42 protein-coding genes and 1 tRNA gene (2 of these 43 running past the window's edge) are annotated in these 57671 nt (G+C 49.4%); 21 read left to right on the top strand and 22 right to left on the bottom strand.

The features are described from left to right. Window positions 1-80, bottom strand: the 5' end (the start) of a protein-coding gene (locus KJS94_RS05760) for a YceD family protein (RefSeq protein WP_214446361.1). It extends 475 nt beyond the left edge of the window; the window shows 80 of its 555 coding nt (coding positions 1-80); its start codon is at window positions 78-80; the stop codon falls past the left edge of the window. Window positions 81-519: 439 nt separating this feature from the next. Between KJS94_RS05760 and KJS94_RS05755 the strand changes: the two genes are divergently transcribed. The 4 genes from KJS94_RS05755 to KJS94_RS05740 all read left to right on the top strand — a co-directional run bounded on the left by KJS94_RS05755 (window position 520) and on the right by KJS94_RS05740 (window position 4671). Beyond that, window positions 520-1581: a saccharopine dehydrogenase family protein gene (locus KJS94_RS05755; protein ID WP_214446360.1), complete on the top strand. Its 1062-nt coding sequence runs from the start codon at window positions 520-522 to the stop codon at window positions 1579-1581. 14 nt (window positions 1582-1595) lie between these two features. Beyond that, window positions 1596-2504 carry a DUF1338 domain-containing protein gene (locus KJS94_RS05750; protein ID WP_214446359.1) on the top strand — a complete coding sequence of 303 codons (909 nt, stop codon included), beginning with the start codon at window positions 1596-1598 and terminating at the stop codon, window positions 2502-2504. 161 nt (window positions 2505-2665) lie between these two features. Continuing rightward, window positions 2666-3712, top strand: a complete 1047-nt coding sequence (locus KJS94_RS05745) for a sensor histidine kinase (RefSeq protein ID WP_214446358.1) — start codon at window positions 2666-2668, stop codon at window positions 3710-3712. 176 nt (window positions 3713-3888) lie between these two features. Then, window positions 3889-4671: a LytR/AlgR family response regulator transcription factor gene (locus KJS94_RS05740; RefSeq protein ID WP_214446357.1), complete on the top strand. Its 783-nt coding sequence runs from the start codon at window positions 3889-3891 to the stop codon at window positions 4669-4671. A 43-nt stretch (window positions 4672-4714) separates the two neighbouring features. On the opposite strand, the gene KJS94_RS05735 is transcribed toward KJS94_RS05740, so the two are convergent. Beyond that, window positions 4715-7705, bottom strand: coding sequence for a ligand-binding sensor domain-containing protein (locus tag KJS94_RS05735; RefSeq protein WP_239804305.1), 2991 nt, complete (start codon window positions 7703-7705; stop codon window positions 4715-4717). 349 nt (window positions 7706-8054) lie between these two features. On the opposite strand from KJS94_RS05735, the gene KJS94_RS05730 reads away from it, so the two are divergent. After that, window positions 8055-9437 (top strand): glycosyltransferase, encoded by a 1383-nt coding sequence (locus KJS94_RS05730; RefSeq protein ID WP_214446355.1) that lies wholly within the window; start codon window positions 8055-8057, stop codon window positions 9435-9437. A 167-nt stretch (window positions 9438-9604) separates the two neighbouring features. Continuing rightward, window positions 9605-10282 carry a hemerythrin domain-containing protein gene (locus KJS94_RS05725; protein WP_214446354.1) on the top strand — a complete coding sequence of 226 codons (678 nt, stop codon included), beginning with the start codon at window positions 9605-9607 and terminating at the stop codon, window positions 10280-10282. 959 nt (window positions 10283-11241) lie between these two features. On the opposite strand, the gene KJS94_RS05720 is transcribed toward KJS94_RS05725, so the two are convergent. Next, entirely contained in the window at window positions 11242-11859 is a 618-nt protein-coding gene (locus KJS94_RS05720) for a c-type cytochrome (protein WP_214446353.1), read from the bottom strand. 440 nt (window positions 11860-12299) lie between these two features. On the opposite strand from KJS94_RS05720, the gene ppsA reads away from it, so the two are divergent. The 9 genes from ppsA (at window position 12300) to KJS94_RS05675 (ending at window position 24866) form a co-directional block, all read left to right on the top strand. After that, a complete protein-coding gene (ppsA, locus tag KJS94_RS05715; RefSeq protein ID WP_214446352.1) occupies window positions 12300-14696 on the top strand; it encodes a phosphoenolpyruvate synthase in 2397 nt (798 codons plus the stop codon). A gap of 96 nt (window positions 14697-14792) precedes the next feature. Then, the gene (locus tag KJS94_RS05710; protein ID WP_214446351.1) at window positions 14793-15245 is read left to right on the top strand and encodes a pyridoxamine 5'-phosphate oxidase family protein; all 453 of its coding nucleotides are present in this window, start codon (window positions 14793-14795) and stop codon (window positions 15243-15245) included. A gap of 170 nt (window positions 15246-15415) precedes the next feature. After that, entirely contained in the window at window positions 15416-17704 is a 2289-nt protein-coding gene (locus KJS94_RS05705) for a carbohydrate binding family 9 domain-containing protein (protein ID WP_214446350.1), read from the top strand. A 137-nt stretch (window positions 17705-17841) separates the two neighbouring features. Beyond that, on the top strand, window positions 17842-18069 hold the full coding sequence (locus KJS94_RS05700; protein ID WP_214446349.1) for a CDGSH iron-sulfur domain-containing protein: 228 nt from the start codon (window positions 17842-17844) through the stop codon (window positions 18067-18069). Window positions 18070-18183: 114 nt separating this feature from the next. After that, on the top strand, window positions 18184-18759 hold the full coding sequence (locus tag KJS94_RS05695) for a Crp/Fnr family transcriptional regulator (protein WP_256449994.1): 576 nt from the start codon (window positions 18184-18186) through the stop codon (window positions 18757-18759). 139 nt (window positions 18760-18898) lie between these two features. Beyond that, a complete protein-coding gene (locus KJS94_RS05690) occupies window positions 18899-19336 on the top strand; it encodes an SRPBCC domain-containing protein (protein WP_214446347.1) in 438 nt (145 codons plus the stop codon). 85 nt (window positions 19337-19421) lie between these two features. Continuing rightward, window positions 19422-19841, top strand: coding sequence for an SRPBCC domain-containing protein (locus KJS94_RS05685; RefSeq protein WP_214446346.1), 420 nt, complete (start codon window positions 19422-19424; stop codon window positions 19839-19841). 17 nt (window positions 19842-19858) lie between these two features. Further along, window positions 19859-20704: a VOC family protein gene (locus KJS94_RS05680; RefSeq protein ID WP_214446345.1), complete on the top strand. Its 846-nt coding sequence runs from the start codon at window positions 19859-19861 to the stop codon at window positions 20702-20704. Between the two features lie 193 nt (window positions 20705-20897). Further along, complete coding sequence (locus tag KJS94_RS05675) at window positions 20898-24866, top strand: AAA and adenylate/guanylate cyclase domain-containing protein (RefSeq protein WP_214446344.1); 3969 nt, start codon at window positions 20898-20900, stop codon at window positions 24864-24866. Between the two features lie 19 nt (window positions 24867-24885). Here KJS94_RS05675 and KJS94_RS05670 read toward each other — a convergent pair whose 3' ends face one another. The 3 genes from KJS94_RS05670 to KJS94_RS05660 all read right to left on the bottom strand — a co-directional run bounded on the left by KJS94_RS05670 (window position 24886) and on the right by KJS94_RS05660 (window position 29595). Further along, window positions 24886-25890 carry a beta-ketoacyl-[acyl-carrier-protein] synthase family protein gene (locus KJS94_RS05670; RefSeq protein WP_214446343.1) on the bottom strand — a complete coding sequence of 335 codons (1005 nt, stop codon included), beginning with the start codon at window positions 25888-25890 and terminating at the stop codon, window positions 24886-24888. Further along, complete coding sequence (locus KJS94_RS05665; protein WP_214446342.1) at window positions 25880-27616, bottom strand: flavin monoamine oxidase family protein; 1737 nt, start codon at window positions 27614-27616, stop codon at window positions 25880-25882. The genes KJS94_RS05670 and KJS94_RS05665 overlap by 11 nt, the downstream gene beginning before the upstream one ends. 167 nt (window positions 27617-27783) lie before the next feature. After that, complete coding sequence (locus tag KJS94_RS05660) at window positions 27784-29595, bottom strand: thiamine pyrophosphate-binding protein (protein WP_214446341.1); 1812 nt, start codon at window positions 29593-29595, stop codon at window positions 27784-27786. Between the two features lie 296 nt (window positions 29596-29891). Between KJS94_RS05660 and KJS94_RS05655 the strand changes: the two genes are divergently transcribed. Both KJS94_RS05655 and KJS94_RS05650 read left to right on the top strand, forming a co-directional pair. Next, on the top strand, window positions 29892-30977 hold the full coding sequence (locus tag KJS94_RS05655) for a serine hydrolase domain-containing protein (protein ID WP_214446340.1): 1086 nt from the start codon (window positions 29892-29894) through the stop codon (window positions 30975-30977). 309 nt (window positions 30978-31286) lie between these two features. Continuing rightward, window positions 31287-32243, top strand: coding sequence for a D-2-hydroxyacid dehydrogenase (locus tag KJS94_RS05650; protein WP_214446339.1), 957 nt, complete (start codon window positions 31287-31289; stop codon window positions 32241-32243). A gap of 221 nt (window positions 32244-32464) precedes the next feature. Here the strand turns inward: KJS94_RS05650 and KJS94_RS05645 are convergent. From KJS94_RS05645 to KJS94_RS05620, 6 genes are all read right to left on the bottom strand, one after another. Further along, window positions 32465-32548 (bottom strand) — tRNA-Leu (locus KJS94_RS05645). A gap of 12 nt (window positions 32549-32560) precedes the next feature. Next, on the bottom strand, window positions 32561-33100 hold the full coding sequence (hscB, locus tag KJS94_RS05640; protein WP_214446338.1) for a Fe-S protein assembly co-chaperone HscB: 540 nt from the start codon (window positions 33098-33100) through the stop codon (window positions 32561-32563). Window positions 33101-33198: 98 nt separating this feature from the next. Beyond that, a complete protein-coding gene (locus KJS94_RS05635; RefSeq protein WP_214446337.1) occupies window positions 33199-34203 on the bottom strand; it encodes a WD40/YVTN/BNR-like repeat-containing protein in 1005 nt (334 codons plus the stop codon). A gap of 9 nt (window positions 34204-34212) precedes the next feature. After that, entirely contained in the window at window positions 34213-35016 is an 804-nt protein-coding gene (locus tag KJS94_RS05630) for a hypothetical protein (protein ID WP_214446336.1), read from the bottom strand. A gap of 6 nt (window positions 35017-35022) precedes the next feature. Then, on the bottom strand, window positions 35023-35457 hold the full coding sequence (locus KJS94_RS05625) for an abscisic acid-deficient protein Aba4 family protein (RefSeq protein WP_214446335.1): 435 nt from the start codon (window positions 35455-35457) through the stop codon (window positions 35023-35025). Between the two features lie 411 nt (window positions 35458-35868). Then, window positions 35869-36795 carry a phosphoribosylaminoimidazolesuccinocarboxamide synthase gene (locus KJS94_RS05620; protein WP_214446334.1) on the bottom strand — a complete coding sequence of 309 codons (927 nt, stop codon included), beginning with the start codon at window positions 36793-36795 and terminating at the stop codon, window positions 35869-35871. A 136-nt stretch (window positions 36796-36931) separates the two neighbouring features. Here KJS94_RS05620 and KJS94_RS05615 point away from each other — a divergent pair, with 136 nt between their 5' ends. Both KJS94_RS05615 and KJS94_RS05610 read left to right on the top strand, forming a co-directional pair. Further along, the gene (locus KJS94_RS05615) at window positions 36932-39667 is read left to right on the top strand and encodes a TonB-dependent receptor (protein WP_214446333.1); all 2736 of its coding nucleotides are present in this window, start codon (window positions 36932-36934) and stop codon (window positions 39665-39667) included. 42 nt (window positions 39668-39709) lie between these two features. Beyond that, window positions 39710-40798, top strand: a complete 1089-nt coding sequence (locus tag KJS94_RS05610; protein WP_214446332.1) for a fasciclin domain-containing protein — start codon at window positions 39710-39712, stop codon at window positions 40796-40798. A gap of 93 nt (window positions 40799-40891) precedes the next feature. On the opposite strand, the gene ychF is transcribed toward KJS94_RS05610, so the two are convergent. Beyond that, the gene (ychF, locus tag KJS94_RS05605) at window positions 40892-41992 is read right to left on the bottom strand and encodes a redox-regulated ATPase YchF (protein ID WP_214446331.1); all 1101 of its coding nucleotides are present in this window, start codon (window positions 41990-41992) and stop codon (window positions 40892-40894) included. A gap of 205 nt (window positions 41993-42197) precedes the next feature. On the opposite strand from ychF, the gene KJS94_RS05600 reads away from it, so the two are divergent. Next, window positions 42198-43436 carry a nucleoside recognition domain-containing protein gene (locus tag KJS94_RS05600; protein ID WP_214446330.1) on the top strand — a complete coding sequence of 413 codons (1239 nt, stop codon included), beginning with the start codon at window positions 42198-42200 and terminating at the stop codon, window positions 43434-43436. Between the two features lie 72 nt (window positions 43437-43508). Here the strand turns inward: KJS94_RS05600 and KJS94_RS05595 are convergent, their stop codons facing one another. From KJS94_RS05595 to KJS94_RS05555, 9 genes are all read right to left on the bottom strand, one after another. Continuing rightward, window positions 43509-44258 (bottom strand): DeoR/GlpR family DNA-binding transcription regulator, encoded by a 750-nt coding sequence (locus tag KJS94_RS05595; protein ID WP_214446329.1) that lies wholly within the window; start codon window positions 44256-44258, stop codon window positions 43509-43511. Window positions 44259-44458: 200 nt separating this feature from the next. Then, window positions 44459-46147, bottom strand: coding sequence for a RagB/SusD family nutrient uptake outer membrane protein (locus KJS94_RS05590; protein ID WP_214446328.1), 1689 nt, complete (start codon window positions 46145-46147; stop codon window positions 44459-44461). Between the two features lie 17 nt (window positions 46148-46164). Then, window positions 46165-49407: a SusC/RagA family TonB-linked outer membrane protein gene (locus KJS94_RS05585; RefSeq protein ID WP_214446327.1), complete on the bottom strand. Its 3243-nt coding sequence runs from the start codon at window positions 49405-49407 to the stop codon at window positions 46165-46167. Between the two features lie 33 nt (window positions 49408-49440). Continuing rightward, entirely contained in the window at window positions 49441-51285 is a 1845-nt protein-coding gene (locus KJS94_RS05580; RefSeq protein ID WP_214446326.1) for an outer membrane protein assembly factor BamB family protein, read from the bottom strand. 20 nt (window positions 51286-51305) lie between these two features. Continuing rightward, window positions 51306-52055 carry a DeoR/GlpR family DNA-binding transcription regulator gene (locus KJS94_RS05575; RefSeq protein ID WP_214446325.1) on the bottom strand — a complete coding sequence of 250 codons (750 nt, stop codon included), beginning with the start codon at window positions 52053-52055 and terminating at the stop codon, window positions 51306-51308. A 305-nt stretch (window positions 52056-52360) separates the two neighbouring features. Then, a complete protein-coding gene (gene nhaA / locus KJS94_RS05570; protein WP_239804304.1) occupies window positions 52361-53539 on the bottom strand; it encodes a Na+/H+ antiporter NhaA in 1179 nt (392 codons plus the stop codon). Between the two features lie 9 nt (window positions 53540-53548). After that, complete coding sequence (locus KJS94_RS05565; RefSeq protein WP_214446324.1) at window positions 53549-55210, bottom strand: OstA-like protein; 1662 nt, start codon at window positions 55208-55210, stop codon at window positions 53549-53551. After that, window positions 55179-56174 carry an MlaD family protein gene (locus KJS94_RS05560; RefSeq protein WP_214446323.1) on the bottom strand — a complete coding sequence of 332 codons (996 nt, stop codon included), beginning with the start codon at window positions 56172-56174 and terminating at the stop codon, window positions 55179-55181. Before KJS94_RS05560 ends, KJS94_RS05565 begins: the two co-directional genes overlap by 32 nt. A 114-nt stretch (window positions 56175-56288) precedes the next feature. Next, entirely contained in the window at window positions 56289-57260 is a 972-nt protein-coding gene (locus KJS94_RS05555; protein ID WP_214446322.1) for an N-acetylmuramoyl-L-alanine amidase family protein, read from the bottom strand. A gap of 119 nt (window positions 57261-57379) precedes the next feature. On the opposite strand from KJS94_RS05555, the gene KJS94_RS05550 reads away from it, so the two are divergent. After that, window positions 57380-57671 carry the 5' portion of a putative LPS assembly protein LptD gene (locus tag KJS94_RS05550; protein ID WP_239804303.1) on the top strand. It continues 2339 nt past the right edge of the window, so only the first 292 of its 2631 coding nucleotides appear in the window; its start codon is at window positions 57380-57382; its stop codon lies off the right edge, out of view.

Raw genomic sequence — 57671 nt, 5'->3', positions numbered from 1 at the left:
TCGTCAATGGTATAGTTATACTCGTGAACGCCGGGTTTCAATCCCACAAAAGCTATATCAAATTCCCGCTTGCTGGTCATGAGTACCTTTTTTAAAGGTTGGCAAAGGTAGGAATAAATAATTAAAATTCAGGGTGGAAAGGCAAAAAAATGGCTAAAGTTTCGATACAGCTGCAATTTACCCCCAATTTTCGCCTCAGGGAAATGAAATTTTGGGGTCTGGGACTTGTCCACAGCTGGCCTGCCAGCCCGGCCGGAGGGCAAATTTAGCTTTTGGTATTTGGCCAAAACCTTTAACTTCGGGCCGCTAAATTGTCCCTTACACAGGCATGAACCAACTCTGGATGATATTTTACGCCTATATGGCTTTCCTCAGGAGTGCCTGTGCCAACGTGCCATGACCGGCTTCCTTTCCTGACTTCTTTTATTGGCTTCCGGTTCATCCCGGATATTGATCCCTTCCCTCTGGAAGTGGCTTCACGCATGTACCTATTTGTTCATTCATAATAAAAACATCTACATGAAGAATGTTGCTGTAGTTGGACTCGGCAAGGTGGGTTCATTGGTTGGAACCCTGCTGAGCGACATTTTCACCGTTACCGGTTTTGACCAGAACAAACCCGCTACCGATGTGCCTTTTAACGTGGTAACCGGTAGTATCAAGGACACCGCTACCCTCGAGGCCTTCCTGGCCAAGCAGGATGCCGTTGTTTCCTGCCTGCCTTACAACCTTAACCTGCCTGTTGCCCAGGCTGCCCATAAAGTGGGTATCCATTATTTCGACCTGACTGAAGACGTACCTACCACTTCTGCCATCCGTGAAATGGCCAAGACCTCCAAGGGCGTAATGGCTCCCCAGTGCGGCCTTGCCCCCGGTTTCATCGGTATCGTAGGTGCCGATCTGTATAAGCGTTTTACCAAACTCCGTGATGTGGAACTGCGCGTAGGCGCCCTGCCCCGCTATCCGAACGGCCTGCTGGGCTACTCCTTCACCTGGTCACCTGCCGGCGTGATCAACGAATACATCAATGATGCCGAAGTGATCCACAACGGCGAACGTAAGATGGTGCCTTCCCTGGATGGTATTGAAATGATCAATATCGAAGGCCAGGAGTTTGAAGCCTTCAGTACTTCAGGTGGACTGGGTACCATGTGTGAGACCCTCGCTGGAAAGGTAGATACCCTTAACTACAAGACCATGCGTTATCCTGGCCATGCCAAGTTGATGCGATTCCTGTTGTATGAATTGATCCTGAAGGAAAAGCGTGAACTGGTGGAGCAGATCCTGACCGAGGCCAAGCCTCCTGTAAGGGAAGATGTGGTATATGTATACGCTGTTGTGGAAGGCTGGAAGGGCGACCTGATCGCACGTGAAGAATTCTACAACGCTTACCATCCCATTACTATCAACGGTAAGGAGTGGAGGGCGATCTCGTGGACCACTGCTGCATCTGTTGCGGCGGTTGTGGAAATGGTGGCCAATGGCCAACTGCCCCAGCAGGGATTCATCAAGCAGGAAGAGATCCCCTTTGAAGCATTCCTGAAGACAAGGAATGGTGGCCTGTATGCGAATCATTCATAACAAAATGTAGAATCATGTTGAACAATACTAACGGTCTGGACCAGGTGCTGGGCGGCTTGATGCGCCGTTATAAGGAACGCGTACCCGATGTTCAGGGAGTGATCAATGCCATGGTCAGTGAAGGTGTTATCAGGGATGGTGATGAGATCGAGAACGATCATATCGCTTTCCGCACCATGGGGGTTCCCCAATTGGGAATCCGCTCATTGGAGAAGATCTTCCTGCATTACGGGTATAAGCGGATGGAGCACTATTTCTTTCCTGAAAAGAAACTGGATGCCTATTGGTATGCTCCCCCGGCAGAGAAGTATCCCCGCATCTTCATCAGTGAATTGCGCGTGAAGGACCTTTCCCCGGAAGCACAACGCATCATTACCTCCTATACAGATGAAGTGACTGCAGACCCGGTTGGCCAACTCAACCTGGATGATGCGGAAGCTGTTGACCGTTTCCTGCACAGCGGCCTTTGGAGGACCCCAAGCCTGCAGGATTTCAAAGCACTTGCAAAGGAAAGCGAATATGCGGCTTGGGTGATCTACAATCGTTATTACCTTAACCATTTTACGGTAAGTGTACATAACCTGAAAGAAGGTTATGATACCATACCCCTGTTCAATGCCTTCCTGGAAAGGAATGGTTTTGTACTGAATGATGCGGGTGGTAAAATGAAGACGAGTCCCGACGGCCTGCTGTCCCAAAGCTCTACCGTTGCAAGAATGGTATTGGCTGGTTTTGCAGGTGGTGAACAGGAAATGATCGCCGGTTCCTATGTGGAGTTCGCTGAACGCAAGGTGAAGGAAGCCTTCAGGGACCTCCCCAAGGCAGAGATAAAGCGGGAGCACCGCAGGGAAGGTTTTGAGGCAGGAAATGCTGACAAGATCTTCGAGAGTACCTACAGTACACAAACGCAGAAAGCGATATAAGAAAGACCGGGAGTGATCCCGGTTTTTTTTATGGTCAGGATGATGCTTTGGCAGTCCCCTTCAGGGGGCAACTACCCCAATTCAACCCTCGAAATGAGCGGTTTATCCGGAATGGTTTTAAAATCATTAAATCGGTCGTAGCTTCGGGGGAAAGGCAGTAAATGTTGCAGCTATTGGCCCCCCTTAATTATTCCAGGAAGGAATCATGGATCGGTATCCTATTGGTACCGCCCATGGCCATTGCAATGAATTACCTCATCTTCAAGGAAGCCTATTTCTCTTCCATAGGAAATTTCTTTGGGGCTACACTGATCACTTCTTTGGTGATCGCTTTGGTTTATGTGGCTTGCGGTATGGTGGCCACCATGATGCGCAATAAGTATCCCAAGTATAGCCAGACCTTCCGTCGCATCCTGCTCAGCCTGGCCCTGTATGTGCTGATCATGATCGCCGGTATCAGTATCCTCTTTTGGGGCTATGATTACACCAGTTTCATGGGCTATAGCATCAGCATGCATGACTATGGCTGGGGGTTGTTGCTGGGAGTGGGTTGTAACCTGCTGGCCACCAGTTTCAATGAAGGTGCGGCTTTTTATGAGAAGTGGCGGATGCTGGTAGATGAAGCGGAGCAATTGAAAAAAGAGAACCTGCAAAGTCAGTTGGAAGGCCTGAAGGGCCAGGTAAATCCGCATTTCCTGTTCAATAGCCTGAATTCCCTTTCCTCCCTGATCAGTGAAGACCCGGTAAAGGCCGAGAAATTCCTGGATGAGATGAGCAAAGTATACCGTTACCTGCTGCGTACCAATGAGGACGGCCTGACCACACTGGAATCAGAGATGCAATTCATCCAGTCCTATTTCCACCTGCTCAAGACACGTTATGGGGATGGCCTGGAAATGGAGGTGAAGATCGCTCCCAAATACCTGTCCTACCAGATTCCCCCGCTTACTTTGCAAATGCTGGTGGAGAATGCCGTTAAGCACAATATGATCCTGCGCGATAGCCCGCTAAAGATCATGATCATGACCACCAATAGCGGGAAACTGATCGTGACCAATAACCTGCAGCGGAAGGACAGGAAAGTTACTTCTACCCGTGTTGGGTTGAATAATATTGTTAACAAGTACCGCCTCATGAAACAGGAAGAGATACTGGTAAGGGATGATGGTAAGGAGTTTGCTGTGGTACTGCCCCTGATCCAGTTTTAGGGGTAAAGACCTGGCGGGTTACCGATCCCTCATTATGGCCGCAGGCCATGATGGTTCCACAACGACTCAGTCGATATTTTTAACAAACCATACAGGATTGGATTGCCTGTCCCGGGCATTCTGGTTATTTTGCCGGCAACATACCTTAAACCTTTTCATTCAGGAAAATCATGGCTATGAAAGTGCTGATCATTGAGGACGAAGAACTGGCAGTAAAGAAGCTGCAAAAGACCCTGCAAACGGTGGATGCCGATGCGGAAGTAGTTGGTGTCACCGACAGCATCCGGGCTTCTGTGGCCTGGTTAAAGGAACATCCGTCACCGGACCTGATCCTGATGGATATTGAATTGGCGGACGGCCAAAGCTTTGAGATCTTCGAAAAAGTGGAGGTGAAGAGTACGGTCATTTTCACCACTTCCTACGACGAGTATGCCCTTAAGGCCTTCAAGGTAAACAGTGTGGATTATCTGCTGAAGCCCATTCAAAAGGAAGACCTGGAACAGGCCCTGGAGAAATTCCGGAAGCTCAAGAAGATTTATGGAGGGGGAGAGCCGGCAGGTTCGAATTTCAATGTGGAAAGCCTGGTCAAGGAATTGCAGCAACGCCTGCAACCACGCGATTACCGCAAGCGATTCCTCGTGAAGCATGCACAAAAACTGGTGAGTGTGGAGGTGGAGGATATCGCCTATTTCTACAGTGATGGAAGGGTTAACTTCTTTAAGACAAATGATAACCGGAAGTTCATTGTGGATTATACCATGGACGAGCTGGAAGAAATGCTGGATCCCGACCTTTACTTCAGGATCAGCCGGTCCTTTTATGTTTCGATCGATGCAGTTGACCAGATCCACGAGTATTTTGGTAACAGGCTCCTGCTGCATCTGAATCCGCCTGTTGACAAGGAAGCCATAGTGAGCCGGGAGAAGGTAACGGAGTTTAAGAAGTGGATGGGTAAATAGGCTTGCCCCATCTGTTCATAGCATAATTTTGCAGAAATGCCGTTCATGTCCTGAGCGGCATTTCCAGTCTGATATAAGTGCCATTCATGGGAGATGTGCTGATCTCCAGCCTGCCATTGATGATAGCTGCCCTTCTTCGCATATCATTCAAACCCCTTCCCAGGCCCGTTTGCTCCAGGTCAAATCCCTTGCCATCGTCCTGCACTTCAAGGATCAGTGTGCCCTTCCTGTGGCGTAATTGTACAAAGATGTGGCGGGCATTGGCATGCTTGATGGCATTGCCCACAGCTTCCTTGAAAATGGAAAGCAGCTCATAACGGTGCTGCATATCCGACTCCTGCTCATTGATCTCCGGGTCCGCTTCAAAACCCATATGGATGCCGGAGAGGTGTTCCTGTTCCTGCAGGTGCAGCTTCATCCTATCCAGCATTTTATGCAATTGGTCATTATGGGGATTGATGCTCCACACCATATCGTACAGGGATTGTACCATCCGGTTACTTGTTTCACTGATATGGTTGATGTATTCCCTGGTGCGGCCGGCGTCATGATCGACCTTGGTCTTGGCCAGTTCGCTGGAGATGTTGATACTGCTCAGGGTATTGCTCATGTCCTCCGTTAAACTGGTGGCGATCTTGGTTCGTATACTTTCGGTTGCCCGTAACCGTTGCATCCTTACCCTATCCAGCCAGTAGAGGAACCCTATTGCCAGGAAAACCATCATACCCATGAACCAGTAGGATCTCCAGAAGGGAGGCTTTACCTGTATAAGCAGGGTGGTGGTATGGGTAGATTCCAGGCCATCGGCATTGGTGCATTTTACCTTGAATACAAAATTCCTGTAAGGAAGGTAATTGTAGATGGCCCTGTGCTCGGTGGTCCGGACCCAATCCTGATCAATACCTTCCAGCATATGGTAATAGGTCAGCTGGTTCTGGCCCAGGAAATTCATGGATGCGTATTCTATGGAAATGGAGTTGTTTTGATGGTCCAGCTCCAGTTTAGGCATGGAAAGGATGCTGTCGGTTGATTGCCTCCTGCCCATTACATGGATCCCTGTTATGGTAACATCGGGAGGAGCAGACTCGCGTAATACCTGGGATGGGGTGAAGACCAGGAAATTATGCTCGGTAGTAAAGATCAATTGGTCGGGACGGATCTTGAAGGCTCCTCCGGAATTCAGATTTTCGTCGGTAATTCCATCCCTTTTGTCAAATAAGGTAAAATTGTTCTTATCCAGGTTCCATCTGCACAAACCATTTTGCAATGCGATCCATACCCTTCCCTGTTCATCTTTTTGCAGGTAATAGGCAGTATTGGTAGGGAGTCCATCATCTGTTGTGATAATGGTGGAAGTTTTCCTTTTGGTGTTCAATTTGGTAATAGAGGTGTTGGCGACGATCAGTATGCTGTCGTTATACCGCAGGATATCTGTCGGGGAATCATTGCCAAGTCTCCATTTACCAGACCCCTGGCTGCTCATGATATGATCCAGTATCCGTCCTGTTGCAGGATCAATATGATAAATTCCCTTTCCAAGGGTGGCTACCCAAAGGGAACCATCAGGGTCCACATTGATTTTATGGATCAGGCCCAGTCTGTGAACCACACTATATCCTTTCCTGTGATCGCCTCCCGATGCTTTAAGGTCCCATTTGACCAATAGTCCACCCTGGGTACCGAGCCAGAGGTTTCCCTCCCTGTCTTCAGCGATCTGCCTGATGGTTCGCTGTTCGAAAATAGGCAGGAAGAGGCTGGTGGCTTTCTGGGTAGAAGGGTCATAGACCTTCATGTAGCCGGTTTGTTCACCGATCCATATTTTTTTCGTCCTGCTGTGTTCATGGATTGACCAGATGGTCATGGCATCATACCAGGGGGCAAGAGCGGCCGGTGGCATGATCGGGTTAAACTGCAGGTCATAACAATACAATCCCTTTCCCCAGGAACCCACCCAAACCTGGTTGTTCATGACCCGGGTAACGGAAGTGATGGATTTATCGATGAATTGCTTCCGTCCAGGCCTGACCAGGTGATAGGTGGTAAATGGTTGAAGGTCGGGATTAAAGACAAAGATGCCGTTCGATGTGGAAAGCCATAGGTTTTGTTGCTTGTCCTCGAAAAGGTGATGGGCGTTATCAAACCGGAGTTGGTTATTATCGGCAGGACTTGGTGCAAGGAAGTTCATGGAAGTGTGGGATGGATCGAACTCTGCAATAAAGGGTAAGCCATAGATCCATTTCTTTCCACTTTTTTGGGTAAACCAGCCGTGGATCTCGGTATATACCCCGTCGATCTGGTTGTTGATCATGATCTGGCTGTGCTTACCGGAGGCTAACTCATACCAGTGCGCATAAGGCCATGCGCTGTTCAGGGGCCATGAAGAACAGGCAAAATAGCCCTTGCCGGACTGCGCTTCAATGGCACCGATCCTTTTATGGCCAGCGAAGGATTCGATTACGGGATTCCTATCGGGATTGTTCCCAGGGTAATTCAGGTGCCTGGTTCGGGTGTTGTAAACGGCCAGGCCCGAATCAGCACCAAACCAATAGGTCCTGCTGGCTGAATCACAGGTGAAGTCATAAAAGAACCAACCTTTGGGATAGGGGATGCTTTGCCCTGCCGGTTCAAAAACAAAGGTCCTTTCATTGAGCATAAAAGGAGCCTGCCCGGCGATAAAGAGGATGAGCCTCCCGTCCCAATCTTCCATCAACCTGGCCGGCGCATACACATTCATGGACCTCGCTGGCATATTGATGGCAACCCGCTGGTAGGCAAATTGGCTGGCATTGAAGATGCCCACGGAATTGTCCTCATTGATCAGCCAAACCCTATCCTTCCTGTCGGCGTAAACTACTGCCACATTGTTAAAGGGTATGCTGGATGGCCTGTTTCGACTATGCCTGAATGTTATGAACTTCTCTCCGTCGAAACGCTGCAATCCATTAACAGTGGCCAGCCATATATAGCCTTTCTTGTCCTGCGTAACATTGTAAACAAAATTGGAAGCAAGGCCATTCCCGGTTGTATAATGCATATAGGAGTATTGCTTGGCCTGCTGCGATGAGGACAAGAAGGGAAAGCATAGTACAGCAAGGATGGAAATGGTTAGCTGTTTCAAGTAATCCGGACAATTCATTCAAATATAATACGCATAGCGTCAATTTCGCTTGATGCCTGAACCATTTTGCGATCAGGCGGATGAATTGGGGAATTTTGGGTGTTGATTGTAGGATAGTGGGGATACAGCCATGTTAGGGCATGGAAGGGGAATTTGGTCATCTGGCAGTTGATCCATCAAAAAAGACGGTTCATGAAGGTTCGCTATTTCCTGTCCAGGTAATCGGTGTAGCATTGCTACCAGAATTAAACCTTATCCAATTTTTATGGCAACGAATAGTTTTTACCAGAATGGGCTGGTTCCTGAAGGCAGTGAATTGGCTGGGAAAAGGATCCTGTTTGCGAATGTTCCTGCCGATGGCCATTTCAATCCCCTTACCAGTTTGGCTGTCCACCTGCTTTCATTGGGATACGATGTGCGGTGGTATACCAGCTCCCTATATGAAAATAAGGTAAGGAAACTGGGCATTCCCTTCTATCCCTTCCGCGAAGCGAAGGAGATCGATGCCAGCAACCTTGACCTGGCTTTTCCGGAAAGGACAAAGATCAACAGAAAGATCGCTAAACTGAATTTTGACGTGATCCATTTCTTTGTCGCAAGGGCGCCGGAATATTATGCCGACATGATGGAGATCAGGAAGGAGTTTCCCTTCGACCTGGTTATCGCCGACTGCGGATTTGCCGCCATTCCTTTTATTACAGAAAAGATCAGGGTGCCGGCCATTTCAATTGGGGTATTGCCCCTGGTGGCATCTTCCAGGGATCTTCCCCCGAGCGGTCTGGGGATGAAGCCCTCCAGGAATTTCCTGGGCAGGATCAAACAGGACCTGTTGCGGTTTATGGCATTCAAGATCCTCTTCAGGAAATCCAATGTATTCCTTCACCGCCAGTTGGATGAATACGGCATCCCCCATCAAGGCGAGAACGTGTTTGATATGGTGGTGAGGAAGTCGACTCTTTTGCTGCAGAGTGGCACCCATGGGTTTGAGTACGAACGTTCAGACCTCAGTCCGCATATCCATTTTATTGGTCCCCTGCTGCCCTATTCCTCACCAAAGAAAAAGATACCCTGGTTCCATCCCAAGCTCAACCGTTATGAGCGGGTGATCCTGGTAACACAGGGAACAGTGGAGAAGGATATTAGCAAACTGATCATTCCTACCCTGGAAGCGTTCCGGGAAACAGAAGTATTAGTGGTGGCTACCACAGGTGGCAGTGGCACTTGCGAGTTAAGGGAGCGTTTCAGGGATGACAATTACATTATTGAAGACTTTGTCCCCTTTGACGACATCATGCCTTATGCCGATGCCTATATCACCAATGGGGGCTATGGAGGGGTTATGTTGGCCATTGAGAACAATCTACCCATGGTAGTGGCAGGCATCCATGAAGGAAAGAATGAGATCAATGCGCGTATCGATCATTTCCGCCTGGGAATCAACCTGGCAACAGAAAGACCCAGCAGTGAACAGATCAGGAAGGCTACCAGGGAAATATTTGCCAACCCAGTGTATCGGGCCAATGTGATCAGGCTGGCTGCGGAATTCGCTTGTTTCGACCCGCTCCGGATCACCGCCGACAAAGTGGCCGGATTACTGGGGCAGCCAATGGTGGCAAACCGGGAGAAGAATGTGTTAACCCAGGTTTAACAAATTTCCCGCAACAGGATTGTAACCTCTTTGGTCAAACATCGTCAGATACTGCATAAATGGGATGCACCTGAATCACTTAGGAACCGGATGAACACAACACCCGTTGATGAAGTGAGTTCAAAAAATATCCAAATCAGTTATCATTTACCATTAAACCTTAGACTATGCGCCGTTTTAATCTTTTCAAGTCCTCGCATAGCACCTTGCGCTCTCAACTGTTTGAGACCATGCAAACCCTGCAGTTCGCCAATTTTAACCATCATGGCGAACGGGAGGAAGTTTTCAACATGATCGAAGACCTGGTGCTTGCTATTAACCGCCATGCGGAACAAGAGGCCAATTTTATTATTCCACTTGTGGCCAATGCCTTTCCGGGGGTGACGGGGCCTTTCAATAGGGAAGACCATGTTTGGACCGTGGCCGACAGGCTTGTCCACCGCATCAGCTTCTATGAACAAACCGGTTCCCCCAGGGTGAAACGTTTGACAGAAATAGCCATCAGGAACGCCTTCCTGCGATTTGTGGATTATGTGCTGGCTGGTATGCAACAACAGGAGGAACAATTGAATACCCTGCTGTGGGCTGAATATACAGACGAAGAACTCCGGAATATCCAGAACAGGCTGGAGAACCAGCAAACCATTTCCGAATGGTTGAACAACAGTATCTGGATGGTCCGTGATATGGATACAGAGGAGATCGCCAAATGGCTGATGAGCATGCAACTGAGCCTGCCTACCCAGATGTACGAAATGCTGGAGGACCATATTGCGTCCCACCTTCCCTTCCTTCGCTGGGAACAGGTCGCCAACCGGATGATGGCAAGGGGAATGGTGGCGTGAGAGGGGTTTTCGCTAACCAGGATGGGATGTGGACACCCGCCTGCGCTAAAGCTTCGGCGGGCGAGGTGTGGGAATGTGACTTTACGCAAACTATTGAATTAAGGAGGAACTGTACAATTTTTTAACCCCATCGGGGGCTCCTGAAAGGGCTACCGTGTACCCACATCTTCACCTCATCAGGGTCTCCCGCAGGGGACCCTGATGAATAGCAGGTTGAAAATTCATCGGGGCTCTTGAAGAGTACCACTATGGGGTGAAAAGATTTACCCCCCACCCGTCGCCCCCGTTTTGTCTTATGACCAACGGGTAGTTGAAAGATTAGCTTAACTGTTGGATGCATTAATATTTCACCTTTTATACATCGGGGTCCCCTTCGGGAGACCCCGCTGGGGTATAAAATGTGACTTTATGCAAACTATTGAATTAAGGAGGAACTGTACAATTGTTTAACCCCATCGGGGGCTCCTGAAAGGGCTGCCGTGTACCCACATCTTCACCTCAGCAGGGTCTCCCGCAGGGGACCCTGATGAATAGCAGGTTGAAAATTCATCGGGGCTCTTGAAGAGTACCACTATAGGGTGAAAAGATTTACCCCCACCCGTCGCCCCCGTTTTGTCTTATGACCAACGGGTAGTTGAAAGATTAGCTTAACTGTTGGATGCATTAATATTTCGCCTTTTATACATCGGGGTCCCCTTCGGGAGACCCCGCTGGGGGTATAAAAAGTTGTGGGTACACGGTAGCTCCCGAAGGGAACCCCAATGAAGAGATCGAATGAGTTGACAATATTACCCATGGTGCAAAAAAGGGACCCTATATGGTTTAGAGGATGGAAATGAAAAGAGGCTGTATCAGTTATTGATGCAGCCTCTTTTCATGTAACTAAGCTTTATTGAAGGGCAGGAAATATCACAAAAAAGCGACCGAAAAATTTTCGGTCGCTTTGCTTTTATCGTTGCTTATCCTTTTGGTGCAGCGGGTGGCGGTGGCGGGGTGCCGGGTTGGAAGGCCGGAACCACATTCTTCACTGGCTTGGTAGAAAGGAGGTAATGGTACATCGCTTTCAGGTCCTCATCGGTAAGTTTGGCAAAGTTTCGCCAGGGCATTGGCGGCATGATCGGACGGGAATTGTCCAAACCTTTTGACTTGCCTTCGCGGAGTGCCTTGATGAACTGCTCTTCCTTCCACATACCGATACCGGTTGAATCAGAACTGATATTGGCAGCATAGGTAGTTCCCCAGGGGCCAATGGCTACGGTCAGGTCCATCGAAAACAAGGCCCATCCCTTATTCAGCATTTTGGCGCTATCTACGGGCGGCAGGGGAGAACCGGCAAGATGGCCGGCAAAACGATGCTCCATGTCCAGTTCCGGACCTTGGGGGCCCATCACTTTGGGAGAATGACAATCGTCACAGCCAATGGTATTGACCAGGTATTCCCCTCTTTTGATCAGTTCTTCCTTGGTCATGGCTGTTTTTTCTGTTTCAGCCTTTTCACCTGCCGGGGTATTGCAGGCCGTGGTAGCGGCAAGTACAAGCACCGCCAGTACTGACGCAGATAGTATGATCCTTTTCATGTTGGTATGTATGTAATTAGTAATCGAGTAAAATTGGGTCTAGCACACTATGTACTGAAGGCGCGTGATCTTTCTCAATGACCGTTGGAATAACGGTGGTAGTGGAATTCTTATCGCTACAAATACCTAAGGAGGACGAGCCGAGTGCATTCATTAACCGCTCTTCAAACCCTTTAAGGGTCGGATAAACTGCCGGTAACAGCAAAAAATATCCTATTAAATATAGCGATTTCATATCAAAGGTTTAATTCTACTGCCAAATTAGGATTTTGGTGTGGGCGCCTATTCCAGATTTGGTATGAACTGTAGAATTTGCCGTTTAAAATGGGTTTTTTGGGATTGCCTTGTTTGCTATTGGGTGAGGATAGTCAAAGCTGGCTTTGATATGCGTCATGGTCCGGGACACTTCGGCTGGCTAAATTAGCCCTGAATACCAACCTATGGTTCCAGAACTTATCATTCCTTTCTCCCGGCTTTCACGCGGGGATGTTGCACAGGTGGGCGGTAAAAATTCCTCTTTGGGTGAAATGCTGACCCGGCTTGCCCCTGCAGGCATAAGGGTACCCGATGGGTTTGCCACAACTGCGGGAGCTTTCCGCTATTTCCTCCAATGCAATGGGCTGGATAACCGCATTGCAACTGAATTGTCCAGGCTGGAAAGACCTTCCTACGCCAACCTCAGGCAGGTTGGGGCTGCGATCCGGGAGATGATCATGGCGGCCAGTATGCCCCATGACCTGGCCAAAGCTATAGTGGAAGCTTACCGGGAATTGGGTAAACAAGGCATTAACGATGTGGCCGTCAGGAGCAGTGCAACGGCTGAAGACCTGCCCGAGGCCAGTTTTGCCGGCCAGCATGAGTCCTACCTGAATGTGAGTGGGGAGCAGCAATTGCTGGCGATGGTGCAGAGCTGTATGGCCTCCCTTTACACCGACAGGGCCATTAAGTACCGTGAAGACAATGGGTTTGAACATGATTTGGTAGCCCTTTCGGTTGGTGTACAGCAAATGGTAAGATCAGATATCGGCTGTGCCGGTATCGGCTTTACACTAGAACCGGAATCAGGTTTCCGCAATATCATCCACCTGAGTGGGGTATGGGGATTGGGGGAGAACATTGTCCAGGGAACGGTGAACCCAGATGAGTTCCTGGTTTTCAAACCTTCCCTCCGGCAGAAGAAATTCCCGATCGTCCAGAAAAAAATGGGTGACAAGGCAAAGCGCATGATCTACGCCGTTAACGGGAGTGGGGAAAGTTCAACAGTGAATGAGCCTACCCCTGAAGCGCTGAGGAACCAATGGGTATTGAGTGACGAGGAGGTGATCCTCCTGGCGGAATGGGCTTTGGTGATCGAATCACATTATGGTTTGCCCATGGATATTGAATGGGCAAAAGACGGCAATAGCGGGCAATTGTATATTGTGCAAGCCAGGCCCGAAACGGTACAATCCAGGCGGAACCCGGCGCTGCTCATAGAATACGCCATCCATACCAAGGGCAAATGCCTTGGGAAGGGACAGGCCATTGGCTCATCCCTGGCCACCGGTCGTGCTGTTCTCTTGCAATCACCAAAGGAATCAGACCGGCTGCAGGAGGGGGATATTGTTGTAACGGATATTACCAGTCCCGATTGGGACCCTATACTGAAGAAGGCTGCTGCCATTGTTACCAATAAGGGCGGAAGGACCAGTCATGCGTCTATAGTTGCCCGTGAGTTGGGGGTGCCTGCTGTTGTGGGTTGTGGAGACATTACTTCGCATTTGAAGGATGGCGAAATGATCACGGTATCCTGCTGCGAGGGAAAGACCGGTTTCATTTATGCGGGGCAGTCAGCATTCGAAAAGCATGAGATAGACCTGACCACCCTGCAAAAGCCGAAAGAAACAAAAGTGATGTTGATCGTGGCAGACCCGGAAAAGGCCTTCCAGCTTTCCTTTTATCCCAATGATGGCATTGGGTTGATGCGCATGGAATTCATCATCAACCACTCGGTGAAGGTCCATCCCATGGCCCTGGTGAAGTTCAACGAGGTAAAAGATGCGGAAGTGATAAAGGCCATTGAGGACCTGACCCTTCATTACCCGGATAAGCAACAGTATTTTGTAGATAAACTGGCGGAAGGCATAGCCACCATTGCAGCAGCCTTCCACCCTAACCCGGTGATCGTCAGGTTAAGTGATTTCAAGACCAATGAATATGCCAACCTGCTGGGCGGAAAGCAATTTGAACCGTTGGAAGAAAATCCTATGCTGGGTTTCAGGGGCGCTTCCAGGTATTATCATCCCCTCTACCGGGAAGGTTTCAGGCTTGAATGCGCAGCCTTGAAGAAAGTAAGGGAGTCGATGGGACTGGACAATGTAAAGGTCATGGTGCCCTTCTGCAGGACAGTTGAAGAGGGCCGGAAAGTTTTGGAAGTGATGCAGGAGTACGGACTTGACAGGAAGCTTGATCCCAGCCTGGAAGTGTATGTAATGGCTGAGATCCCCAGTAATGTGTTGCTCGCAGAATCCTTTGCTGAATATTTTGACGGCTTCTCGATCGGGTCCAATGACCTCACCCAGTTGACACTGGGCATTGACCGCGATTCTGCCATCATCAGTGAATTGTTCAGCGAGCAGAACCCGGCTGCCAAGGCCATGATCGCCACCATGATCAGGAAAGGGAGGAAATTGGGAAAACCAGTAGGGCTCTGTGGCCAGGCACCGAGCGATTACCCTGAGTTCGCCAGGTTCCTGGTGGAAGAAGGGATCAGCAGTATCTCCTTTAATCCGGATGCACTATTGAAAGGCATCGAGAATATCAGGGTGGCAGAAAGGGAAAAGGAAAAGGCACCCTGATACCAGGAAAGAAAGGGGCGTTGTTGTTTAAGGGGCACAGGTAATACCTTTAAAGGCCCAAATAAATTTTGAAAAGGAACCTATAAAAAATAAGCCATGATAGGAACGCTGACCAGTTCAGAAATGAAAGCATTGCTGGAGCGGAATAACCTGGGCAGGATAGGTTTTTCAGATGGGTTTACCCCCTATATCCTTCCCATCAATTACCGGTATTCCAATGGTTATATCCTGGCCCATTCAAGGCCGGGCAGCAAGATTGCTATCATGCGGGAGAATCCAAGGGTTTGTTTTGAAGTAGAGGAGATCCGGGACAATACCAACTGGCATACCGTGCTGGCCATTGGTGAATTCCAGGAGATCAGGGACGAGCGCGAAAGGCAGCATGCCATGCATGAATTCAATACCCATTTGATGCACCTGAAACTCAGTTCAACCGCAACCATTGGAAATCAACCGGACCTTTTCCGGAAAGAGGGGAGCCTCAGGCCGGTGATCTTCCGGATCATCATCCAGGAACTTACCGGGCGATATGAGGTGATCGGGGGCTGAAATCTATGGGTTGTTCTATACTTATCTTGATCCCGATCTTTCCATTCATTTAACCGCATTTTTATCCCTTCATCCCATTTCACAACGCCAGCGGGCAGCATTGATTATTTTGAAGCCCCCTTCAACTCCTGTTCACTATAGCCCAGTAAAGGAGGGAAGTTTCAATGCATATGGCCCAGAATTTACTTCCAACATTAGTTGTCGATATTTTTCAATCGTTACCGGATAAGTACAAAAGGTTAAACGGTGCGATACTTTGTCTTCTCCTGTTTTCCTGTATCTCGCCCCTTCAGGCCCAGCAACGCGACGGGGAGAGTTTCCAGAAGGAGTACAGGTTGCCCATCCGAAAATCAACCGTACCCATTCAGGTGGATGGGCTGTTCGATGAACCCGTTTGGCAATATGCAGCAAAAACAGGTCCCTTCTGGCGCAAATACCCTAATGATGAGGGCCGTCCGGTGCGCAATACAGAGGTTCGGGTAACCTTCGATGATAAATTCCTATACGTGGCTTTTACTGCTTACGATTCCGGAAAGGCTTTTGTGACCAGCCTTAAGCGGGATGTGGGGCATGATGGGAATGATGGGGTGGCCATTGTGTTGGATCCACTCAACCAGCGGGCCAGTGGTTTCTTCTTTGTGGTAAATGCCTTTAATGCCCAATCCGAGGACCAGCTTACTTTTACGAGTGATGGCCCGAATTTCAGTTGGGACAATAAATGGTATTCAGCTACCAAACGTTATCCCGACAGATGGACGGCCGAGATCGCCATTCCCTTCAAGACCTTACGTTACCAGCCTGAGCGAAATACCTGGGGGATCAATTTTGTTCGCATCGATACCAAGACCAATGAGTATTCGGTTTGGACCCATGTACCTGTAAACTTTAGGTCCTATGATCTCGGTTATACGGGTGCGTTAGTATGGGAAGACCCTGCGCCTTCCGCAGGAAGTAATATTTCATTCATCCCCTATATTACCGGAACCGGATTGAGCGATAAGGAGAATAATGTTTCCCCGGAAGCCGATTTCAATGCAGGCTTTGATGCCAAGATAGGACTAAGTTCTTCGATGAACCTTGACCTTACGGTCAACCCCGATTTTTCACAGGTAGAGGTTGACCGCCAGGTTACCAACCTTACCCGTTTCAATATCTTCTTTCCGGAACGGAGGACATTCTTCCTGGAGAATGCAGATCTCTATTCTGATTATGGAACACCGGGTATCCGGCCCTTCTATTCAAGAAGGATCGGGTTGGATAAGAATGGTAACAAGATACCCATTCTAGGGGGAGCCAGGCTAACGGGAAGCCTTACGAAGCGGATGCGTGTTGGGGTAATGAATATGCAGACCGGTCGAAAAGGTGATTACGCGCCGGAAAATTATACTGCCGTTTCCGTGAGCCAGCAGGTTTTGAAGCGTTCCTCCATCAGGGGATATTTCCTGAACCGGCAGTCATTCATGACGGATGCTGAAAAGAAGGCTGACCCGCTGAATGAATACGGCCGCAATGCCGGTGTTGAGTTGGGGTATTCCAACCTTAAGGGGAATTGGAACATTTGGGGCACTTACCATCATTCCTTTAAACCCGGTATCAACAGTGATAACCAATTCTTCAATTCAGCGTTGGTTTACCGCGGACGTAACCTTTCCGCCATTGTTGATTTTGGGAACCTTGGAACGAACTATTATGCCGATATGGGTTTTATTGAGCGTATTGAGAATTATGATGCCAGCAGGGATACGTTAGTGCGACTGGGATACAAGTACAATTTTACGGAATTGGAATATAAGATGTTCCCGAAAGGATCCAGCCTGGTGCAGCATGGCATTTCCCTCAGTAACTATTATGTGTTGAACCCGGATAATAGTTTCAATGAGAACAATACGGATATCAATTATAACATGCAGTTTGCGAATACCAGCTCAATTTTCGCGAGTGTAGAGTTTAACCAGGTTCAATTGCAGTTCCCGATCTCTTTTACCGGGGCAGAGCCCCTGCCAAAGGGTTTTTACCAATACAGGAATGTGTATGCGGAGTATTCAACTGATTTCCGTAAGGCCTTGAGTGTTAGCCTGGGCGCGGGCACAGGTGGATTCTACAATGGTACCAATACACAGGTATCCGCTACCATGAATTTCCGTCACCTGCCACACCTCAATGTATCCTTAAAAGCAGAGTATTACAAGCTGACCTTCCCTGAGCCTTATGGTTCGGAGAACCTCTTATTGCTGGCGCCAAGGGTGGATATCAATTTCACCACCAGCCTTTTCTGGACCACATTCATCCAATACAATACCCAGCGCAACAATATCAACATCAACAGCAGGTTCCAATGGCGCTTCAAGCCAATGAGTGATATGTTCCTGGTGTATACGGACAATTATTTTTCTGATCCCTTATTCAAGAACCGGAACAGGTCCATCGTATTCAAGTTGAATTACTGGCTGAACCTGTAAACCATTTGGATTGCTTACATCACAGCTATAAATAGCTGTTGTATTTAATTTGTGGTGTAGGGTACAGTGGGTAATTTCGCAGCCTAGACCGACCCCATGCAGGTCAGTTTACAATCCGACAAAACCAATTGAATAGTATGGCAAAAACAATTATTACCATTAACAACAATGGCTCCCTCAGGGTGGAAGGGGATTTCGAGATCCGGGATAAGGAAGGAAACTTGTACGACCTGGGCGGCAGGGAATTAGTAAGCCTCTGCAGGTGTGGACTTTCCCAGAACAAGCCCTTCTGCGATGGATCCCATAAGGGACATTTTGAGCATGAAGCGAAGGCTTTTGCCTTGCCACCAAAAAAGACTACCTGATCCCGGCGTGGGATTGAAAAAGGGATGGCCAGGCCATCCCTTTTCTTTTTAGGACGGATGGAAGCCATGAGAATACTGTACATTTAGTTTTCCACCAGTAAAGTATTGCCCCGAATGTTTAGCCGGTTAAAAACATTAGTCGAGTCCCAAATTTCACTCAGTCGCCAGGAATGGCAGCAATTTGAGTCAGCCTTCACATTCAGGCAGGTGCCCCGGAAATTCATGTTGGTAAGGGAGGGGGATATTGCCAGGGAACTCTATTTCGTCAATAAGGGGGTCTTGCGGTTATTTTACAACAAGGAGGGAGAGGAAGTCACCGGCTTCCTGTTTAGTGAAGGATTGTTTGCCAGTAGTTATGAAAGTTTCCTTCGGAGGGCGCCAAGTATCCAATCATTGGAAACACTGGAAGATGCAGACCTGCTGGTATTGACCTCTGATGCATTGGAGAAGCTATACCAAGATGTACCCAGGATCAATATCCTAACCCGGAAGATCGCTGAACAGCGGTTCATCAATGCCCAATTATTGCTCTCTTCCTTTATCATGGAAACGCCCGAGGAACGATACCGGAAATTTGCGGAGCAGCATCCAGAGATCCTGCTGAGGGTTCCCCAACACATCATTGCGTCTTACCTGGGTATAACACCCGTATCCCTGAGCCGTATCCGCGCCAGGCTTTCTTCGAAGTAAACAGACCGATTCCTATTTCTTTACAATTGTTAAGGGATCAGCCCTGGTGCTGGTGCTAGCTTTGCTCCTACCAAAATGGCCAATCAGTAATGGCCAATCATTTTATCCAGGCTGAACAGCCATCGGCAAAAACACAATTATGAAACAAAGTATCAGGACAGAGATCATCATCAATTCCAGTAAGGAAAAGGTCTGGGAAATACTCACCAGCTTCAGCGAGTATGCATTATGGAACCCATTTATTGTGAAAAGTGAAGGTAAGGCAGAAGCAGGTTCAAGACTAAGGAATACCATGCTCAACAATGGGAAGGAGCGTACCTTCCGGCCGATTGTGTTGAAAGCAGAACCCAACCAATCATTGGAATGGCTGGGCAGCCTTTGGGTCAGGGGGTTGTTTGATGGCCACCATTATTTCTACATTGAGGCTATCGGTAATGGACAAGTGAAGTTTACCCAGGGGGAGAATTTTTCCGGACTGTTGGTTGGTCCCATCATGAATGCCATTGGGGAGGATACCCGCAATAATTTTGTGAGGTTCAATAATGCCTTGAAGCAAAGGGCAGAGGAAATGGGCTGATGGGCAATTTACCATGGATTCAATGGGTTTGACCAAGGGGCTATGGCCGGAAATTCTTAAATTGTCGGTACCTTAAAACATCCAGATGTCCCCACTAGTGCTTTCCATCGAGGCCCTGATACAGGCGCCTGTCAGCAAGGTTTGGTCCATGTACACCGACCCGGCCCATATCGTCCATTGGAATTTTGCTACCCCCGAATGGCATTGTCCGCATGCCGAGAACGACCTGAAAAAAGATGGTTGGTTCATGAGCCGGATGGAAGCCAGGGATGGTTCATTTGGTTTTGATTTCAAGGGTAAATACCTGGCTGTTGAGCCATTTGAACATTTGGCCTATCAAATGGAAGATGATCGTGAAGTACAGGTTTCCTTTCACCAGGAAGGGGAAATGACCAGGGTGATCGGCAGGTTTGAAGCCGAAGCCACCAATAGCCCGGAAATGCAGCAGGCAGGTTGGCAGGCCATCCTGAATAATTTCAAGGCCTATGTAGAGGCCCATTCATAACCTGTAAAACCTTTCTTATGGGAAAGATCACCCCCTTCCTATGGTATGATGGCCAGGCGGCCGAGGCTGCAGCATACTATACTTCCCTTTTTCCCGATTCGGGAATGCAGCAGGCCAATCCCATGATCACCAATTTTTCATTGGGTGGCCAGGATTTCATTGCCATGAATGGTGGTCCCATGTTCAAGCTAAACCCTTCCATTTCCCTTTTCGTTACCTGTGCAACGGAAGCTGAGGTGAATGAACTATGGAATAAATTAAGTGAGGGGGCTTCTGTATTGATGCCCCTGAACAAATACGATTGGAGTCCTCGTTATGGCTGGCTTCAGGATAAGTTTGGACTATCCTGGCAACTGATGTTGGGAGATCCGGCGCAGGTAGGACAGAAGATCGTGCCCTGTATGCTCTTTGTTGGGAACCAGTATGGTAATGGCGAAGCTGCCATCAGGTTATATACCGGTATATTCCCGGGATCTTCCGTTAGCAGCCTATTTCATTACGGCCCGCAACATGCCCAAATGGAAGGAAAATTAATGCATGGGCAATTCCGGCTTGGCGATACGGTGATGAAGGCGATGGACGGTTTTGGTGATCACCAGTTTGGCTTCAATGAAGCATTCTCCTTTTTCATCCATTGCAAGGACCAGGAAGAAGTGGATTACTTCTGGGGTAAGCTTCTGGAAGGAGGGGGAATGGAACAGCAATGCGGGTGGTTAAAGGACAAGTTTGGGGTTTCCTGGCAGGTGGTGCCGGAGCGCTTCGCTGAGTTGATGGGGGGACCGGACCGGGCAAAGGCCGACCGGGTGATGAAGGCCTTAATGGGTATGAAGAAAATCAATTTACAGGTGCTTGAAGAAGCCTGAATTGGTTTTAGCAATGCACACTACTTGATCCACTTCCATTAACTCCCCTTATTGTGAGTTCTGGCTGGTAAAAATCAATTTGTTTATGGTATAAAATATGGGTATCTTTTCTTAATTGTGTGGTTCAACATTGACTATTGGTCAATAGGTGTGGATTGAAAAAAACTTTAGACCCTACATAAACCTGGTGCGAATGGAAATACCATCCTTCCCTGAAAACCAGTCGGAAAAGGTAATCAGTAGCTTTGTTCCTGTTCTTTTAAGGGAAAGATTCAGGAAGGCACCTGAAAGAATTCCAGGCGAGGAATTGTCCGGTGACCAGGCTGTTCTATTGTGGCTGGATATATGTGCTTTCTCCCCAATGGCCAATAGGTTGCTTCAACAATACCAGGACGGCGTGGAGGTGCTTTCCAGGATATTAAAACAACATTATGATCCGCTGTTGCAAACCATAAGGCAATATGGTGGACAGCCTTTGTTGTTTGCCGGTGATGGCGTTCTTGCTGCCTGGCCATGTTCCAAATCAGACATCCGGGAAGTGCTCCTGCATACCCTTGCCTGTGCACAGACGATCAGCTCAAATCCCAAAGGTACTAATGATCTTGGCGAACCACTCGTTCTGCATGTAGTGGTGGCCAGCGGGCCCTTTCAACTGATGGAATTGGCCATCAATGATGGCCGATGGTTGTATGCCATATTGGGAAGGGCTTTGAGTGATCTCCGTCTGGCTGCAGGAGAAAGGGCGCCTGGTGAAGTGTTGATCTCAGCCAATACCCAATCATTGATAGAAGGCAGGATAAAATGCAGGAAATTATCTGAACATGCTGCCGTGTTGGATCAACAGGTGGAAGATTTCAACATACCAGTTGCGGAGGAAGGACCATTGACGCCATTAGCGCTCAGGAAGCTTGAGCCCTTCATTCCAAGGCCGCTTTCGTACAACCTTGATGTGGAAAGACTCCGTTGGATCGAAGAATTGCGGCCTGTCAATATTGTTTTTGTACAACTCCACGATTTTGCCCCGGAATCGGATGATGCTCATCTTCGGTTACAAGACGCCGTTAGAAAGGTTACTCCTGTCATAGCCAGTTACCAGGGTATCCTTGGTAATGTTTGGTTTGATGAAAAAGCCGCCAATTTACTGATCGAGTTCGGCCCTCCGCCGGCGGTACACCAGGATAATCCGGCCCGGGCTTTGAAGACGGCTATTCAAATCCATGAAGTCCTGGAAGGGGAAGGATTTGACAATAGCATTGGGGTTACTTCAGGGAGAGCTTTTTGTGGAATTTTGGGGAATGACCTGCTCAGGCAATATACAGTGATTGGGGATGTGGTTAACCTTGCTGCGCGCTTATCACAATTGCGCAAGCGGGGAGTTTGTTGTGATGAAGCAACAATGAAAGGCGCTACGGGCGTATTTCATTTCGGGGAGCCGCTGATGCTGGCGGTGAAGGGACAATCCAACCTTGTTAAGGTTTGGGAGGTCGATCATCAAAACCTCGTTCAGGCGGGTGTGCATTTTGATATACCTGTGGTTGGCAGGGCAAAGGAATTACAGGAACTCCTTCAGCATTTTAAGACTGTGGCGAATGGAGGCAGGGTTGCTGTATTGATGGAAGGGGAGAGCGGACTGGGCAAAACAAAATTGCTGAATGAATTCAGGAAAAATCTTCCCCAACAAGGAAATATAAAAGTGCTGGTCACGGCTGGGGATGCTGTTGAAAAAGACATACCCTATTTTCCCTGGCGGTCAATATTCTCCGCCCTCTCTGGAGTGGATGGCATTGCTGACCTTTCACAACAACAGGAACATCTTTCACGATTCCTGGGGGATAGCAATCAATCTTCAGGGGCCCTTCTCAATGGCGTCTTTGGCTTTACCCTTCCCGAAAGTGACCAGGTGAGGGCGATGGCTCCCCACCAAAGGGCAGAAGAAACAAAGCGCTTACTGGTCAGTCTATTGGCAAGGGAAGCGGAGGACCAGAAACTTGTAGTGATCATTGATGATGCGCAATGGTTGGATGATACCTCCTGGACCCTGTTAAAGGAAGTTGTCGGGCAAATTGATGGGATGATGACCGTTGTTGCTTTGCAATCCATTGAGGGGTTTTCTGAGTTGGTGCAATTGAAAGAACTGGGCGCCATACATTATAAGCTGGGGGGATTATCTCCAGCTGACCAGGAAAAACTGATCCGTACGGCGATCGGGGTTGAGGACGTGCCTTCCCATATTTCGGGTACCATCATCATGTTATCACGGGGAAACCCATTCTTCTGCCTGGAATTGAGCAATGCCCTGGTGAAAGATGGTGCCTTGCAGGTCGTTGATTCGGTTTGTGAACTGGCTCCTGGCATAGACCTCGGCACCCTTACCTTTCCAGAGACCATTCATGGTATGGTTCGGCGAAGGATCGATACCATTGACCAGGGGCCAAAACTGGCATTGAAGGTGGCCAGTGTAACGGGAATCCGTTTTGCTACAGACCTTGTTCAAAAGGTCTTTCCTATTTCACAGGAACGGGACCATGTGCCGGTCTTCCTTAAGGAAAACAACAGGGTTGGATTGATACTGCAGGAGTTGGCCGATGGGGCGCAGGGATATATGTTCAACAACGCCGTAACAAGGGATGTTGCCTATGAAATGATCCTTTCAGAACAAAAGCTACGCCTTCACAAGGATACTGCCATCTGGTATGAGGAACAGTTCAGCGAAAACCTCAGGCCATTCCTTTCACGGTTAGCCTACCATTGGGAGCGCGCCGGTGATCATTTGAAAGGAGCGGAATACCTGGAACAGGAGGCGATCCACCTGTTCAGTAATGGCTTTGCCAGGGAATCTGTTGAAGTTGGTTTAAAGGGAATCCAGTTGCTGGGCGTTGAATTGCCGAAGGACCCGGCTGCCATTGGCCAAAAGATTGGTGAGCATATGGGTGCTATCGGTGCCCTGATGGCAGGCCGCCATCCAATGGAACTGATTGACCATAAGCAGCTCGATGACCCAAGGATCGAAAGGGTCATCCTTATGATGTTAAGGGTTGGACCATTTGCCTTCCAAAGCCAGCAGATCGAATTGTTTGCATTGATCTCAGTGACCTGTCTGCGGATGACCCTTGAGCATGGCAACGGGCATTATGCTGCAGATGTGTACAGCATGTATTCTGCCATCCATCGGGGAATGACCGGTGATCGAATCGGTGGGTATACCTGGAGTGAACTGGCATTGGCTTTGGATAAGAAGAATGGGCATACGCTTTTTTCAAGGGTGGCATTTGTTCATACCTGGTTCCATAACCATTGGGTCAAACCATTTGCATCCAGTCTACCCTTAGCCCTGGAAGCGGCTGAGGCCGGAATGGCATCAAATGACATCCTTTTTGCCTGTTTTAATTTGTCAGGGTATGTCGTTTACCAGACCGCCTGTGGCAGGCCATTAGAGACGATCATAGAAACCTCCCGCAAGCACATGCTGATCAATGGCAAAAGGGTCATGAACGCCGCTTTTCACCTGGTACTGGAAATGCAATTCGCCAGGGCAATGGCTGGGAAAACGATCAGCCGGTTCTCATTCACCGATGAGTTGGTGAATGAAGAACAGGACCTCGCATCCATTTTTTCAACCCAGTTGGGCAACCAGATCGGTTATTATATGGTAGCCAGGGTAAAGCTTCATGCGCACTATGGTGATTGGCGCGGCGCACTGCAGTGGGTAGATAATACCCAACCCTTAATCAAGGCTTTTGAGGGGCAGGTCGCTGAGATCGACCTGGTGCTATTTGAAGCATTGGCAGCATTGTTCGGTGCTATAGAAACAGAGGGTCATGAAAGGGTGGCCTTATTGGAAAGAGCCGGTAGTGTCACTGCTATCCTGAAAGGATGGGCGGAGCTATGCCCCGCGAACTATCTCCATAAAGCCCTGATGCTTGAAGCGTTTGCTGCCGGAATAAATAGGGGACTTGCCATTGCTGAAGAGGGATTTGACCAGGCAGTTTCGGTTATCCCTGAAGGTGAGTTCCTGCAGGACAGGGCCATACTGGAGGAATGCCGGCTGGCAATTCAGCAATTACACGGGTCCACCTTAACCGCGCTACCTGCGGCCATTGAAGCCTACGGGCAATGGGGAGCTTTCGGTAAGATCGATTACCTCCGGGAAAAATATAGCTGATAGAAGCCTGTAAAAGTTTCTACCCTCTCTTATACAAGGAAGCATTAGCATGCATGTCGGGTCCTATGGACAAGAGGACCAGGTAATCCTTCACCGGCGGGTCGAACTCCTTCGACCAGGCCAGGTTAACCGGGATATTGGACGGCGCCATATTGGCAAAGTCTTTTATGGTATTGATGTATTGGGCAGGTTGGATCACAGTGGCCCAGTGATCCATCAATACAGATGAGGCCTGGTGGGAGATCAGGGAAATATCCGAGCCGGTCAACTGGTGTTTTTTTAATAAACCTGTAACGGCTAAAGGCGTGGTATTCACCCCGAACTCCTTAAAGCCGGTAATGCCTTCGTCGGTGATGTGAAAGGTATGTTTGGTGTACAGTTCAGAATGTCCATTCACAGGGGGATTAAGACTTACTTTTTCACCCAGGGAATACATGGAGCCATAGTATTTTGAAGCCGTAATGGTTTGCTGGTCGACGAAAGTCCATTTCGTGGCATCACTGCTCATGGCCATAACAGCAGCCCCTGCACCATCTGCGGCACTCACCGCTTGAGGGGTATGGTAATCCACATTCCTGGTCCAGTTTCCCCCTACACAGATCAGGATATTCCTGGCACTTCCAGCCAATAAGAGTCCATTGGCAAAAAATAAGGCAGCATTGAAATTGGAGAACTCACAATCCAGTGGGATCACCCAGGTGCTTTCCGGTAATTCAAGTTCCTTGTGTACCCTGGATAAGGCATTGGGGTTGATAAAATGGCTGACGGATGCCGTGCCGATCAGGAGGTCAACATCCTGCGGTTGGATGCCGGCATCCTGCATGGCCATCTTTGCAGCTGGTACCATAATGGTCATAAGGTTCTCATCATCTGCCAGCACATGACGGGTAGCATATCCCTTGAAAAGGCTTTCGCCAGCTGGGTTATTCTTCTTTAGCCAATCAAAAATGGGATCGTCATTGTTCCTGATCCCGGATGGCAGTGCATAGCCAAGACCGGTAATGCGTGGAAGATTATTTACCATTTTTCAGCCATTTAGGTGCCAATAATTTGAAATGCTTTTGCAGGACGATCTCCGCTGTCTGGAGGGCGCCTTCTACCCAGGTCTGGTTGGTGGAATAGGCCTCGCCAACCACAAAGCAGGGAAAATCACTTACGGGTTGGGTCATGGCCTGTAATACTTCCCACGGTTTATAGCCAGGGTTCCAGAAGTGGACAGCACCACCATAGGGGTCATCAGACCAGTCTTTGAAAGCCGCTTCCATTGGTGCGGGGGCATCACTGATGTTATGGATAACACCCAGCTGCCGGTGCATCTCTTCCACCATCTTTTTGGGTGCTGTATGTTTGTCCCAGTTCTCCCTTAAACGCTTTCCCCAATCATTGTTCTTGTCCTTTTGCGCGTGTGGCATTTTCTTCCGGTCAAAGTTCCTGGGGCCGCTCATCAATTCCTTTACCAGTTTATTTCCTGGTGTGGTCCAACGCACAGCATCGCCCGATCCCAGCGGCCTGTTCCTCATTCCTCCCCAGAATTCTGAACTACTCATGTCATCATAAGCCATTAGCAAGGCATTGGTGTTATTGGGATCGCCGCCAGTTTGCCTGCCTTCCACCCCCCAATAGTAGCATTGGCGAACCGGAATATCGGTAAGGGACCTTCCCTGGGTCACAAATGCTTTTTCCCACCATGGACGGGGATAGGCGAGGAACATCTTGTAGAGGTCAACCGGTTCCACCGCGTTCATCAGGTACCTCACATGCGGTGCGCGATGCGGATCCATGACAGGACCTTTCTGTTCCAGTAATTCCAGGGAACGCTTGGGCATGGCCAATACCAGGGCTTTGGCCTGCACGGTATAATTGGTATTGTTTCCTGCAAATTGCATTTCCACTCCACGGGAACCATCTGCCATTTTGATCTCGTCAAAACCTTGTAACCAGGTGTTCATGATCACTTCCCCACCGGCTGCTTCGAACCTCTGCTGTAATGCCCAGGGTACGCTATCATAGCCCTCGTTAAAAAGATAGTATTTAACATCAGGGGTGAAGTTGAAATATTCCGCAATACAATTAACAGCATTCGCATTCATGCCCAGGGAATCGTAACCTACTGTGGTGCGGGCAACCTGGTACGCTTCATTGCTCATGACCTTGGCCAGGATATTCCAGAAGCCATATTCATACAAGGGTGTGCCGTCGAGTGTAGCCTGCTGCAGGAACTTTTCCAGTTTCTCCCCGCTTAGTTTGGCCACCTGGGGAAAGAGTTGCTCCACCGCCCAGCCAATAAGGTTGCTGGCCGTATTGCCCTGGCTGAGCCAGGCCTTTTCTTTGGCTGAAAGTTGATAGGGTAGTACACCAGGGTCTGACAATTGGTAATTGCGCAACCTGGTTCCCCTGGTGTACACGATATTGATCGGTTGGTCCACTACCTGCTCATGGGTGGGCAGCTTGAGTTCGTTTTCAACGAGGCTGGAGACCAGTAGTTGGGAAGAAACATAACGCATCCCGCCTATCTCACATACCATATTGGGAAATCCCGGAGGGCGCGCGGATAGCAGCCTTCCGCCGATGCGGTCACTTCCTTCAAACAGTGCGATGCGGAGTTTCCCGTCCTTGCCGGCCATTTTTTTAAGGAGGGCCGAACTGGCTGGATTTGCGGTCATCAACCGCCAGGCGGTATAAACACCTGAAACACCTCCGCCAACGACGGCTATATCATAAACGATGGTAGTGCTTTTTGTCTTTTTCATTGAGCAGTTTTTGATGGTAATGATTGAAGGAAGTGAGTTTTCGGTTATTGATAACTGTTAGTTTGTATAAAATGCATCCATGGCCTTTGCTGGTCGATCAGGCAACCTATTATCCCTGCTTAATCCATCTTCAGTCCTTTTACCCATTGGCCAGGGGCGTTGCGCGATCAATGGGGCGGGGGTGGTGGATTATACTTGGGGTCGTAATAGGGCGGGACGCTGGCGGAATTGATATGGGCAATGATCACCTGCGGCTTATTCTGTGTATTGGCATTGGCCAGGACCTTGGGCATGATTGCGGCTAATGCCCCGGGGGAATCAACATTCCAGGCATCAGCCCCATAGCCTTCTGCCACTTTTGCCAGGTCTGGTTTTCCCAGTTCGTAGAGTTCTTCCCAGATATTGGGATCTGAAGGATCAGGGAAGAAATTGGCCTGGCCCTGGCTGACCATTCCCAGGTTATTGTCATTCAGGACGAGCCAGATCACGCCTTGCTGGTATTGGCTGGCGGTGGAGACCTCGGCGCCATGCATCAGGAATGCGCCATCGCCTACAATGCCGATACAGGTAGCCTTGGGGTTGGCAAATTTGGCACCGAGTGCCGCGCCGACACCAAATCCCATGGGGCCCATGGATAGGGAACTATGGATGGCCCAGGGCGTGCTCACGGACAGGTAATGGACACCCCATCCCACGCAATTGCCGGCATCCAGGAAAATGAAAGCAGGTTGCGTTGCCGGAAGGGTTTCCTGTAAGACCCTCATCAATGCAGCTGGTTCAGCAGGGGTAGCGGTGGAATTATACTGGGTAGGGCTAACAAATGGACTATACTGTTTTTTGATGACGCCTAGGATGGTTTGCCTGGTTTTGACCAGTGCCGGATCGGGTGTAAAGGCCGGTATGAGTTTGGCCATGGAGCGGATAAAGGCGCCGGCTTCTCCGACTATACCATGGGTTACGGGGAAGGAGCGCCCGATCACTGCTTGCGACATATCTACCTGGATGAAGGGGCCATTATTGGCAGGTAAAAGCATGGGCAGCCATTTGTTGGTGGCGAGTTCTCCCAGGGATGACCCGATCACCATAATGCCATCATAAGGATCCTCGCCCTGTGCAGCATTCAGCCAGTAATAAGGCCATTCGCAGCTGGCTATGCCATATACCCTCAGGGAAAGATCATGTGATTCCGGGAAGATGCCTTTTCCATCTGCGGTGGTCATGACAGGTATGGCATAGGTCTCGGCGAATTTTACCAGGGCAGCCAATGTTGCGGGATCGCTGAGTGCCTGGCGGCAACCGTTACCGAGCATGATCAATGGGCGCTTGCAATTGGTGATGGCGCCAAGGGCGTTTTCTACTTCTTCCAGTGCTACCCCTTTGGGCTCGGCACGGTAGCTGGCTGGACTACTGGCAAAATGGGGACTGGGTATGGGGCTGACCGTAACATCATTCGGGATGCTGAGGTGAACGGCATTGCGTGGAACCGAAAAGGCGTCACGAAGGGCCTGCTTCAGGATGGCTTCCAGGTTGCTTCCTGCTGTAACCATCGCCGTAAAACCCAGGGCTGACGCATAGATGCCATCTATATTAAGTTTCGAGTCAGTGCCTTCCTGTAAGTATCCCAGGCCAAAAAAGCTTTCATTCACTTCGCCTGTGATCAGCAGCATGGCGCTGCCATCATTCTGGGCATTCATGACCCCGGTGAGGGCATTGGTGGCGCCCGGTCCCGTAGTGACCATCACCACCCCGAGCTTGCCGCTGGCCCTGTAGTAGCCATCGGCAATATAGGCAGCACCGGTTTCCTGGCGGCAGACAATGTATTTGAATTTATCACGGTTATCCTTAAACGCAACCAGGAGGTTGGCCAAGCCGCCACCAGGTATGCCGAATACATGGTCTACCTGTTCAATGGCAAGGTAATGAAGGATGCCGGCGGCCACAGTGGGCCCTGCAGGAGGGGGAGGGGGCGTTGTCGCCATAAGCAGTCAGGGGTTAGGTGAAAATGCAGGTAAATACTGCAGATATATTGCAGTATTTAAATATACATTATTAATCAAACATGTCGCTTTTTTTTAAGGATGGCTGGGTTTCCCAATAAAAAAGATAGGATAGGGGTCATAGTTAGTCTGGTGTTTGGATTATATGGCTTCACGCGGTATGGAAGACATTGGATTGACTTTGCCCTATCCTGGGTCATTCAAGAGGGATAGGGTATACCAATAGTCCTGATTAATCAGTAGCTTCATTGACGATTACTCCACTTAACCCTTTCCCGATGGCCAAGATACCGCCGCCAACCCTGACTGCTTTCCTGGAGAAACTGGTTGCCGATCGGAAGGCGCCGGGCTTGCAATACCTCTTGACGAAGAACGGTGAGCCCATCATGGAATATGCCTGTGGTTTTGCCAACCTGGAAGAAAAGCGGCTATTGACCGGGGATACGATTTTTAATGCCTGTTCAGTTACCAAATTGTTTACCTCCTTAGCGGTCATGCAATTGGCTTCAGGAGGACAATTACAGATCGATGATAATGCTGCGCAATATTGTTCTTTCCTTCGTCCCGATCAGCATATTTCGATTCGTTCGTTGCTGAACCATACTACGGGAATAACCAATCCCATTCCGTTACGATGGGTTCATTTGCATGATGAACCATTTTATGATACTGCATTTGTTGATGGGATATTAAGGACACATTTGAAGCAATCGCATCCCCCTTCAAAGGTCTTCAGGTATAGCAATATCAACTACCTTTTACTGGGCAAGATCATTGAGCAGGTATCTGGAAAGCCCTATACAGCCTATATCAACGAACATATATTGAACAGGATAAATATACCTGCTGGAGATCTTTCCTTTACCGTGGATGATTACAAACATTACGCTACCGGCTATCAGAAACGCTTCAGCCTGGTCAATGCCCTATTGTATTGGATGATCGACCGGAAGAAGTTTATGGAGCCATCTGGACACCCGCAATGGGTGAAGTTCAAGCCCTACTATGTAAGTGGTAAAGCCTATGGCGGATTGGTCGCCAATGCCAAGGCATTGGTAACATTTATCAATACCCTCATGATACCCCAATCCATATTGTTGAATGACAATATGAAAAACATTCTATTCGAACGCCAGCAATTGGCCAATGGCAAGTCCATACCCATGGCATTGGGATGGTTCATCGGTAGCCTTGAAGGACGGGAATACTATACCCATGCCGGCGGCGGCGGGGGCTATTATTGCGAAATGCGGTATTACCCTGCCAGTAAAATCGCTTCTGCTATCATGTTCAACCGGACCGGGATCAGGGATGAACGATTGCTGGATAAGGTGGATGGTATTGTTCTTAAAAAGTTTTCATGAAGTATGACGTTGAAACTGGTGAAGATTGCTGCTTAGGCAAATAAATAGCTGTTCGTTTATTTCAAGGCTTCATTCCCGGAACGTACTGAGTAGCTTGAAGAATTTCCCGCTAAATTGACATCCTGAAGGATTAAGTTCAGGCAGGTCAACCTGGTATCGCCAAACATCATTTATCATCGGAAAACCAATTGCATTCAGCATTGTAAAATGCAGCCACAAAAAATTTTGTTATTTAAGTGAAATGATCACCTGATGCACCAGTACGGTTATCTTTAAGATATTCCCTAAATTCCTCCGAAAATCAGACGCATGCGGATAGTAGTCCTGGATGGGTATACCCTTAACCCGGGTGATTTACAATGGACGGCCCTGGAGCAATTGGGCAACCTGGACATTTATGATCGTACACCCATAAACCTGGTAGTGGAAAGGGCAAAGGATGCTGAAGTTATCCTCACCAATAAGACGCCTTTGCCTGCTACAGTGTTGGAACAATTGCCTCAGTTGAAGTTCATCAGTGTGCTGGCAACGGGATACAACATCGTGGATATAGAAGCAGCACAGCGTTTAGGCATCAGGGTAAGTAATGTCAGGGGCTATAGTACGGCCTCGGTAGTGCAGGTCACCTTTGCTTTACTGCTGGAACTTACCCATCATGTACAACGCCATAGTGATGCCGTGCATGCCGGGAAATGGTCGAGGTCGGCGGATTTTTCATTCTGGGACTTTCCCCTGGTGGAACTGGCCAGTAAGACCATGGGTATTATTGGATTTGGAGATATTGGCAGCAAGGTGGCCGATGTAGCATCCGCTTTCGGCATGCAGGTGATGGCCTATAGCCGCACCCAATCTGATCAATCGCATCGACCCAACTTTAAATGGGTAGCTTTGTCGGAACTGTTCAGCACTGCAGATGTAGTGAGCCTGCATTGCCCGCTGACTGCTGAAACGCAGGGAATAGTGAATGAATCCCACCTGCGTATGATGAAGCCTTCTGCCTTTCTGATCAATACTTCCCGTGGGCCATTGGTGGTAGAAGAAGACCTGGCCAGGGCCCTGAAAGAGGGCTGGATCGCCGGCGCGGGTTTGGATGTATTGGGTACAGAGCCGCCTGCTCCCGATCATGTTTTGTGGGGCATAGCCAACTGTTTGATCACTCCCCATATTGCCTGGGCATCCCTTGAATCGAGGGGCCGGCTGATGGCGGAGACGGTGGAGAATGTGAGGGCCTTTCTCGAAGGCAGGGAGCGGAATAGGATCGTGTAGTCATGATTCCTTGGCTCATGAAGATTCTTGTATGATTTCAGTTGTTCAAATTCCTGGTTGGTTCAACCCTGTTTTGGGACTATGTCATATAAAGTGTGAGGGACATACCTGATTTATAGGATGAAATGTATGCTCGAAGAATATTGGTTGAGGTGAAGTTGTTTCAGCACAAAAGGTGTAAAATATAAAACCCTGGTAACTGTTGCTACCAGGGTTTTTTGTGCCCAGAACAGGAATCGAACCTGCACTCCCTTGCGAGAACCAGATTTTGAGTCTAGCGCGTCTACCAATTCCGCCATCTGGGCCAGCGTTGCCGCTTAGTTTGGGGATGCAATATTACGGGTTGAGTCTATCTTGTCCAAAATTCGCTGCAAATATTTTTTCTTGTAATAATAGTCCTTCACTTGCAACAGCTCTTTTTCGGTAGTAACACCTTCCTGATAATCTGCCAGAATCGGCTCCACATGCTCATATACTTCATTTAATAGGTTTTGGGTCATAATCCCTGCCTTTTCCAGTCCGGCAGGGTCGGGGTCCATTTCCAGTTCCATCAGGGCCTCGTTGATATCCATCACCTCCGCCAGGAACATTGGGTCGAGTTGGTATTTTTCTTCCGGCTCCACCAGTCCTTTCCATTCCAGCACATACTGGATGGTGGCATCGGCGTCCATAAAGGTCCGGTAGGCCTTGTTCACAGCGGCGGATTTATCCAATACCTCGGCCTGCTCTTCTGCACTGGCCTGGGTATAGAAGTCGGGATGGTACTGCCGGCTCAGCCTGTAAAACTGCTGTTTGACCAGGTTCTGATCCGGCTGGAAGGAAACGGGTATACTATAGAGTTCAAAATAATTCATCATATGCGTTAAGGACAGAGCCGCAAAGTTAGGGCCTCTGTCAATAATGATCCGTTAAAGCGTGATTCGTGTCTTCCCCGTATAGGTTTGATCGGTTGATATTATTTCCAGCTCAGTTTGGCCAATCGCCCGTTGCCACCGGCCAGGTAGATGGCCTTGCCATCCTTTGCCTGCTGCACCACATGGTAACCGGTCTTGCTGATGTTTTGCCAGGTCCGTCCCCCGTCAAGGGAGATGTCCACTCCGCTGGTACCGCAGGCCACCAGTTTCTTCCTGCCGGCATAGATCACGCAGGAGCGATAGCCAAACGGTCCTGACCGTGGACTGGTCCAGGTCTTGCCTCCATCCCTTGTGAGGGCTGCATTGCCTTGTTGAAGGGTGTCCCTGGCAAAGTCGCCACCCACCACTATCCATTTGTTCTTGCTGCGTACCGCAATAGAATTGGCGCCTGTGGTGGTTTGGCCTTGCAATAGTGGCAGGTCAATGACCCTGTTATCAAGGAATACCCGTGACTTCAGGCCACCGGTGATGAATTGGAATTGGTCGTGTTGGAGCATCCTGATATTGGTGCCACTGGCGGCAAAGCAGGCTTCGCCGGAATCGGCCTGGGGTAATACTGTTGCGGGGAGATCCTGCCAGGAGCGGCCCCCATCATGTGTGGAGGCCAGGAAGAATTTACCGTTGATGGGGTCACCCAAAACGATGCCGTCTTTTTTGTTACGGAATTGCATGGCATCCAGGAACATGCCTTTGTTGGGGTTCTGGTAAACAGGTTGCCAGCTGGCACCGCCATCATGGGTGCGCAGGATCAGGGCGGGTTCATCTATGGCCATGATCACAGCGGTGGCAATATCGAAAGCTTCTATATCGCGGAAGTCGCGGTTCTCATATCCCTTAACGGTCAAGAATGTCCAGGTCTTGCCTCCATTCGATGTCCTGCCAATAGTGCCTTTACTGCCGCTGACCCAGGCGATACGGTCATTCACCACGCTCATGCCACGGATGCTGATACCGGGCTTGCCTTCCAGTTCAATGATGCGTTGGGCCATGGCGGGCATACTGGCCAGGAGCAGCAGGAGCCACCATCCAAAAATTCGGTTATTCATGGGTGAAAGTTAGGGAATGAGCGGGAAACCTTTGATGGCCTGCCAGTACAAGAGCAATACAAACAGGAGCCAGGTAATGGCGATAATGAAAAGGGAGGTCTTCCTCGGGAAGAAATAGTAGCCCAGCACCGGCAGCAACTGCAGGGAATGCATGCCAAAGAAATGCGGTACCCTGAGATCGCCTGAGCTGGTGCTCCAGTTCAGCACCGGTAGTCCCGGGCCACCATCAGGTCCTGGCATGCTATGGTGAAGAATCGCTGCCATCTGTCCTCCCTCAAAGGCAAAGATGACAAAGAACAATAAGCCCAGCCTTATTCCCCAGATATAACCTTCGCTCATCCATAAGGGGAATTGTTTTTGCCGGAAGAAGCGCCAGCAGATAGACGCTGTCCAAAGGGTAAAGACCAGTATACTAATGCCCATAATAGTGAACAGCGCACCATCGAAATATGAGCTTTGGTTGAAATGGGATATCCTTCCCCTGGCGGCCTGGCCGGTGATGATCACCAGTTCAATGACCATCGTGATGACCAATATTTTGCTATATCTTTTAACAGCAGCCTGGTCTTCAAGGTAAACTAGCAGCCATGCCTGGGTGAAGGAAAGGATGCTGATCGATAGGAAAAATTTGAAGGGTTTGATAAAGGAATTGATGCCCATCACTTCGGTTGTGGTTGACAGTGAGAGCAAGGCGCAAATGAATGCACCTGCGAATGTTAACCATCCGAAACGGTACAACAGGGGGTTCCTGCTCTGTAGTTTGACCAGGAATACTTTCCATGTCGGGAGGCCGGCTTCTGTCAGGTTGGTCATGTAGTATTATTCAATGTCAGCAAAATATTGCCTGGTCTGGAACCAGCGCAGCAACAGGTAAAGCAATAAGCCAAATGGGCCCAGCATGAAGGTGAAAAAGAGGCAGGGTAGCAGGGGCCAGAATCCGATGCCATGCTTGCGGGCATTGGTGACAATGAATACACCGGTAAGCAGGTCGAAGGCCAGGTAGTGGATCCAGCCGGCCAGCAGGGCGGACCGGTCATGGAAAAGGTTGGCGATATTGTCGAGGGAATTGAAACTGTCCGATTGGAAGCTGGAAAGGTTGGAAGCGATCAGCCAGGTATAAAGAATAGCAAAGAGGGTGATGATGGTGCCGATCAGGACCTTGCCGATCCAAAGGGTCTTGTGGAAGATGAGCAGAAGTACCCAACCCAACAGGGCCAGTGTGCTACTGAGCTGGAAGAGCGTATCCGGGTTCATGGGGTGATTGTTTCTACAATCTACTAATAAATCATGAATGCCTGATAGGAAAGGAGTTCATTGCTATTCATCAGGGTCCCTTTCAGGAGACCCTGATGGAGTGATGGTGGTGCCCTTATCCCAGTTCTTACCCCCAGCGGGGTCTCCCGAAGGGGACCCCGATGTATAAAAGGCGAAATATTAATGCATCCAACAGTTAAGCTAATCCTTCAACTACCCGTTGGTCATAAGACAAAACGGGGGCGACGGAGGCTATTACATATTATCACCACAAAGGACTTCTCTTCGAGAGTCCCCGATTGATCTCCATCCTACATTCATCAGGGTCCCCTGCGGGAGACCCTGATGAGGTGAAGATGTGGGTACACCGTAGCCCTTTCAGGAGACCCTGATGGGGTGATGGTGGTGCCCTTATCCCAGTTCTTCCAATGCCTTCACCACCCTTTCATAGGTTTCTTCTTCGCTCAGGCGTTGGGGTTGGAAGGACTGGCCGATCACCTGCTCATAAAGTTCAATATAGCGTTTGCTGATGGTATCGATCCATTCCGGGCTCATGTGTGGAACGGTCTGGCCTTCCTTGCCCATGAAATTATTGGCGATCAGCCATTCCCTCACGAACTCCTTGCTGAGCTGTTTCTGCTTTTCTCCCTTTGCCTGGCGTTCTTCGAAGCCATCGGCATAGAAATAACGGGAGGAGTCGGGCGTATGGATCTCATCCATCAGGTAGATGGTGTCGCCGATCTTACCGAATTCATACTTGGTGTCCACCAGGATCAGCCCCTGCCTGGCCGCGATCTCTTTTCCGCGGGCGAATAATTTCAGCGTATATTCTTCCAGTTTAGCCCAGTCTGCTGCGCTGGCCAGGCCCTGTTTGATGATCTCTTCCTTAGAAATATCTTCATCATGGCCTTCGGCTGCCTTGGTAGAAGGGGTGATAATGGGGGTAGGGAAGAAGTCGTTTTCCTTCATTCCCTCGGGCAGGGCAACCCCGCAGAGTTCCCGTTTGCCGCTGGCGTAGGTTCGCCAGGCATGGCCGGTAAGGTTGCCCCTCACCACCATTTCGATCTTGAACGGAACACATTTCTGGCCAATGGAAACATTTGGTGCCGGAACCTTGTTAAGCCAGTTCGGGCAGATGTCACTGGTCGCCTGCAGCATGTATGCAGCGATCTGGTTCAGCACTTGTCCTTTATATGGAATATGCTCTGGTAGGATCACATCAAAAGCAGAGATGCGGTCGGATGCTACCATGACCAGCCATTTATCACTGATGGTATAGACATCACGAACCTTTCCTTTATAAAAAGCAGTCTGTCCGGGGAATTGAAATTGTGCCATAATGCGAAGGTATTATGACTCAGGTCATTGCCCAATTTTTAGGCGCGGAAAAATTAGGCGAACGCTGCAACTAAAAAAAATTTGCCAGATGTTTGAAATCCTTATTTTGCCAACGAATTCAACTAAAACTGTCGATATGAGAAAAAGCTACAGCAAAATTGCTTGCATGCTGTTGGCCGTATTCTTCTCGATTGCTGCCTATTCCCAAGCCGTTACCGTTAAAGGAAACGTGAAGAACAGTCAGAGTCAGGATGCTGTGCCAGCCGTCTCCGTTACCATCAAGGGTACCAATATTGGTACATTTACCGATGATAAAGGAAATTTCAGCCTAACTACCAACCAAAAGCCCCCCTTCACCCTGGTATTCACCTCAATTGGTTTTGAGACCCAGGAGTTGAACGTGGCCAATGCCGACCAGTCCATCAATGTAAGTTTTGCCCCCTCTTCCCAATTGGGTACAGAAGTGGTGGTATCTGCCAGCCGGGTTCCGGAAAGGATCCTGGAGTCCCCCGTTTCCATTGAGCGGGTGAACCGCCAGGCCATCGTTACTGCGCCTGCGGCTGGTTACTATGATATCGTTGCCAACCTGAAAGGGGTGGACATGACCACTGCCTCTTTAACGTTTAAAACACCCAGTACCCGTGGTTTCAACGGTAGTGGTAACACCCGTTTTAACCAGATCGTGGATGGTATGGACAACCAGGCCCCCGGTTTGAACTTCTCCGTGGGATCCATCGTTGGCCTGAACGAGCTGGATGTTGATAATATGGAATTGCTGCCCGGCGCCTCTTCAGCGCTGTATGGTCCGGGCGGTATGAATGGTACCTTGCTGATCAACAGTAAGAACCCCTTCCGCTACAATGGTCTTTCCTTCCAGGTAAAGGCTGGTATGATGCATACGGACGGTCGCTACCGCGATGCCTCTGCTTACCATAACTGGGCTGTACGCTGGGCCCAGAAAGTAGGGGAGCGCTTTGCCTATAAGATCACCGGTGAATTCATCCATGCACAGGACTGGCTGGGTGCAGACTACCGCAACTATGCCCGTTTGGGTACCAATGGCCAGGTTATTCCCGGTACACGCGCTACCGATCCCAACTACGACGGTGTCAACGTGTATGGTGATGAAACCACTATTGACCTGATGAAGAATGTGCTGATCCCCATTGGCCAACAGGCTTATTGGCTGGATCCATATATTACCACCCTTGGTAGGAACCGCGTGATCAATGTTTCCCGTACCGGTTACACTGAAAAGGAGATCGTTGATCCCAATACCGTTAACTTCAAGCTGGGTGGTGCCATGCACTACAAGCTTACGGAGAAACTGGAAGCTGTTTTTGCAGCCAACTGGGGTACTGGTAATACTGTTTATACCGGATCCGAGCGCTATTCCCTGCGCGACCTGAAGATGGGTCAGTACAAGCTGGAACTTAACCATAAGAACTGGTATATCCGCGGTTATACTACCCAGGAGAATGCTGGCCAGTCCTACAACGCTACTGTTACCACCCGTTTGTTCAATGAAGCCTGGAAGCCTTCTGCTACCTGGTATTCCCAATATGGCCAGGCGTTCCTGGCGAACCTGCTGAACGGAAGGACAGAAGCAGAAGCCCATGCCGCCGCGCGCGCTATTGCCGATCAGGGTCGCCCTGCTGCCGGTTCAGAGCAGTTCAGGAAACTCTTTGATGCCGTGAGGAGCAAGCCCATTTCAGAAGGTGGTGGCCTGTTCGTTGACAAGACCGACCTGTATAATATCGAAGGCCAGTACAACCTTTCCTACCTGACCGGAAATGTTGCCGACATCCTTGTTGGTGGTAATTACAAGATCTACAACCTGAACTCAGAAGGTACCTTGTTCGCCGATTCAACCGGTCCGATCTCGATCACTGAATATGGTGCCTATATCCAGGCTACCCGTAAGTTCTTCGGAGATGTGTTGAAACTCTCTGTTTCTGGTCGCTACGATAAGAACGAGAACTTCAAGGGCCGCTTTACCCCAAGGGCTACTGCGGTTATCCAGGCTGCCAAGAACCACAACTTCCGTTTGTCTTACCAGACCGCCTACCGTTTCCCCTCTACCCAGCAACAGTGGATCAACCTGGCTATTGGTTCCAATGTCCGCCTGATCGGTGGTGTGGATGCCTTCAGGACCTTCTATAATTTTGATAAGAACCCTGTATTTACTGTACCAACCAGTGCAGGACAAGTGCCTACTCCTTATGAGTTCACCGAGTTCAAGCCTGAAGCCGTGCAGACCTTCGAGATCGGTTATAAGAGCCTGTTAGCCGGCGGTAAGGTTTTACTAGATGCTTACGGATACTGGGGAACTTACCAGGACTTCCTGGCCCGTACCCTGATCATGCAGGCTACCACCGGTAACCCTGCGGACCTTGCAGATCCTACCAAGCGCAGTATCTATTCTATTCCTGTTAACCTGGAAGACAAGGTGAAGACCTATGGATTCGGCCTTAGTGTGGATTATCGCTTCTACAAGAACTTCGTTGCATCCTTCAACGTTTCTTCTGATAAGCTGAGCGAGGTTCCGGAAGGGTATGTGTCCTTCTTCAATACACCTGAATACCGTACCAACCTGACCATTGCCAATTCCGGTTTCGGTAAGGACAAGCGTTTAGGTTTTGCTGCAACTTACAAGTGGCAGAAGGAGTTCTTCTACGAGAGTGATTTCGCGAACGGTACCGTTCCGGAGATCCACACGGTAGATGCCCAGGTTAGTTACAAACTGCCTAAGATGAGGTCACTGATCAAGATCGGCGCTAACAACCTGCTGAACCAGTACTACTACAATGCCATGGGTAACCCGATGGTAGGTGGCCTGTACTATGTAGGCTTTGGTTATAACGTGTTTTAATAATTGATCGACAACCTATTCAGGAAAATCAAAAAAGCATTTATGTTATCCATCATAAAGAAATTTTCAAGAAGCGGACTGATCATTGCGGGAGCGATGAGTATGCTGGCCGCCTGTAATAAAGTACCGGAAGTTGAAGATATCGCCCCGGTTACACCACCCTCCGGGCAAACCATTGCCGAGATCATTGATACCGATCCCAACTATTCCCTGTTGAAACAGGCAGTGGCCAAGGCTGGGGTTGGACCGATCCTGGCCAAGAGGGATAGTAAGCTGACCCTGTTTGCACCGGATAATGATGCCATGGCGCTTTCAGGGATCAGTTCCGGCGTGATCAATGCGTTGCCGGCTGCACAATTGGCTGCGATACTGAGTTACCATCTGGTTCCCCAGGCGGTACCGGCAGCGAATATCCCGGAATCATTCCCGAATGTGCAGATGCCCACTTTCCTTCAGCCTGACCCAACGCAGCCGTTGTTCAAGTTGTCCATTTTCCCTTCCAGGAGGGGAAATGTGGCATTCGCAAATAATATCCCGATCAAGGCGGCAGATAAGATCGCGGCAAATGGTGTGATCCATACCCCATTTGCATTGATTGCCCCTCCATCCAGGGTGTTGGCGGATACTATTGCAAGGGACACAACTTTGAGCTACCTGATGGCAGCTATCGCCAGGGCTGACCAGGGTTTGCCTGATGGTTCCAAGTTTGCGCAATACCTGTCTAATCCGTTGGTGAACTTCACGGTATTTGCACCGGACAATAATGCGTTCAGGAATTTGCTGGCATTCCTCAATCTGCCTACAGACATTACTTCCATCGGTGCTTTACCTATACAAACCGTACAAGGTATATTGGCCTACCATGTGCATGTGGCAGATGTGACTTTCCCTTTGAATCCATCAAAGATCAAGTTTGCAAGGGTATTCTCGGTGAACCTTCCTGCCACCCCAACACAAGTAAAATCACTGCTGAGTGGATTTGCTTCACCTGCGCCACCATTGGTAGTTGATGCTACCCAGGGTGTTAAGGGCTTTGTCAACCCAACCTTTTCTAAGATCATTGGTGCTGACAGGAACTGTGTGAATGGTGTATTCCACAAGATCGACCAGGTATTACTGCCTTCTCTTTAATAATGTTTTCGATACTTGAAAAAAAAAGCCGCTTCATGGAGCGGCTTTTTTTTTGAAATATTTACGACTTGATGAATGAGGTATAGGTCGCTATTAAACGTTAAACCTGAAATGCATCACGTCACCATCCTTCACGATGTATTCCTTACCCTCGATACGCAACTTACCGGCGTCGCGGCAGGCTGCTTCTGAGCCATATTGGATGAAGTCGGCATAGGCGATCACTTCTGCCTTGATGAAACCTTTCTCGAAATCCGTGTGGATTACACTGGCAGCCTGGGGGGCTTTCCAGCCTTCATGGATGGTCCAGGCACGTACTTCCTGGACACCAGCAGTGAAATAGGTCTGCAGGTTCAGGAGCTTATAAGTGGCGCGGATCAGCTTGTTCAGGGCCGGCTCGGTCATCTTGTACTCATCCATGAAAAGTTCCTTATCGGCAGGGTCTTCCATTTCGGCGATCTGCTGTTCAATGGAATTGTTCATGACGATCACTTCTGCATTCTCTGCAGCTACTGCTGCCTTCAGGGCTTCAGAATACTTGTTGCCGGTGTGCATGGAGGCTTCATCCACATTGGCAACATAGAGAACAGGTTTTTCGGTCAGGAGGAAGAGATCGGCAATGGCAGAGCGTTCTTCCTTATCGAGATGGAGTTCCCTGATATTCTTTCCGGCTTCCAGGTGGGCATAACAGCGTTTCAGGACTTCCAGCTCCGCCTTGGTCTTGGCATCGCCGGTCTTGGCCATCTTTTCTGCACGCTGCAATTTCTTCTCCACACTTTCCAGGTCCTTCAACTGCAATTCGGTATCAATGATCCCTTTGTCGCTAACAGGGTTGATAGCGCCTTCCTCACGCAGGATGTTCTCGTCTTCGAAGCAACGGATCACATGAACAATAGCATCCACTTCGCGGATATTGGCCAGGAACTTATTGCCCAGGCCTTCACCCTTACTGGCTCCTTTCACGAGACCGGCAATATCCACGATCTCGATCTGGGTAGGAACGATCCGGTTAGGCTTTACCAGTTCAGACAGTTTATAGAGTCGCTCATCCGGTACATCTACCAGTCCAACATTCGGTTCAATGGTACAGAAACGATAGTTGCTGGCCTGTGCCTTGGCGCTGGTGCTAACTGCATTGAACAGGGTTGATTTACCCACGTTTGGAAGTCCTACGATACCTGCTTGTAATCCCATCTATTGATAATTGTTGATTCAAAAATTAATGCCAGACAGCTAATGCCCGGCTTGGGTCGAAGCCCAAAAAGCGCCGCAAAGATAAGGCAATTGAACCTTGCGGTTTGCAACTTATCCATTATCTTCAAACCCGTTATAAATCAAGCCTTAAGGGGGTGGATGTTTAATCAGGAACGCCTGTCCCCACTGATGAAAAACCCATACCATGGCACTGAATATTGTCTGGATCGCTTTCTTCCTGATCGCTTTTGCGATCGCCCTGATCAAACTTGTCTTCTTCGGGGATGTGGAGATATTCAAGAAACTGGCAGACGGGATCTTCGATTCCGCCAAATCTTCCGTGATGGATGTAGCCCTACCCCTGGCAGGTACTATGGTCTTCTTCCTGGGCTTGATGAATATTGCTGAAAAGGCAGGTGCCATCCGTTTCCTGGCCCGTTACCTCAATCCCTTCATGAAGCGGATCTTCCCTGAAGTGCCGGATGGCCACCCGGCGATGGGGCAGATGGTGATGAATTTTTCTGCCAATATGCTGGGGTTGGACAATGCCGCTACCCCCTTTGGGTTGAAGGCCATGGAGAGTTTACAGAGCCTTAACCCCGATAAGGATAAGGCGACCAACGCGCAGATCATGTTCCTGGTGTTGCACACCTCAGGCTTGACCCTGATCCCCCTTTCCATCATTGCCTACAGGATATCTACCAACAGTGCGCAACCCGCCGCTATTTTTATCCCCTGTGTATTGGGTACCCTGATGACCACCCTCGCCAGTATCGTGGTGGTAGGCATCTGGCAGAGGTTGCGTTGGGATATGGTATTGATCGGTGGTTTATTGGGAACCATTGCCGCCATTGGCCTCATGATGTTCTATGTCAACAGCCTGGATGCAGCGCAAAAGGAAGTGTTTTCCAAGGTAGTAGGGAACTTATTATTGTTTGTCCTGGTAGTGCTTATTATAGTTGGAGGTGTGTGGAAGAAAGTGAATGTATTTGATGCCTTTATTGAAGGGGCAAAGGGAGGTTTCGATGTGGTGCTGAAGATCATTCCCTACCTGGTGGGTATGTTGGTGGCGATCCGGGTGTTCCGCGATTCCGGGGCCCTGGGGTATGTAACCGATGGTATGGCCTGGCTGATCCAGGCTATGGGCTTTAACACTGATTTCGTTCCTGCCTTGCCAGTGGCCATCATGAAGCCATTCAGTGGCAGTGGCGCAAGGGGGATGATGCTGGATGTTTTCAAGAACCCTGCGCTGGGACCCGATAGTTTTCCCGGATTGGCGGCCAGTATATTCCAGGGTTCTGCCGATACCACTTTTTATATAATAGCCTTGTATTTCGGCAGTGTGGGCATCAAGAAAGTGCGCTATGCTATCTGGGCCGGTTTGATCGCCGATATCATCGGGGTGATCGCAGCTGTCTTCATCGCCTATATCTTTTTCCATTGACCTAACGTACTTGCATAAACGAAAAAAGGCAGTCCCTGGAACGGGCTGCCTTTTTTAATTTTTTTGACAAGTTTAGAGGATCTGGATGCCCGCCTGGTGGTAGGGGAGCAGGCGTTCGTCCCTGGGATTGAGTTCGGTGATCAGCATATCCACTTCCTTCAGGTCGCAGATGTGCAGGGGCTGGAAGGTGTCCATTTTCTCGGCGATGGTGAGGCCGATCACTTTTTGGGAGGATTCTATCATGGCGCGTTTGATCATCACGACTTCCCAGTCATTATCGGTAACACCATGTTTGAGGTCAATGGCATTGATGCCCAGGAAACAAAGGTCAGCCTTGATGCGCTTGATCTGGTTGATCGCTTCCGCCCCGACAGTGATGCGTGAACTCTTCGAAACCTTATCGCCGATCACGATGACATCAATATTGGGGTGGTTCATGTATTCCAGCACGGTTGGGATGCTGCCGGAAATGAAAGTCGCCTTTAGTCCCGGTGGAAGGGCCTTGGCGAGTTCCATGATAGTGGTGCCGCCACTGGTCAATACAAACATGCCGTCCTTGATCAGCGAAGCAGCTTTGCGGGCGATACTTACTTTGTTCTCCAGTGAGTACACCTGGCTGGAAGTGAAGTTCACCTGGCTGAATGAATGGGATAATGCCCCGCCATGTACCTTGATGAGTTTGCCCTGGTCTGCAAGTTCCTGCAGGTCGCGACGGATCGTGTCTTCTGAAACATTGATCTCCTCGCATAGTTGTGCAGAAAGAACCTTGTTGTGCAGGTTGACCTTGTGCAGAATATAGGCCTGTCTTTCCTTCTTTAGCATAGTTAGTTGAGGTCGCTTTTTAGGATGGTAAATATGGCAAGCCTTTCGGCCTAATGTTATGAAAATAATGAAAAATGCGGTTTTTTGCGTTATTTATCTAGATTTTTCTTTGGAATGTTTGAAATCCAATTCAGGCCCGATAGAAATAAAAAAGCTGCCTGCATAAACAGGCAGCCTTAAAAAACACAGGACAGAGGATATTACCATCCAGGGTTCTGGGCCAGTTGTTTACCGGCATCCTGGTATAATTTGATCTGGTCGATCGGCAGCGGATCGAGGTAAACCTTGGGGTCAACAAAGAGTCGCTGGGTCTCCGGTTTCCAGGCCGGAACAATATAACCTTCTGCCGCATTATTCTCAATTACCACATCCTTCAGTCCGGGGTAGTCGGATCGCTTGATCCAGGCACCACGGTTGATCGATGCATTGGCCTCGGTATCTGTGTAGCCCAGTTTTTTCCAACGCCTCAGGTCATCGAGCCTGAAGCCTTCGCTCATCAGTTCGATCCTTCTTTCGCGCCTGATCTCCCAAAGCAATGGATCAACTGTTTGGTCCCTTTTCGGGTCATCATAGGCTACACCATTCACTGCGGGTAAGCCACCCAGGGTCTGCAGGGCAGGAAGCTTAACCCCGGCACGGTTGCGCAACACATTCACCGACCTGTCCAGCTCTGCCTGGGTCAGCTCGCCCAATTCCGCAACGGCTTCTGCATAATTGATCAGCACTTCACCATAACGGATGATGGGGGCGTCAGTAGGGTTGAGATTGCTATTGCCTTCGGGGGCATCCTTGATGGCTTCATTCAGGAATTTATGGGTAGCGAATCCCGAAGTAGAGAAGTTCCCTACAATGCCATTCAGCCTGTACTCCTGTACAATGGTCTGCGCCATCCGGGGGTCACGGTTGCTGAATACAGCCTGTGCGGTCTTGTCGCCCTGGTACAGCGGGGAGACCCCAATAGGAAGACCGTCATTGCAGAGATAGCTCTCCACTGCATTACGGGAAACGCCTGATTGTGGCTCCTTGTTATTGTAACTGTTCAGGGCATGGGTCAGGATGCCCGCCTCATAAGACCGGTACATGATCATTTCTGTATTCCCGGCCAGGTTCAGGGAATTGAAATTCCCCCTGTAGTTATTGCTCAGGGAATAGCGTCCGGAACTGATCAGTTCATTCGCTGCCCATTTGGCCGCCTGCAGGTAAGCAGTAGCCTTGGCTTGGTCAATATTATGGTACTTCATCCAGGTGCCCTGGAACAGGAATACCCTCGACATAAAGGCCAGTACCACATCACGGTTGATGGTCAGGCCTTTTGTGCCATCCGTTACCCTTACGTTGGCAGCGGCATACTGGAAATCGGCCAGCATGGAATCTACTACCAATGCCCTGGAATCCCTCGGTTTGTATAGCTCATCCAGGTCGTTTTCTGTCAATTCCCTGTTGTAGAAGGGAACGTCACCAAATCGGTTCACGAGGTTATGGTATTCAAGGGCCCTCAGGAACCTGCCAACGCCTGTCCAATGATTGATGGCCTCAGCAGCCAGCGGTGAATTGCTAACCCTATTGATGAAGAGGTTGGCCTTGCGAACATTGCTGAAGCTCCAGCCGCCACCTGAAGTGGGTACATTGCGGATGAACTGGGCAGGGGTGGAAGGGGCGAAATCATCATTCAGGCTCTGCCCGGTAAAATACTTACCCCAGGTATAACCGGAACCATAACCATCAAAATAGTCAGCATAAAAGCCATAGGCAAAGGAGCGGACATTGGTTTCGTTGGTCCAGTAAGTGTCATCGGTTACTACATCCTGCGGGTTACGGACCAGGAAATCTTTTTTACAGGCACCGAGTGAAAGGGCCAGTAATGCTATAGATAAGATACGTGCTTTCATTGTAGTCATTTAATTGTTTAGAAATTCACCTGTACACCAAATGAATAACTCCTCCTGAAAGGATACACCCTACCGAATGTATTGCTGTCATTCCTTCCTGCAGTGGTCAGGTCAACTTCAGGATCGATAGGCAGTTTCAGGTGATCGATCTCGGCAAGGTTCTCACCGCTTACATATACCCTCAGCCTTTGCAGGTGGATCTTGCGAACCAGGTTTACAGGCAGGCTATAACCAATTGAAAGGTTCTTCAAACGGGTATAGGACATATTCAGCAGGTACCTGGTCTGGGGCAGGAAGTTCCTTGCATTATTGGTATTGTTATGGTCGGTGGGACGCGGATAGAAAGCATTGGGGTTCTCCGGAGTCCAGTAATCCAGCTGGTGGGCAAACCATGCTTCACCGGTGCGGTAACCAGGAATGGCGATCGGACCATTGGCCCAGTAATCGCGCTTACCCACGCCCTGAACGAACATGTTGAAATCAATACCTTTCCAGGTAAGTCCCAGGTTAAGACCATACATGTAACGCGGAGTAGTGTTACCGATCACTTTCTGGTCACCCGGATTGTCAAGGGTATTGGTCCCGAAGTCAACCTTGCCATCATTGTTCAGGTCCTTGTATTTGATGTCGCCGGGACCGTAGAAGAACCAGCTGTTCTCATACACCGACTGTGAAGGCACGCCCTTGGCCATAACATAACGACCGTTCTGCAGGATCAGGTTGCCATTGGCATCCTGTTCGAAGTCGTTTTTGTCGAAGAACCTGTCTGTTTCATAACCCCAGATCTCACCCAGCACTTTTCCTTCATACAAGCTGGTGATGACATTGGTGGTATTGGCATAACGGGTTACCTTTTCCTGGAAGTCGGAGAGGACAGCCGTTACATTCAGGGTCAGGTCCTTGTTGAAACTGTGCCTGAAGTCAACAGCCAGTTCCCAACCATTGGTCGTGATCTCTGCATAGTTGCGTGCAGGTGCTGCCGTACCCAGGGTTGCAGGAAGTGTGGCCCCAGAAGTAATGATGTCACTGGTCTTCCTGATATACCTGTCGAAGCTGATGCCCAGCTTATTGTTGAAGAAGCGTGCATCAACACCGAAATCAAGGGTGCTGACTGTTTCCCAGGTAAGTGAAGGGGAAACATAGTTGGGGGTAGTAAAGGTGGGAATATTGTTGCCTCCGATCACCCAACCTGATGAAGTAGAGCGAAGGGTAGAGAGGAACCTGTTGGAACCCACATCCTGGTTACCGATCGAACCATAGGAGGCACGCAGTTTGAGGAAGGACAGCACGTTCTCAGAGAAGGCCATGAACTTCTCCTTGCTCAGTACATAACCAACCGACAAGGAAGGGAAGAAGGCCCATTGGTCGTTCTTGGGGAATTTGGAAGAGCCATCAAAACGGCCGTTCAGTTCCAGCAGGAACTTGTCCTTAAAGGCATAGTTGATCCTTCCGAAATAGCCCCTGGTGGCCCATTCGCCGCGACCTCCGCCTACGAACTGATCACCTGTTGCCAGGGGAAGTTCCGGCTGGTCGGGGTTCACCAATGTCCTGCGTTCTGAATATTGCGACCAGCCTTTGTACCATTCTACATCAGTACCGGCGATCACTTTCAGGTCATGCTCACCAATGTTCTTCTTATAGGTGGCAAAGGCCTTGATGGTGTGCATTTCATTCCACCAGGAAGTATACCTCACCTTATCATAGGAAGGGGAAGTGTACGTAGAATAGTTCAGGTTACCACCACCTGCCCAAAAGTTATAGGCAGTAACGGTTCCACCCGCCTGGTGTTCCACATCGTTATTTCGTGTGTAGTTGTAGTCTGCATCCAGGGTAAGGTCCTTGTGCAATTTAAAAGTTGACCCCAGGTTGATCCGTCCAAAATTGGCGTCATAGGAAATATTGTTGGACTGCTCGGTTTCCGTCAATGCACTGCGGAAAGGCTTGCCTTCGTAAGTGCCATAAGGATAGACTGCCGGCCAGCGAAGCAGGTAATACCATGGGTCATAGGTATCGCCTCCAAAGGAATAGGGGCGGGTGGTCTGTGTCTTGCTCAGGAATACCTTGGAACGCAGGTCCATCCACTCATTCACCTTGGCGGTAAAACCAACGGTGGCGTTCATACGATCGAACTTGTCAGGGTTGGCTTTCAGCACACCGGTTTGACCGAGGTAGCCCACACTGGCGAAATAGGTTGATTTGTCATTGCCACCAGAAATGCTCAGGTCATGCTTTTGCTGGGGCATCCAGTCCCGCATGAACATTTCGCCTGCATCCCATGGGCGGTAGAAGTAGAGCTGGCCGCTGCGAATTTCAAAGTCACGACCCAGCACCATTTCCGGTCCAAGGTCCTGTCCGCCGTATTGCTGCTGCCACTCACGCATTTTCTGGATACCGATCTCGTCGAAATACATGCCCACTACGCCAAATCTTGTGGTGGAAGGATTTACCCGCTGCATGGCCTTGAATGCCATTTCTGTTCCTTCCACTGCAGGTGCAACCTGCGGGGTAGTGGTTGGTTTGGAGAAGGCAAAGTTGTTCGAATAGGTAATGGTAGCCTTGGCATTGCGCTTACCGCCTTTCGATGTGATCAGGATAACGCCCCATGCGGCACGAGTACCGTAGATAGAGGTTGCTGCCGCATCTTTAAGCACGGAAATGCTTTCAATGTCTTCCGGGTTCACCATGTTCAGGGATGGGATCTCCACGTTGTCCAATAGGATGAGGGGCTTGGCGCCTGATCCGTTCAGCGAACCGGAAAGGCCCCTGAGGGTGATGGTGGGGTTCTGGCCCAGGGCACCACTCGCATTGGTGATCGATAATCCCGGTACGGCACCTTGCAAGGCATTGCCCACATCGGTGACAGGCCTTGATTGCAATACCTTCTTCACATCCACTGATGACACGGCACCGGTAAGGTTGGCTTTTTTCTGTGAGCCATATCCCACTACCACTACCTGGTCGAGGTTGGCTTCTTCCGCTTGCAGGTAAATGGTAACGTTCATGGCCTTGCCAACATTTACCGTTTGCTTTTGGAACCCAACACTGGAAACGGTAATGCTGGTTATGCCATTCGGCATTTCAATGGAAAAATTACCGGATTCATCCGATGCAGTTCCTTTTTGGCCTGCTACCACAGAAGCGCCGGCAATGGGCTTTTTGGTAGCATTATCCAGGACCTGCCCGGTTAAGGTTTGCCCCAGTACGATGCCCGACAGGCAACAGAAAAAGGCAAATAACAACAGAGACTTGATCTTTCTCATGTGATTGTTATGGTTTTGGTTAATGAAATAGGGTTAAAATCGAATGAGTTTTCCTTCTGTAGTAGTGACCCAGATCCTTTTGTTGCGGTCCTGTACAATGCCATTGATGGCGGCATTGCCCACTTTGTATTTCCAGGCCAGTTCACCGCCTGCTTCATGCAGGACGATCAGCTCGCCGTTCTTAGTTCCCGCATATACGTAACCGTTATATGATCGAATTGGGCAAGGGTTGTGTTCATAGCCGAACCTGGCATTGGTGGCCCATTTGATATGGAAGCTGCTGTCCAATGCCGGAACGGCAATGATGCTGTCGTTCATGAGCTTGGCATAAATGGTTTGGCCATCCCTGCTCTGGCCCATGGACTCCCTTACTTTGTATTGGTTGTTGCGCCACACTGTTTGTCCGGTACGGATGTCGATTGCCGTCATGTAGCGATCGGGGGCAACGATGAAGACCTTATCCGAGTAGATGGCAGGTACCACATTTCCCGGTGAGTAAAGTTTCTGGCTGTTGCCATTGTTCCATTTCCAGCGGGTGGTTCCGGTTGCCTTGTCTATGCAATGCAGGAAGGTGTCCCATGCCCCCACTACAATTACTTCATTGCTGATGGCAGGCCTGGCCTGTAACTGCCCGGTAAAGTCCCGGTTCTCCCAGATGACCTTCCCCGTATTCAGGTCAATACAGTAAAAACTGCCGCTGCCGGCTCCAATAAATATCCTGTCCTGCTCAATGACAGCTTCGCCTATGATGGGGGCTTTGATAGCGGTGGTCCAGTATTTCCGGCCACTGGAAGCCTCGAAGCAGGACAGTTCCCCGGTTGTGGTCCCGATCACGATCCTATCATTGGAATAGGCGGGCGTCGCATACAATGTTCTTTCCAGGTTTATGGACCATAATTCTTTTTTACTGCGGGTATTGATCGCCGTTAGTTTGCCGGTTGAATTGCCTATTGCGATCCTGTTCTTGCCGGCTATCACCGGTGCGCTGAAAATGCTGGATGAATCCTGGAAAATATAATCCGGTTGGTGGGCCGGGTAGGTCTTATTGATGGAATAGTCGGGCAGTTTGCCATTCACCTTAATAGTGGCGATACTGCCGGTATTGAGTGCTGAGCGGTAGAACAGCCTGGGCTTTTCCTGGTTGACCAGTTTTTCTTCGATCAATACGCTGTCGCCCCAAAGGCTAACGATATTGTAGCCTACTCCATCAGTGCCTTTCGGAAGGCTCGACCTTCCCATGATGCCGGTAATGCCATCGAAATTATGGACCGACAAGCGATGGCCGTGACCACAGAGCGCGAGTAATGCCTGGTGTTCTTTCAGGATGCCGGTGACCTCATACCAGTTGTCTAACCCGTCACCCAAAGGATAATGGGCAAGAGAGATGAGTTTGGCATTGGCTGGTTTCTTATTGGTGAGTTCCTGCCGTAGCCATACCAGGTCTTCCTGCTTCACATGGCCATCACCCATCTTAAGGTAGGGACCGGTATTGAAGCCGACAAAGAAATAGTCCTTATAGGAAAAGGAGAACCTGTCTGCCTTCCAGAGTTGGAGGTAGGTGTTGCCCGCACTTTCCGACCAGTTGGTTTCGTGGTTGCCTGGAAGGATATGATAAGCGGGCTGTAGTTTTCCCAGGATACGGTGAACGGACTGTAGTTCTGCGTTGGAACCGGTATTGGTAATGTCGCCGGTGATCACCACAAAGTCGAAGGCCTGTTGGTTGATGTCCCTGACGATCTCTTCCAGGTTGGCTTCGCTTTCGATACCGGGGCTGACATGCAGGTCGGTCAGAAAGGCAAAACGGACAGCTTGCCCCAGGGCAATGGCATTCAAGCCTGCAAGCAGGAGTAGTAATGGCAGCAATCTTTTCGTTAACACTGTGTGTTCGTTTCTAAGGGTTATATGATCGTTATTCCTTTATTGGCATATGGCTCCAGCAGGGCATCCCCGGGAGGTAGCTCCGTGACTAAATAATCCAGGTCCTCCACCGGGCCGATCGATAGTGGCTGGCAAGTATTGATCTTCTCTGAAATGGTCAACCCAACTACCTTCCTGGCCGATTCTACCATGGCCTTCTTCAGCAGCACCACTTCCCATTCGTTATCTGTAAGTCCCCAGGCAAGGTCAATGGCATTGATGCCCAGGAAGCATAGGTCGGCTTTGATGGACCTGACCTGTTCAATGGCCTGGCTACCAGAGGTGATGCGGGCAGACTTTGAAAGTTTATCACCGACCACGATCACTTCAATATTGGGATGGTTCATGTATTCGAGCAGTACAGGAAGGCTACCGCAGACAAATGTGGCCTTCAGGTCAGGGGGAAGCGCCTTGGCCAGTTCAATGATGGTAGTCCCGCCGGAAGTCAGTACGAACATGCCATCTTCGATAAGGGCCGCAGCCTTGGCGGCGATGGTTTTCTTCTTATCGGAAGAATAGACCTCGTCCTGGTTCCAGTTATTGATGGCAAAGGAGCAGGAGAGGGCCCCTCCATGCACTTTAATGATCTTCCCTTCGCTGGCCAGTTCAAGGAGATCGCGGCGGATGGTATCTTCAGACACCCTGATCTCCTCGCACAACTGGGTCGAAAAGATCCTGTTATGGAGGTTAACCTGCTTTAAAATCAGTGCCTGTCTTTCCTTCTTTAACATGTGGAGCCTTATCTACTTGTTCTGAAAAATTGACTCGACAAAGTAGTTATAAAGACGCACAAGTCGGCATTAAAAAGACAAATACTGCAATTATTAGGCAATTAAATGTGAAATAAACCGCAAAAAATTGCGAAAATCCGGTTTTATTCAGGTGGGGATGGTCGTTGAAAAGAAGGGAAAAATGGAAATTACCCGATTCGGCAAACATTTCCCCGGATCTTTTGAATAGGTTAAAGGGTGCAGAAAGACGCATAGTCTTGCTGGCCACTAAGGGATGGCTAAAAACTGGAAAGCGTATCTAAAGTTCAGGATGGATTGGCCTTGCCCCTGGAGAGCAGCAGTAGACCCAATACAACTGACACTACGGCACCGATCAGGACGGCCAGTTTAGCGATGTCCTGGTGAATGACATCCGTAAACGCCAACATGGTGATGAAGATGGACATGGTAAAACCTATTCCCGCCAGGGCACCCATTCCGATCAGTTGGGTCCAGTTACTGCCTTCCGGTTTTTCGCCCAGGCCGGTCTTAACGGCCAGCCAGGAGAAGAGGCTGATACCGATGGGTTTTCCCAGGACCAGTCCGAGCAGGACACCCCAGCTTAGGGTAGTGGTCACTGCTTCGGTGAAATTTCCGGGGATGACAATCGCAGTATTGGCCAATGCAAATAAGGGGAGGATCAGGAAATTGACCGGGTCATGAAGGGCATGCTCATAATCAGGTAGTTTGTCCAGCGGAACAAGCAAGGCGGTTATTACACCTGCAATGGTGGCGTGGATACCGGAATTGAAGATGCAATACCAGATCAGGATTCCACCCAGTACAGTTACCAACCAATGGTGTAAGCGAAACCGGTTGATCAATTCCAGGGCAATGACTACGAGGGCGGCATACAATAAAAAGTTCCAGGAAATATCGCCACCATAAAAGAGTGCGATCACCAAAATGGCTCCGAGGTCATCAATAATGGCCAGTGCCATCAGGAAGACCTTGAGGGTTACAGGAACCCTTGAGCCCAATAGGGAAGCTACCCCAAGGGAAAAGGCAATATCTGTGGCCATGGGTATTCCCCAGCCGGCATGGTATTCTGTATTGGCATTGAAAGCTACATAGACCAGGGCTGGAACGATCATGCCACCGATGGCTGCTGCGGCCGGCAGGATGGCTTTCTTGAAAGAAGACAATTCACCATCTAATAGTTCCCTTTTGATCTCCATGCCTACCAGGAAAAAGAAAATGGTCATCAGGCCATCATTGATCCAGTGCAGCACACTGTGGGGCACATGTAACCATTCAGGGAAATGCAGTTCCTTTTCTATATAGCCTATCCAGGTTGCACTCCAGTTGCTGTTGGCGAGGAAGAGGGATAGCAGGGTGCATGCCAGCAAGGTGATGCCAACTGCGCGGCTATCCTTAATGAATTCCTGGATCGGACTGATCAGTCCTTTGCGGATGATCTTCCTGAGTCTTGGAAATGCAGCCATAGTATTAGTTTATTGCGTTTGCGGCGCTTCAAACAATTCAAACCTGGTCTTTGGCCTCCTCTTTTCCAGCCATTGGAAACTCCTCAATTTCATCTCATCGTGGTTCACCTGGCCAAAGGGGGTCATGGTACCGTTTACCTCGCTCCTGAACACTACTTTATTAAGCTCCTTATTGAGAAAAAAGATGTCGATCACATCGGCAGTCGCCCTGTTCACCCCCACATAGGCCTGTTGGTCATCCTGGGCGTAATAGATGCTTTCTGCCGATCCTTTGGCCCGCATGTTATCAATGGCACCATCCTTGAAATAGCCATTCAGTGTATTGCCCCTGAGCTGGTTATAATACCCTGCTTCAGTGCGGTTGATGACCATGCCGTTCTCAAATACATAAACCCTTTCCGGATCCTTGTTACGGGTATACAAATAAATGGTATCGCCTGTCACCTGGCTTCCTGAGGCCCATACGATGGGCTGCTGGAAAAGCCTGAATACGGAATCCACGCCTGAATAAAAAAGGCTGTCAGCAACGGCCTGCAGGGAATCGGAAAAGATGCGCACATGATGATAGGCCTGGAAGAACCGGTTTCGGTTAGTGGTATCCGATGGACTGATCACGGTGGCATCCTTGATGGTATCCTTATTCAGGAAGGTACGGTCATAGTTGGCCATATCGGTTAGCCTGCCGGAAAACAAGGTGTCCGCTGTTACGTAGATGGAATCCTTATCCTGCTGGATGATCAGGATCGGGTTCTGCGTGGCCAGCAGGGTATTCTTTTTTTTGTTGGCATTGATATCATTGGCAATGATGGCGATGCCCTGTGCCGAATCCCTGAATACTGCATTGCCCCTGGCAAAACTTTCGCCAGTATTGTCATCGAAACCAACCTCATCGCCAATCACTGTGGTTCCCTTGTCCTTGATCACCGGCCTTTTCCCAAAGCGGGCCAGCTTGTTCTTCATGTCGTAATAACCTTCAGATGTCGTGATATTACGGTTGCTGGTGTCCTGGATAAAGGTCTGGGTAATAAAGGTGGCGATCTGTGTATCGGTATTATACAAAAGGGAATCTGCGTGGAGGATATACTGAGGATCCTTAAGGTTAACATTCTTCTTGAAGTATACATCCTTCATGTCCCCGTAGTAAGTGGCTTCCTCACTGGTCAGTACGGTCTTGCCATTCACCACCTTCCCGCCTTTGGTATAGGTACCGATCTTGGTCTGGGTATCGTATTCGAGTTCATTGGTGGTAAGCACACCTTTGCCATCGGTCAGTCGTACATTCTTTTTCAGGTAGGCCTTCTTGGTATTCCCGTAATAGATGAGGTATTGGGAATAGGTATGGATGCTGTCTGCATCATTGATATGCACATTGCCGAATGCCTCTATCAGGTTATCCTTTCGGTTGAATACCGCGCTGTCACAGTAGAACAGGGTGTTCTCCTGCTGCAGCACCACGTTCCCTGCCAGCATCTGGTATTCCGTGAGGCTGTCGCGCTTCTCATACCTGAGGCGGTCTGCCTTTTTAATGATCACCAGTTGCGAGCTGTCATTGGCTGCCATGATGCGGACCTGGGCCCTGGCTGCCATGAACAGGAAGAGGCCCATCAATAAAGTCAGTAGCTTTTTTCCTTCCCTCATCTTACTGTTGCTGTGGAGCATTGGTTGAATCATTCAATGGAGCTGATAGTGGGGTGCTCTTATCTTTCTTTCCAAATACAGACACATTCACATAGCGCTTGGGATGGGTCTTGAAATCATCCAGCAGGATGTTCAGGCTCCTGGTAGTATTGGTGAGGTTGTTGTATAATTTGGGATCATTGATCAACAGGCCGAGTGATCCATCCCTGCTATTGGCTTTCGCCAGCAGGGTATTGAGGCCTTCAATGGATTTCTTCAATTCCGCAATGGTGCTTTCAAGTTCTGCATTGGCCAGCTTGCCAGTGGCTTTCTCCACATTATCCAGCGTGCTGTTGATCTTTTCGTTATTGCCCGCAAGGTTGGCGGTGATGGTATTCACATTGGCGAGTGACTGGTTCAATGCACTGTTCTGGGCGTTCATCAACTTGTTCAGCGCATTGGATGCTGCAGTGAGGTTGCTGACGATCTGGTGAAAATTCTTTTTGGTTGCGGGATCAAAATAAGTGCCGGCTACTTCCACCAGTGAATCTAATGATTGCAAGGTGCCGTCCAGCGTTTTGATGGCGGGGTTGATATTTCCCTTTACTTCGTCCATTAGTCCCACTACTACTTTAGTGCCAAGGGTATCGCCATCCGCAAGGAAAGCGGTGCTGTTCCCCGGTTCGATGATGAGGGTGGCCCCACCGAGAAGGTCCTGTGAAATATAGGCTACCGAATTGCTGGGGATGTTGATATCCCTGGCAAGGTTGATGGTAACGATGATGCCATCTCCAATATTTCGGGATTTTTCCTGCATACTATACACCATGCCTACCTGCAATCCATTGATGAGGACAGGGTTGGAATTGGCCAGGCCGTTCACCTTTGGAAATACGGCATAGATCTTATGGTTCTTGTCGAACAGGTTCTTCCCTTTCAGGAAATTGAATCCCAGGATCAGGAAGGTGATCGCCACAGCGGCCATTACACCAATCTTCGTTTCGTTGGAAATTTTCATTCTTCTTGTTTTATCAGGATAGCCGTATGCTGCGGCCTATCCATAAGGAACAGGTCAAAAGTAATTAAAGTTTGTTGCTGGTCAGGTAAATGGTAGGGAATATGGGAACCTGTATTATTTCCCTGCTGGCCGGGAAGTAACCCTGGGATTTTCAATTTCTTGTTTGTACCTGCGGAAGGCGGCCATAATGTTGTTCACCACTTCTTCCTGTCCGGCTTCGCTATTGAGGTATTCTTCTTCCTCCTTATTGGAGATGAATCCGGTTTCGATCAGGATACTAGGCATGCCGGTTGCCTGCAACACCCAGATACCTTTGTTATTCCTTTGCTTCACCCCATAGCTTTTCCTTCCTGCGGTTTTGAATTCATCTTCTACATAACTGGCCAGGAGGGCGGAGTTACGGAAGAAGAACTTGGTGTACAACTGGGCCCTGATCCTGGCTTCAGGGGAGTTCAGGTCAAGCACGTTGGTGGAGTCGGCAATTTCCGCTTCACCACCTTCATCCATGTTGATGAATTCGCTTTTATCGTCGCTGCGGTCTGCTGCCCAGATATAGGTTTCCGTTCCAACCCTTTCGTTCTTCACATAGTAGGATTCATAGATGGGCTGCTGGATGGTCTTCTTCCTCCTGCGTTTGCCGGAGCCGGTATACACCACCTTTGGTTTATACCCGACAATCCTTTTGGCATACCATCCTCCGGCTTTCTGGCCTGCTGCATTCAGGTGGATGCTGATGAACAGGTCGCCCTTGGCCTCATTGGCCATATTGGCGCGGTTAACCAAACCCTGTCTTACGTTGGTGGCTCCGCCGGGAAGGGCATCGGAGGTACGGGTATAAATAAACTTGATGTGGGGATATTCTTTTTCCAGTGCCTTGCCCAGCTTCATGCTGATCTGCAGGGCCACTTCGGCTTCTGTAGAGAAAAGCCCGCGGGCACCCGGATCAATACCACCATGTCCCGGATCGATGATCACTGTACGCAGGGCATTGCGGGATGATCCCTGTGCCAATAGGGATTGTGAAATATTTAAGAAAAGCACCGCAGCACTAACGATATGCAATAGGGTCTTGATTCTTTTCATCATAGAATATCCTTTGTTTAATGGGTTTACGCCAGTTCCTCCTCTACATACCGGCTGAATCACTATTTTTGCCCCCATTCTTCAATATGATCAACGGCGGCAAATTTAGTTTAAAATACAGTTTGTCAGGGCTTTTTGCGCTGGTTCTTTGTCTGGTTACCCTTCTTGGCTTCGCTAATTATCCTGAAAACAAGAATTTTTACAAGAGCTTAACAGTCCTGCAGACCGATACCGTACCCCTTCAACCCAACAAGGATACTGTCCCTGTGCAGGTTCAAAAGGTGGATACCCTGAATGTAAAAGTGTCTGCCGACTCCCTGGATGCGCCTGTCCGCTATAGCGCCAGCGACTCCATGGTGCTGGAAGTGCCCACCAAGAAGATCACCCTGTACAACAAGGCCACTACCAAGTACA

The sequence above is a fragment of the Flavihumibacter rivuli genome (genome assembly GCF_018595685.2).
In the GTDB taxonomy this organism is placed as follows: domain Bacteria; phylum Bacteroidota; class Bacteroidia; order Chitinophagales; family Chitinophagaceae; genus Flavihumibacter; species Flavihumibacter rivuli.
This window is presented reverse-complemented; position numbering and strand designations above follow the sequence as displayed.

What these genes read in the sequence shown, in the direction of transcription:
- KJS94_RS05755 (WP_214446360.1), top strand. Translation starts at nt 520, where the DNA reads ATGAAGAATGTTGCTGTAGTTGGACTCGGCAAGGTGGGTTCATTGGTT.
- KJS94_RS05750 (WP_214446359.1), top strand. Translation starts at nt 1,596, where the DNA reads ATGTTGAACAATACTAACGGTCTGGACCAGGTGCTGGGCGGCTTGATG.
- KJS94_RS05745 (WP_214446358.1), top strand. Translation starts at nt 2,666, where the DNA reads ATGTTGCAGCTATTGGCCCCCCTTAATTATTCCAGGAAGGAATCATGG.
- KJS94_RS05740 (WP_214446357.1), top strand. Translation starts at nt 3,889, where the DNA reads ATGAAAGTGCTGATCATTGAGGACGAAGAACTGGCAGTAAAGAAGCTG.
- KJS94_RS05735 (WP_239804305.1), bottom strand. Translation starts at nt 7,705, where the DNA reads ATGCATTATACAACCGGGAATGGCCTTGCTTCCAATTTTGTTTACAAT.
- KJS94_RS05730 (WP_214446355.1), top strand. Translation starts at nt 8,055, where the DNA reads ATGGCAACGAATAGTTTTTACCAGAATGGGCTGGTTCCTGAAGGCAGT.
- KJS94_RS05725 (WP_214446354.1), top strand. Translation starts at nt 9,605, where the DNA reads ATGCGCCGTTTTAATCTTTTCAAGTCCTCGCATAGCACCTTGCGCTCT.
- KJS94_RS05720 (WP_214446353.1), bottom strand. Translation starts at nt 11,859, where the DNA reads ATGAAAAGGATCATACTATCTGCGTCAGTACTGGCGGTGCTTGTACTT.
- ppsA (WP_214446352.1), top strand. Translation starts at nt 12,300, where the DNA reads ATGGTTCCAGAACTTATCATTCCTTTCTCCCGGCTTTCACGCGGGGAT.
- KJS94_RS05710 (WP_214446351.1), top strand. Translation starts at nt 14,793, where the DNA reads ATGATAGGAACGCTGACCAGTTCAGAAATGAAAGCATTGCTGGAGCGG.
- KJS94_RS05705 (WP_214446350.1), top strand. Translation starts at nt 15,416, where the DNA reads ATGGCCCAGAATTTACTTCCAACATTAGTTGTCGATATTTTTCAATCG.
- KJS94_RS05700 (WP_214446349.1), top strand. Translation starts at nt 17,842, where the DNA reads ATGGCAAAAACAATTATTACCATTAACAACAATGGCTCCCTCAGGGTG.
- KJS94_RS05695 (WP_256449994.1), top strand. Translation starts at nt 18,184, where the DNA reads ATGTTTAGCCGGTTAAAAACATTAGTCGAGTCCCAAATTTCACTCAGT.
- KJS94_RS05690 (WP_214446347.1), top strand. Translation starts at nt 18,899, where the DNA reads ATGAAACAAAGTATCAGGACAGAGATCATCATCAATTCCAGTAAGGAA.
- KJS94_RS05685 (WP_214446346.1), top strand. Translation starts at nt 19,422, where the DNA reads ATGTCCCCACTAGTGCTTTCCATCGAGGCCCTGATACAGGCGCCTGTC.
- KJS94_RS05680 (WP_214446345.1), top strand. Translation starts at nt 19,859, where the DNA reads ATGGGAAAGATCACCCCCTTCCTATGGTATGATGGCCAGGCGGCCGAG.
- KJS94_RS05675 (WP_214446344.1), top strand. Translation starts at nt 20,898, where the DNA reads ATGGAAATACCATCCTTCCCTGAAAACCAGTCGGAAAAGGTAATCAGT.
- KJS94_RS05670 (WP_214446343.1), bottom strand. Translation starts at nt 25,890, where the DNA reads ATGGTAAATAATCTTCCACGCATTACCGGTCTTGGCTATGCACTGCCA.
- KJS94_RS05665 (WP_214446342.1), bottom strand. Translation starts at nt 27,616, where the DNA reads ATGAAAAAGACAAAAAGCACTACCATCGTTTATGATATAGCCGTCGTT.
- KJS94_RS05660 (WP_214446341.1), bottom strand. Translation starts at nt 29,595, where the DNA reads ATGGCGACAACGCCCCCTCCCCCTCCTGCAGGGCCCACTGTGGCCGCC.
- KJS94_RS05655 (WP_214446340.1), top strand. Translation starts at nt 29,892, where the DNA reads ATGGCCAAGATACCGCCGCCAACCCTGACTGCTTTCCTGGAGAAACTG.
- KJS94_RS05650 (WP_214446339.1), top strand. Translation starts at nt 31,287, where the DNA reads ATGCGGATAGTAGTCCTGGATGGGTATACCCTTAACCCGGGTGATTTA.
- hscB (WP_214446338.1), bottom strand. Translation starts at nt 33,100, where the DNA reads ATGATGAATTATTTTGAACTCTATAGTATACCCGTTTCCTTCCAGCCG.
- KJS94_RS05635 (WP_214446337.1), bottom strand. Translation starts at nt 34,203, where the DNA reads ATGAATAACCGAATTTTTGGATGGTGGCTCCTGCTGCTCCTGGCCAGT.
- KJS94_RS05630 (WP_214446336.1), bottom strand. Translation starts at nt 35,016, where the DNA reads ATGACCAACCTGACAGAAGCCGGCCTCCCGACATGGAAAGTATTCCTG.
- KJS94_RS05625 (WP_214446335.1), bottom strand. Translation starts at nt 35,457, where the DNA reads ATGAACCCGGATACGCTCTTCCAGCTCAGTAGCACACTGGCCCTGTTG.
- KJS94_RS05620 (WP_214446334.1), bottom strand. Translation starts at nt 36,795, where the DNA reads ATGGCACAATTTCAATTCCCCGGACAGACTGCTTTTTATAAAGGAAAG.
- KJS94_RS05615 (WP_214446333.1), top strand. Translation starts at nt 36,932, where the DNA reads ATGAGAAAAAGCTACAGCAAAATTGCTTGCATGCTGTTGGCCGTATTC.
- KJS94_RS05610 (WP_214446332.1), top strand. Translation starts at nt 39,710, where the DNA reads ATGTTATCCATCATAAAGAAATTTTCAAGAAGCGGACTGATCATTGCG.
- ychF (WP_214446331.1), bottom strand. Translation starts at nt 41,992, where the DNA reads ATGGGATTACAAGCAGGTATCGTAGGACTTCCAAACGTGGGTAAATCA.
- KJS94_RS05600 (WP_214446330.1), top strand. Translation starts at nt 42,198, where the DNA reads ATGGCACTGAATATTGTCTGGATCGCTTTCTTCCTGATCGCTTTTGCG.
- KJS94_RS05595 (WP_214446329.1), bottom strand. Translation starts at nt 44,258, where the DNA reads ATGCTAAAGAAGGAAAGACAGGCCTATATTCTGCACAAGGTCAACCTG.
- KJS94_RS05590 (WP_214446328.1), bottom strand. Translation starts at nt 46,147, where the DNA reads ATGAAAGCACGTATCTTATCTATAGCATTACTGGCCCTTTCACTCGGT.
- KJS94_RS05585 (WP_214446327.1), bottom strand. Translation starts at nt 49,407, where the DNA reads ATGAGAAAGATCAAGTCTCTGTTGTTATTTGCCTTTTTCTGTTGCCTG.
- KJS94_RS05575 (WP_214446325.1), bottom strand. Translation starts at nt 52,055, where the DNA reads ATGTTAAAGAAGGAAAGACAGGCACTGATTTTAAAGCAGGTTAACCTC.
- nhaA (WP_239804304.1), bottom strand. Translation starts at nt 53,539, where the DNA reads ATGGCTGCATTTCCAAGACTCAGGAAGATCATCCGCAAAGGACTGATC.
- KJS94_RS05565 (WP_214446324.1), bottom strand. Translation starts at nt 55,210, where the DNA reads ATGATTCAACCAATGCTCCACAGCAACAGTAAGATGAGGGAAGGAAAA.
- KJS94_RS05560 (WP_214446323.1), bottom strand. Translation starts at nt 56,174, where the DNA reads ATGAAAATTTCCAACGAAACGAAGATTGGTGTAATGGCCGCTGTGGCG.
- KJS94_RS05555 (WP_214446322.1), bottom strand. Translation starts at nt 57,260, where the DNA reads ATGATGAAAAGAATCAAGACCCTATTGCATATCGTTAGTGCTGCGGTG.